The organism is Streptomyces sp. NPDC047028, assembly GCF_040644095.1.
Classification (GTDB): Bacteria; Actinomycetota; Actinomycetes; order Streptomycetales; family Streptomycetaceae; genus Streptomyces.
In genome coordinates this window covers 1-45,083 of record NZ_JBEYVS010000051.1, presented here as the reverse complement: position 1 = coordinate 45,083, position 45,083 = coordinate 1, and the positions used below count along the sequence as shown (strand labels likewise).

At 72.6% G+C, this 45,083-nt stretch carries 38 protein-coding genes and 1 pseudogene; 17 read left to right on the top strand and 22 right to left on the bottom strand.

From position 1 onward, the window contains the following. Nucleotides 1–355: 355 nt before the first annotated feature. Complete coding sequence (locus ABZ854_RS32100; RefSeq protein ID WP_361217999.1) at nucleotides 356–2,155, bottom strand: phosphatidylinositol-specific phospholipase C domain-containing protein; 1,800 nt, start codon at nucleotides 2,153–2,155, stop codon at nucleotides 356–358. Between the two features lie 564 nt (nucleotides 2,156–2,719). Then, nucleotides 2,720–3,361, bottom strand: coding sequence for a hypothetical protein (locus ABZ854_RS32095; protein ID WP_361217996.1), 642 nt, complete (start codon nucleotides 3,359–3,361; stop codon nucleotides 2,720–2,722). Nucleotides 3,362–4,069: 708 nt separating this feature from the next. Between ABZ854_RS32095 and ABZ854_RS32090 the strand changes: the two genes are divergently transcribed. Then, nucleotides 4,070–4,831, top strand: a complete 762-nt coding sequence (locus tag ABZ854_RS32090; RefSeq protein ID WP_361217993.1) for a G1 family glutamic endopeptidase — start codon at nucleotides 4,070–4,072, stop codon at nucleotides 4,829–4,831. Nucleotides 4,832–5,071: 240 nt separating this feature from the next. Here ABZ854_RS32090 and ABZ854_RS32085 read toward each other — a convergent pair whose 3' ends face one another. Continuing rightward, nucleotides 5,072–5,749, bottom strand: coding sequence for an AIM24 family protein (locus tag ABZ854_RS32085; RefSeq protein ID WP_361217990.1), 678 nt, complete (start codon nucleotides 5,747–5,749; stop codon nucleotides 5,072–5,074). A gap of 55 nt (nucleotides 5,750–5,804) precedes the next feature. Next, complete coding sequence (locus ABZ854_RS32080; RefSeq protein ID WP_361217987.1) at nucleotides 5,805–7,001, bottom strand: serine hydrolase domain-containing protein; 1,197 nt, start codon at nucleotides 6,999–7,001, stop codon at nucleotides 5,805–5,807. A 343-nt stretch (nucleotides 7,002–7,344) separates the two neighbouring features. Here ABZ854_RS32080 and ABZ854_RS32075 point away from each other — a divergent pair, with 343 nt between their 5' ends. Then, nucleotides 7,345–9,132, top strand: coding sequence for a M4 family metallopeptidase (locus ABZ854_RS32075; protein ID WP_361217984.1), 1,788 nt, complete (start codon nucleotides 7,345–7,347; stop codon nucleotides 9,130–9,132). A 293-nt stretch (nucleotides 9,133–9,425) separates the two neighbouring features. Continuing rightward, nucleotides 9,426–10,580: an SGNH/GDSL hydrolase family protein gene (locus ABZ854_RS32070; protein ID WP_361218002.1), complete on the top strand. Its 1,155-nt coding sequence runs from the start codon at nucleotides 9,426–9,428 to the stop codon at nucleotides 10,578–10,580. A gap of 42 nt (nucleotides 10,581–10,622) precedes the next feature. Here the strand turns inward: ABZ854_RS32070 and ABZ854_RS32065 are convergent, their stop codons facing one another. The 4 genes from ABZ854_RS32065 to ABZ854_RS32050 all read right to left on the bottom strand — a co-directional run bounded on the left by ABZ854_RS32065 (nucleotide 10,623) and on the right by ABZ854_RS32050 (nucleotide 17,153). Further along, nucleotides 10,623–13,550, bottom strand: a complete 2,928-nt coding sequence (locus tag ABZ854_RS32065; RefSeq protein WP_361217981.1) for an AAA family ATPase — start codon at nucleotides 13,548–13,550, stop codon at nucleotides 10,623–10,625. A 107-nt stretch (nucleotides 13,551–13,657) separates the two neighbouring features. After that, the gene (locus ABZ854_RS32060; RefSeq protein ID WP_361217979.1) at nucleotides 13,658–14,008 is read right to left on the bottom strand and encodes a UBP-type zinc finger domain-containing protein; all 351 of its coding nucleotides are present in this window, start codon (nucleotides 14,006–14,008) and stop codon (nucleotides 13,658–13,660) included. Further along, on the bottom strand, nucleotides 14,005–15,480 hold the full coding sequence (locus tag ABZ854_RS32055) for an ATP-binding protein (RefSeq protein ID WP_361217976.1): 1,476 nt from the start codon (nucleotides 15,478–15,480) through the stop codon (nucleotides 14,005–14,007). Before ABZ854_RS32055 ends, ABZ854_RS32060 begins: the two co-directional genes overlap by 4 nt. Beyond that, nucleotides 15,477–17,153 (bottom strand): FAD-dependent oxidoreductase, encoded by a 1,677-nt coding sequence (locus ABZ854_RS32050; protein ID WP_361217973.1) that lies wholly within the window; start codon nucleotides 17,151–17,153, stop codon nucleotides 15,477–15,479. The genes ABZ854_RS32055 and ABZ854_RS32050 overlap by 4 nt, the downstream gene beginning before the upstream one ends. A 135-nt stretch (nucleotides 17,154–17,288) precedes the next feature. On the opposite strand from ABZ854_RS32050, the gene ABZ854_RS32045 reads away from it, so the two are divergent. Next, nucleotides 17,289–18,155: a universal stress protein gene (locus tag ABZ854_RS32045; RefSeq protein ID WP_361217970.1), complete on the top strand. Its 867-nt coding sequence runs from the start codon at nucleotides 17,289–17,291 to the stop codon at nucleotides 18,153–18,155. Nucleotides 18,156–18,172: 17 nt separating this feature from the next. Here ABZ854_RS32045 and ABZ854_RS32040 read toward each other — a convergent pair whose 3' ends face one another. The 3 genes from ABZ854_RS32040 to ABZ854_RS32030 all read right to left on the bottom strand — a co-directional run bounded on the left by ABZ854_RS32040 (nucleotide 18,173) and on the right by ABZ854_RS32030 (nucleotide 20,901). Next, a complete protein-coding gene (locus tag ABZ854_RS32040; protein WP_361217967.1) occupies nucleotides 18,173–19,408 on the bottom strand; it encodes a DUF4032 domain-containing protein in 1,236 nt (411 codons plus the stop codon). 30 nt (nucleotides 19,409–19,438) lie between these two features. Next, nucleotides 19,439–20,185 carry an MBL fold metallo-hydrolase gene (locus ABZ854_RS32035; protein WP_361217964.1) on the bottom strand — a complete coding sequence of 249 codons (747 nt, stop codon included), beginning with the start codon at nucleotides 20,183–20,185 and terminating at the stop codon, nucleotides 19,439–19,441. Nucleotides 20,186–20,271: 86 nt separating this feature from the next. After that, nucleotides 20,272–20,901, bottom strand: coding sequence for an alpha-ketoglutarate-dependent dioxygenase AlkB (locus ABZ854_RS32030; protein WP_361217962.1), 630 nt, complete (start codon nucleotides 20,899–20,901; stop codon nucleotides 20,272–20,274). Between the two features lie 139 nt (nucleotides 20,902–21,040). Here ABZ854_RS32030 and ABZ854_RS32025 point away from each other — a divergent pair, with 139 nt between their 5' ends. After that, complete coding sequence (locus tag ABZ854_RS32025; protein ID WP_361217960.1) at nucleotides 21,041–21,667, top strand: TetR/AcrR family transcriptional regulator; 627 nt, start codon at nucleotides 21,041–21,043, stop codon at nucleotides 21,665–21,667. Nucleotides 21,668–21,687: 20 nt separating this feature from the next. After that, nucleotides 21,688–23,361, top strand: a complete 1,674-nt coding sequence (locus ABZ854_RS32020; protein ID WP_361217958.1) for an FAD-binding dehydrogenase — start codon at nucleotides 21,688–21,690, stop codon at nucleotides 23,359–23,361. Between the two features lie 33 nt (nucleotides 23,362–23,394). Here the strand turns inward: ABZ854_RS32020 and ABZ854_RS32015 are convergent, their stop codons facing one another. Then, the gene (locus ABZ854_RS32015) at nucleotides 23,395–23,751 is read right to left on the bottom strand and encodes a DUF488 family protein (protein ID WP_361217956.1); all 357 of its coding nucleotides are present in this window, start codon (nucleotides 23,749–23,751) and stop codon (nucleotides 23,395–23,397) included. A gap of 151 nt (nucleotides 23,752–23,902) precedes the next feature. Between ABZ854_RS32015 and ABZ854_RS32010 the strand changes: the two genes are divergently transcribed. From ABZ854_RS32010 to ABZ854_RS31990, 5 genes and pseudogenes are all read left to right on the top strand, one after another. After that, nucleotides 23,903–25,360: a M1 family metallopeptidase gene (locus ABZ854_RS32010; protein WP_361217954.1), complete on the top strand. Its 1,458-nt coding sequence runs from the start codon at nucleotides 23,903–23,905 to the stop codon at nucleotides 25,358–25,360. Between the two features lie 39 nt (nucleotides 25,361–25,399). Further along, nucleotides 25,400–25,855: a hypothetical protein gene (locus ABZ854_RS32005; protein WP_361217951.1), complete on the top strand. Its 456-nt coding sequence runs from the start codon at nucleotides 25,400–25,402 to the stop codon at nucleotides 25,853–25,855. A 20-nt stretch (nucleotides 25,856–25,875) separates the two neighbouring features. Then, on the top strand, nucleotides 25,876–26,577 hold the full coding sequence (locus tag ABZ854_RS32000) for a response regulator transcription factor (protein ID WP_361217948.1): 702 nt from the start codon (nucleotides 25,876–25,878) through the stop codon (nucleotides 26,575–26,577). After that, nucleotides 26,574–28,460 carry a HAMP domain-containing sensor histidine kinase gene (locus ABZ854_RS31995; protein ID WP_361217945.1) on the top strand — a complete coding sequence of 629 codons (1,887 nt, stop codon included), beginning with the start codon at nucleotides 26,574–26,576 and terminating at the stop codon, nucleotides 28,458–28,460. Before ABZ854_RS32000 ends, ABZ854_RS31995 begins: the two co-directional genes overlap by 4 nt. A gap of 112 nt (nucleotides 28,461–28,572) precedes the next feature. Further along, nucleotides 28,573–29,018, top strand: a pseudogene (locus ABZ854_RS31990) (DUF6098 family protein). A gap of 22 nt (nucleotides 29,019–29,040) precedes the next feature. Here the strand turns inward: ABZ854_RS31990 and ABZ854_RS31985 are convergent. Together ABZ854_RS31985 and ABZ854_RS31980 are read right to left on the bottom strand one after the other, a co-directional pair. Continuing rightward, nucleotides 29,041–29,292: a WhiB family transcriptional regulator gene (locus ABZ854_RS31985; RefSeq protein WP_361217942.1), complete on the bottom strand. Its 252-nt coding sequence runs from the start codon at nucleotides 29,290–29,292 to the stop codon at nucleotides 29,041–29,043. A gap of 342 nt (nucleotides 29,293–29,634) precedes the next feature. After that, nucleotides 29,635–30,522 (bottom strand): LysR family transcriptional regulator ArgP, encoded by an 888-nt coding sequence (locus ABZ854_RS31980; protein WP_361217940.1) that lies wholly within the window; start codon nucleotides 30,520–30,522, stop codon nucleotides 29,635–29,637. 76 nt (nucleotides 30,523–30,598) lie between these two features. Here ABZ854_RS31980 and ABZ854_RS31975 point away from each other — a divergent pair, with 76 nt between their 5' ends. Together ABZ854_RS31975 and ABZ854_RS31970 are read left to right on the top strand one after the other, a co-directional pair. Further along, entirely contained in the window at nucleotides 30,599–31,213 is a 615-nt protein-coding gene (locus ABZ854_RS31975) for a LysE/ArgO family amino acid transporter (RefSeq protein ID WP_361217937.1), read from the top strand. 91 nt (nucleotides 31,214–31,304) lie between these two features. Beyond that, entirely contained in the window at nucleotides 31,305–32,609 is a 1,305-nt protein-coding gene (locus ABZ854_RS31970) for an MFS transporter (protein ID WP_361217934.1), read from the top strand. Between the two features lie 39 nt (nucleotides 32,610–32,648). On the opposite strand, the gene ABZ854_RS31965 is transcribed toward ABZ854_RS31970, so the two are convergent. Both ABZ854_RS31965 and ABZ854_RS31960 read right to left on the bottom strand, forming a co-directional pair. Then, complete coding sequence (locus ABZ854_RS31965) at nucleotides 32,649–33,104, bottom strand: cyclic nucleotide-binding domain-containing protein (RefSeq protein WP_361217931.1); 456 nt, start codon at nucleotides 33,102–33,104, stop codon at nucleotides 32,649–32,651. A gap of 251 nt (nucleotides 33,105–33,355) precedes the next feature. Next, nucleotides 33,356–33,619: a hypothetical protein gene (locus tag ABZ854_RS31960; RefSeq protein WP_361217928.1), complete on the bottom strand. Its 264-nt coding sequence runs from the start codon at nucleotides 33,617–33,619 to the stop codon at nucleotides 33,356–33,358. A gap of 136 nt (nucleotides 33,620–33,755) precedes the next feature. Here ABZ854_RS31960 and ABZ854_RS31955 point away from each other — a divergent pair, with 136 nt between their 5' ends. Both ABZ854_RS31955 and ABZ854_RS31950 read left to right on the top strand, forming a co-directional pair. Further along, nucleotides 33,756–34,187: an ATP-binding protein gene (locus tag ABZ854_RS31955; protein ID WP_361217925.1), complete on the top strand. Its 432-nt coding sequence runs from the start codon at nucleotides 33,756–33,758 to the stop codon at nucleotides 34,185–34,187. Between the two features lie 231 nt (nucleotides 34,188–34,418). Then, nucleotides 34,419–35,267 carry an RNA polymerase sigma factor SigF gene (locus tag ABZ854_RS31950; RefSeq protein WP_361217922.1) on the top strand — a complete coding sequence of 283 codons (849 nt, stop codon included), beginning with the start codon at nucleotides 34,419–34,421 and terminating at the stop codon, nucleotides 35,265–35,267. A 49-nt stretch (nucleotides 35,268–35,316) separates the two neighbouring features. Here the strand turns inward: ABZ854_RS31950 and ABZ854_RS31945 are convergent, their stop codons facing one another. Then, nucleotides 35,317–37,566 (bottom strand): FUSC family protein, encoded by a 2,250-nt coding sequence (locus ABZ854_RS31945; RefSeq protein ID WP_361217919.1) that lies wholly within the window; start codon nucleotides 37,564–37,566, stop codon nucleotides 35,317–35,319. A gap of 79 nt (nucleotides 37,567–37,645) precedes the next feature. Then, nucleotides 37,646–39,022, bottom strand: coding sequence for an NAD(P)/FAD-dependent oxidoreductase (locus ABZ854_RS31940; protein ID WP_361217916.1), 1,377 nt, complete (start codon nucleotides 39,020–39,022; stop codon nucleotides 37,646–37,648). Nucleotides 39,023–39,251: 229 nt separating this feature from the next. Between ABZ854_RS31940 and ABZ854_RS31935 the strand changes: the two genes are divergently transcribed. Beyond that, the gene (locus ABZ854_RS31935; protein ID WP_361217913.1) at nucleotides 39,252–40,064 is read left to right on the top strand and encodes a methyltransferase domain-containing protein; all 813 of its coding nucleotides are present in this window, start codon (nucleotides 39,252–39,254) and stop codon (nucleotides 40,062–40,064) included. Nucleotides 40,065–40,073: 9 nt separating this feature from the next. Here the strand turns inward: ABZ854_RS31935 and ABZ854_RS31930 are convergent, their stop codons facing one another. Together ABZ854_RS31930 and ABZ854_RS31925 are read right to left on the bottom strand one after the other, a co-directional pair. Then, complete coding sequence (locus ABZ854_RS31930) at nucleotides 40,074–40,508, bottom strand: ATP-binding protein (RefSeq protein WP_361217910.1); 435 nt, start codon at nucleotides 40,506–40,508, stop codon at nucleotides 40,074–40,076. A 165-nt stretch (nucleotides 40,509–40,673) separates the two neighbouring features. After that, a complete protein-coding gene (locus ABZ854_RS31925; protein ID WP_361217908.1) occupies nucleotides 40,674–42,578 on the bottom strand; it encodes an AMP-dependent synthetase/ligase in 1,905 nt (634 codons plus the stop codon). Nucleotides 42,579–42,731: 153 nt separating this feature from the next. Between ABZ854_RS31925 and ABZ854_RS31920 the strand changes: the two genes are divergently transcribed. Beyond that, on the top strand, nucleotides 42,732–42,965 hold the full coding sequence (locus ABZ854_RS31920; RefSeq protein ID WP_361217905.1) for a DUF6480 family protein: 234 nt from the start codon (nucleotides 42,732–42,734) through the stop codon (nucleotides 42,963–42,965). Nucleotides 42,966–42,987: 22 nt separating this feature from the next. On the opposite strand, the gene ABZ854_RS31915 is transcribed toward ABZ854_RS31920, so the two are convergent. Both ABZ854_RS31915 and ABZ854_RS31910 read right to left on the bottom strand, forming a co-directional pair. After that, nucleotides 42,988–44,076: a glutamate--cysteine ligase gene (locus ABZ854_RS31915; protein WP_361217902.1), complete on the bottom strand. Its 1,089-nt coding sequence runs from the start codon at nucleotides 44,074–44,076 to the stop codon at nucleotides 42,988–42,990. Between the two features lie 111 nt (nucleotides 44,077–44,187). Continuing rightward, on the bottom strand, nucleotides 44,188–45,083 hold an 896-nt coding region (locus tag ABZ854_RS31910), incomplete at its 5' end, for an alpha amylase C-terminal domain-containing protein (RefSeq protein ID WP_361217899.1).

The following is a 45,083-nucleotide window of genomic DNA, read 5'->3' as shown; positions in this document are numbered from 1 at the left end:
GACTGGATGGACGTGCAGAAGCCGGAGGTCCTCGCCAAGCTCCGCACCCTGCCCGTGGGCCAGGCACCCGCCGGCGGCTGGAAGTCCTTCCTGGCCCACGCCCCTGCAGCCTCCTTGCCGGACGGCACCGTATAGGGCCTATTGGGCAGGGCCGTGATCCAGCAGCATGAAGCGGGCGGGCCGATGGATCCCCTACCCCTCGTCCTTCGCTGTGCTCTGATCAACATCGGTGTGGGCTTCGCGCTGACGGTGCTGTGTTGGACTGCAGTGCGTGAAGGGTACTCCGGGCCGGGCGTTCAGACTCTGAGGGAATGAACGGGCCGGCCCGGAAGTGTTGCTGGTCCCTTCTCTTTTACTACTTACCGTTGGTGTTCGTGCTCCAGAGGGGCTGCCCGCTCGAGTCGTACAAGACTATGTTGCCGTCGCTCTGGAGGTTGAGGGTGTTGCCGTCCTTGCCATTGGTTCTGGAGGACCACACGGGGGAGGTGAAGTCCGGCTGACCGTTCGTCCTCCCGGTGTAGATGACGAAATTACCGTCCGCCTGCAGGATGGCGTAGGCGCCCGGGTGCTGTTCCGTATGGCTGGCCCAGATGGGGACGCCGGCCTTGTTGTACTCGACCAGGTTGCCGTCACTCTGCATCTTCAGGGTGTAGTTGTTGGAGCCGCCGCCCCCGACGGTGTACGCCGTGTTTGTCTTGAGTACCGTGTTCTGGTTGAAGGCCACCTTGAGACTGGCCCAGGCCGGGACATTGTTGTTGGTCAGGACAAGGTTGCCGTCGCCCTGGAAGTTGAGTCGATCACCGAATTCCCAGGTGGCACCCGTCCCAGCGGTGCCCCACAAAAACCTGTCGTTGGAGTCGTAGATCGCGAAGTTTCCGTCACTGCTCTGCAGCACCGCGTGCGCTCCTGGGTGGCCCTGGGTATGGGACGACCAGACGGGCCTCCCGAGAAAGTTGTACTCGACCAGGTTTCCGTCGTCCGCTTGCATGTGGAGCATGTAGCCGTTGGCGCAGTAGGTGGTGCCGGGCTCGATCGTCGTACCCTTCGGGAGGTGGAAACCGTCTCCGTTGGCGTTGGCGTTGGCGTTGGCGTTGGCGTTGGCGCAGGCACGGACGTTGTGTTCGATGATGGTGGAGATGAGCTGTCCGCCGGGCCAGTCCATCTCGATCATGCCGGTGTGGCCGTCGTGAGTGTGCAGGTAGTCCAACAGTCGGGGGTTCATGCCCTCGCCGCCGCCGTAGCCGTTGGCAATGTCGGTGTAGGTGGCACCGAACGGCGGGCAACTGGCCGACAGCCCGGTGGAGTTGAGGGTGCTGCTCGTGTCGCTTACGACGTGCTGAAGTCGAGCTTGAATCTCGGACCACCGCGTCTGAAGGTTGCATTCGGTCCAGGAGATGTTTCCCGTGTCGAGGGCCGTGAGACCGTAGCCGTCGACGCTGTTGCCGAATTCCGCGAGGACGATGTGACCGCGGACCTGCCCAAGGGTGGGCGTGGATGCGGTGCCCGTACCGGCTACGGACGGTGCCCAGAACAGATTCGGGTAGCGGGCCAGGTAATCTTTGAAGATGCGGGCTCTGTCGGCGCCAGTGGTGGATGACGGGTCGTCCGTGCAGTAGCCGATTCCGGAGCCGTAACCGCATTCCCCGGCCAGTTTCATGATGACGGTCTCGCCCGGGTGGGCGTCGAGGAACGCCTTGCTCTTGGTCAGGACGTCGTCGAAGTTTGCGTGTTCATAGACGTTGGTGTGGTGGACGGCGAAGGCGGTGCCGTTGTTGACCACGCGGACGCGGATGTCGATTTCGCGGATTCCGGCGTTCAGTTGGGCTGTGAGAGTGCTGGCGCTGTCGCCGTGGTTCTCCTGCGTCTCCCAGTACCAGGGCGCGATACCGCTGTGGATGGCCAGGGTGTCGTGTGTGCCGGGGATCGATATTTGACCCAGTCCGACGGAATCGGGGACTTGGCTCATCCAGTTGGGGTTGCTGACGCTGGTGAGACTGTTGAACGCACCTGACGAGCTACCGGGAGACCACGGTAGGTCAATGGCCAGGGCGGGGGATGGCAAGGCGAGCAGGATTAACAGGCCGGTTGTGACAAGTACTTGGACAGCCCGTCTTGGCGTACGCATGAATCGGTTCAGCCAGGATCTGGCGAACATGGTGGCTCCTCCGGGGAACGGGAAGGAATGCATCGAGCAGGTGTCCCACCAAACGCCTGGCCAAAGGCTTGTCCCCATCAGAGTGATGGGCGCATTCCCCACCTGTCGTTTGCGGAACCCGCCGGGAGTGCTTGTGTACGTCGCCCGCCAACGGCCTTTGACGGAAAATCGGCTCTCTGGGCCCCCAGGGCGGCAGGGCTACTGTGGCCTGGTCCGCCAAAGCTGTCCAGACCCCGGAGCAGTTTTTTGCCCTCTCACCAGCACCCGTGTCCACGCATTCGCCGAGCTGAGGGAGTCCGTCGGTCGCGCGGAACTCGACGGTGCTCTATCCGCATGATCGGTTCTGAAATTGGCAGGCGGGGTCATATGTTTGCCGAGGTTGTGAACATTCACGTGCGCGAACGATACGCAGGAACTTGCCCGTCGTGATGTGATCAGCCGTGGCGAGGCACACCGCACAGGCCGCGAACTCTGATATGTGCGGCCTCCCGGAGAGTGCGTGCCACCAATCGCGGAGTCCACGTCGACCAGCCAGGTCTGGTTTTCCCCCTGGCGTACTTGGGCTCAGGCCCGGCCGGCAGGCCGCGAGTGGGTATGGTGCAGGCTACGGAGGATGGACATGCTGACAATCAGTGCCCAACCCGGGAAGACCAGCTCACCCCAGGGCAGCGCAGCACCCGTCACGAGTAGCGTCACGCCGGCCAGATACCCGAGCGCGACGAGCGGCCGGGGGAACACTCCTATACGGCGGCCGATGGACGAAGTGGTGAACATGAACACCGCTGCCATACGCATGGCGTACGTGGTCAGCAGGTCGTAGGCGAAGTGACGTCCGAAGGACGAAAACTGCTGCTGAGTCTCGTTCAGCACCGTTCCCGCCGCCGCGGCGCCGGCGAAGAGAGTGGCGACGAAGACGAGGCCGCTGCCCAGGAACACGGTGGACACGAAGCGATCCTCTGCCGCTCCGGCCTGCTCCCGCAGAGCTCCCATGAACCAGAGGAAGGCGATTCCGGCGAATGGCAGCACGGCGAGTGCCACCCGTGCGGCTCTTCGCTGTCCGGGATCCAGCGCGAGGCTGTCCGTACCGCCGCCGGCCGGAAGGGCGAGGCGAGTCAAAATGATCACCACAGCCATCAGGACCGCGAAGACGAAGCCGGCGATCCCGGCGGCCAGGGGGGTACCGAGGCGATCGCTCTTGTGCTCCATGGCTCCTGCTTTCTGTGTGCACATCCTCCGTACAGACAGCAGTACGGCGGGACCTCGTGCCACCCAGAAGGCGTTCGGCGGACTACCACGCTGATCCGACAGGGTGAATGCTCAGGACGCCGATGACTCTTCAGGCCGGCGGACAGTGGGTGTATGCGGTCATGACTCCGGGGCAGTCGCCTGGTCGAGACGCCGGCGTCTCCGTCGCTGCTCGCGCTCACCACGAAGCGGCCGGAACGCACCTCCGGGACGTCATGGCGCTCTGGACGACACCGTCGAGAGGTAACGGGCCCGACACGCGGGGGCCGGGCGGCGCGACGGAACGCAGGGAACTGACGCGCACGATTCAACCTCGCGGCTGACCGCAGTTGCCGTCTGCCGTCATGTGTGCTGACCGCACGGCATGCAGTCGACAGCTCGCAGGTCGGCCGGTGCTGCTGAAGATGCGAGTCCGTCTGGCTGTCGCCCGGCGTCCGACCCGGCCCGGCACTGTCGTCGCGGACAAGGCCGACGAATATTTCCAGACTCACGAGATCGAGGCCGCGCCGGCACGCTTTCGGGCCGTCCACGCGCTGGTCCCCGCACTGTCGACTGGGCTGATATCACCCTGAATACATCTGTTGTGCAAGGGAGTTGGCAGGAGCTTTGCTGTGAAACCCCGGGGGGTGGGTGACAACCGGAGGGGCGAGACCCGCGAGAAGGAGCAGCATGTCTGCCACAATCCGGCTCACCGCCTCCACAGCCGTAGCCGCCGCCGTTCTGTCCGCGCTGGCGACCTCACCCGCGACCGCAGTCGCCGCGCCGACGCTGCGCATGACCCCGGTCAGCGCTCACGTCAGCAGCCACCAACTGGTCGGTGGCATCAGGAACAGCACCAGTTCCAACTGGGCCGGCTATGCCGCCACCGGGACGACGTTCACCAGTGTTTCAGCCAGCTGGGTGCAGCCCTCGGTCAACTGCACCAGATCGACCACGTACTCGTCGTTCTGGATCGGCATCGACGGCGACGGCAGCAACTCTGTAGAGCAGACGGGCACCGAGGCGGACTGCTCCAGAGGCCGAGCCGTCTACTCGTCCTGGTACGAGATGTACCCCGCGTACCCCGTCAACTACAGCAACTCGGTCAGCGCCGGCGATCACTTCTCTTCCACGATCACCCGCAGTGGAACCAAGTACACGCTGACTCTCACGGACACCATCAAGGGGTGGACCAAGACCACGACAAAGACGCAGAGCGGCCTGTCCAACGCATCCGCCGAGGTCATAGCCGAGGCGCCGTCCAGCTCCACCGGCGTGCTTCCGCTGTCGAACTTCGGTACCGCGAGCTTCACCAACGCCACGGCCAACGGCCAGGCGATCGGTAACTACGCTCCCGACAAGGTCAATATGGTCTCGGGCAGCACGACCAAGGCCACCACCTCCTCGCTGAGCGGCGGGGAGAACTTCTCGGTCGCCTTCAATCACAGCTGAGCCGCGGCAGGCTGCGGGGGGAGCGGCCCCGGGCGCCACGGCGCTCGGGGCCGCCGCGTTCACAGGACGTGAGTCAAGGTCTGACTGCCGCGGCCACCGAAGTCGCGCCACCCTCTCTCGACCCTGGGGAGGACGCGCCGCGCCGCCGAGGTCGGCCGCGATCCCCAGCGGCCCCATCCGGTCAAGACGCGGGTACGGCGGGGCGGGTTGCCCGCACGGCGTGGATCACCTCGTGAAGATTCAGTGCTGCTGCGCCTTCTGCGGTGTCACCTCGCTCGGCCGCACCACGACGTAGCCGTCGCCCTGGAGCATCAGCTGCACCGCTTCCCCGGAACCCCCGCGCAGCATCGAGCCGATGGACTGCGAGCGGTGCAGCGAGGTCTGCAGGTGCGCGGTCCAGCCGACCACCGCGTCCGTGTCGACGTACACCGGATACTGCGCCGAGACCGGGATGACCAGCGGGTTGCCCTCGCAGACCAGGCCCAGCCGGCCGTGCCCGCTGAACACGCTGTTGAACAGACCGCCACCGGCGATGCCGGAGCCCTTCACCGTCTTGATCTCGTACGACAGCGACGCGTCGAAACACAGCACGTTCCGCCCGTTCACGGTGAACAGGTCGCCCGGCTCCACCTCGACGACGAAGCAGTTCTGCGCCTCGTGCGCGAACCAGGCCTCGCCCTGGCCGCGCACCGCCATCAGGGGCAGGCCCTCACCGGTGACGGCGCGCTTGAGCATGCCGCCGACCCCCTGCCCCTTGCGCTCGAAGCTCAGGTTGCCGCGGTAGGCGATCATCGCGCCCTGGCGGGCGTGCATCTCGCCGTTCACGGCGTACTTCAGGCACTTGGCGTTCTCGGCGCTCATCCCCGGCTCGACGGCCGGCTGCACCACATGCTGACTGGAGAACAGATCACCCTTCATGCGGGCATGGTGTCCCGGAGGCGGTGGTTCCGCCAAGATCACGGAAAGTGCCCGTTCAGACACCGGGGGGCGAAGTCCGGTGCGCCTTGGCCGTCTTGCCGCAGAACGCCGACTCCAGGGCGCCGCCGAGGGCGCTCAGGACACGGCCGTTGTTGGAGGTGTCGGCCAGCGCGGTGAGGGCGCGTTCGCCGTCCTCGGAGGCGAAGGCGTAGGTGTAGTAGCCCTGGACGGCGCCCGTGTGGCCGTACACGGAGATGCCGCAGGACAGGGTGCGGCGCCGCAGCCCGAGCCCGTAGGCCGTGGTGGCGTTCACCCGCAGGAAACGCTCCATCTCCACCAGCCGCGCCGGGGACAGCAGCCTGCCGCCGAGCAGGGCGGAGTAGAAGGTGTTCAGGTCCCGGGCGCTGGAGATGAGGGCACCCGCGCTCTGTGCCCACGACACGGTCTGGTCGGTGGCGTCGACCAGTGGGGCGCCCGCCGTGTCAGGGGTGAGGTAGCCGCGGACGTGGCGGCCGGGGATCGTGGTGTCCGGGTGGACGTAGAAGGTGTCGCTCAGCTTCAGCGGGCCGATGATGCGGTTCTGGTACTCGGTCCTGACCGGGTGCCCGGTGAGTTTCTCGATGAGCAGGCCCGCGACGACGAAGTTGGTGTTCGAGTACGAGTAGGCGGCGCCGGGCGCGTTGGTGCGGGGCTTCTTCAACGACAGGGAGACCAGCTGCCGGTAGCTGAAGACCTTGTTCCGCACGGCTTCGAATCCGGACACCGTGTGGGCGAACATGTCGTTGGTGTAGTCGTACAGGCCGCTGCGGTGGCCGAGGACGTGCCGGACCGTGATGCGGTCGTCGGGGAGCAGTCCCGGCAGGTAGCGGTTGACGGAGGCGTCCAGGTCCAGCTTGTGCTCGTCGGCCAGTTGGAGCAGGACGACGGCCGAGAAGGACTTGGTGACGCTGCCGATGCGGAAGCGGTCGCCGACGGCCATGGCCCGCCGGGTGCTCCGGTCGGCGACCCCGCGGGTCAGCCCGTAGGTGTGGCCGCCCTCGTCGATCCGGGCGAGGACCCCGGGTGCGCCGTCGGCCACCACCGAACGCAGCACCGCTGCCAGGCCCGTGGTGTCGGGCGCCGGCAGCGCCCGGGAACGGGGGAGCGGCGGGGCCGCCGGCCGGGCCTGCGCCCGGGCGGTCGCGGGGACCGCGAGCAGCGAGAGGACGACCGCGCCAAGGACCGCGCCCCTGGTCACCGTTGCTGAGACCATCGGGTTCCCACTTTCCTTCCTGTCCGGATCTCGTTCGTCTCGACGCGAGGTCGATGCGAGGGCGATGCGAGATCGGTCACATTCGGCCCTGGGAACCTAAGGGACTTGACCGGCATCTCCACAGCTGACACACGGTTCGTCAAGTTGTGATCACTCTATGGTGCTGTTTTGCAAAGGATTGCCATAGAAGGTCGCGAAATGAATCATTCCGCCTTTACGTGCACATGACTGATCGGCAAGGGTGGCGCCTCGGGGCCCGACCAGCCCCCGTGACGGCCGAAAGGCGTCATGTGTCAAGGCGGTTGGTGATCCCGGCTGCCTTCGAACGAAGGAACCCTGATCAGTGCGTAGACCGCACATACGCAGCGTGGCGGTCGCCGTCGCGGTGACGACGGCTGCCACGGGCCTGGCCGGCACGGCCTTCGCGAGCCCCTCCAAGGCGGTGGGCCGGACCTCCGCGTCCGCCGCCATGGCCACCTCGGCGGTGGTGAGGGCGGCGCACACCGCGGCCTTCGCCCACGCCTCGGCCACCGGGGTCTCGAAGGGCGACGAACTCCACGCCCAGGACGTGATGATCGACCCCGAGGGCGCACGGCACGTCCGTTTCGTCCGTACGCACAACGGGATGCCGGTGCTCGGCGGCGACCTCGTCGTCCACCTGAACCGGCAGCTGGCCTACACGGGTGTCACCCGCGCGGCCGACCACAGCGTCAAGCCCACCGCCGCCAGGGCCAAGGTGAGCGCGGCCCGGGCCGTGGCCAAGGCCGCCAAGGCCGCCAAGGGCCACGCGGCCCACGCCGAACTCGTCGTGGACGCCCGTGAGGGCGCCTCCGCCCTCGCCTACCAGGTGACGGTCACCGGCGCCGACGGCACCTCCAGCACCGTCGTCGTCGACGCCCTGTCCGGCGCGGTGCGCAGCAACACGCCGGACAGCGACCAGTTCCTGTCGCCGAAGCTGCTCGCCGAGCTCCACAAGAACGGCGAGAGCGCCGACCCGGCCACCGGCACCGTCGCCGCCGCGCCCTCCGGACTGCTCACCGGCCGTCCGTACTCCGCGGCGCACTACCCGGCGACCGCGCACGGCACCGGCAAGACGCTCTTCGTCGGCAACGTCGGCCTGACCACCACGGCCACCTCGCGCGGCCACTACCAGCTCAAGGACCCGACCCGGTACGGCACCGAGGTCCGGGACGCCAAGGGCTCGTACACCGAGAAGTTCAGCAGCGGCACCAAGTTCACCAGCACCTCGAACGTGTGGGGCAACGGCAAGACGACGAGCCGCACCAGCGCCGCCGCCGACGCCCAGTACGGCATCACCAAGACGCTGGACTTCTACAAGAACACGTTCAAGCGCAAGGGCATCGCCAACAACAGCAAGGCCGCCCAGGGCATGGTGCACTGGGGCAACAAGGTCGCCAACGCCTTCTGGGACCCGACCTGCAACTGCATGCTGTACGGCGACGGCGACGGCCAGACGTTCAAGAAGCCGCTCGTCGTCATCGACGTCACCGGCCACGAACTGACCCACGGCGTGGTGGAGGCGACGGCCAAGCTGGAGCCGACGTACGTCGACCCCGACGGCAACCAGTACGGTGAGCCCGGCGCGCTGAACGAGTCGCTCGCGGACATCTTCGGCTCCAACGTGGAGTTCTACGCCAAGAACTCCCACGACAACCCGGACTACCTGATCGGCGAGAAGCTGGGCCTCGCCCAGAAGTTCCTGCGCCGCCTGGACCACCCGTCGCTGGACAAGCTCGAGGGCACCATCGACTACTGGTCGCCGGACACCTACTACACCGAGGTGCACGCCGGTTCGGGTGTCTCCTCGCACGCCTACTACCTCCTCGCGGAGGGCAGCGGCAAGAAGACGATCAACAAGGTCAAGTACGACTCGCCGACCTACCACCACATCGCGGTCAAGGGCATCGGCCGCACCAAGGCCACGGCGATCTTCTACCGTGCGCTGACCCGCTACATGGTCTCCACCACCGACTTCCACGGCGCGCGCGTCGCGACGCTGAAGGCGGCCAAGGACCTGTACGGCGTCCACAGCACCACCTACAAGACGGTGGACAAGGCGTGGGCCGCGGTCAACGTCACCGCCGCCAACACGCCGAAGGCCCACCACTGAGGGACCGGCCACGGCTGACGGGCGCCCGCCGCCGGCGGGCGCCCGCACGGCACGGCACCACCGGATGCCCCGCCCCGCGCGGGGCATCCGCGTGTCCGGCGCCGGCCGCCCGGCGTGCGGACCGGCGGCGTCGGCGGGACCATGACCAGCGTGGGACACGGCGGCTCGTCACCAAGGGTCGGCCCGACGCCCGGAGGGTCCACGACACGCAGGGACCCCGCCCGGTGACCGGCGGGATCACACGCGCCTGCCGGGCCGCCGGAGCCCTGCTCGCCGTCGTCGCCGCCACGGCCCTGCCCGCCCACGCCGGCGGCATCCGCCCCGGCGACGGCCCTCCGCCGCCACCCGGAGTGGTCACCTGGGCCGCCGCGGCCGACCCCGTGGGCGTCTCCCTGCCCGACACCGGCTACCGGCTGATCGTCCGCACCAGCGTCGCCGGCCGTGACTTGCGCATACGGCTGTCCAACGCCTTCGGGGACCGCCCCCTCACCCTGGACGGCGTGTACGCCGGGCTGCGCGCCCGGGGTGCCGCGCTCGTCCCGGGCAGCAACCGGCCGCTGACCTTCGGCGGCGCCCGCGGGGTCACCGTGCCGGCCGGCCATTGCGTCTGGAGCGATCCGCTGCCCGGCACGGTCCCCGCCGGGACCGACCTCGCCGTCAGCCTCCACACCCGGGACGCGTCGGGCCCGGCCACCGGCCACCTGGTCGCGCTGCAGACGTCGTACACCGCGCACGGCGACCACACCGCCGAGGACAGCGGGGCCAACTGGACGCGGACGACCGGCTCCTGGTGGTACCTGGACGCCGTCTCCGTACGGCCCGCCGCCCCGGCCACCGGTGCCGTGGTCGCCCTCGGGGACTCCCTCACTGACGGAGAGCGGTCCACCACCGACCTCGACCACCGCTGGCCCGACTACCTCGCCCGGCGCCTCGCCACCGCCGGTACGCCGGTCCGGGGCGTGGCCAACGAGGGGATCTCGGGCAACAGGGTCCTCGCCGACGGCACCGGCCAGAGCGCCCTGCACCGCCTCGACCGGGACGTGCTCTCCCTGCCCGGCGTCCGGACCGTGTTCCTCTTCGAGGGGGTGAACGACCTCAAGGCCCACACCGGAGTCACCGCAGGCGATCTCATCGACGGCTACCGGGCCGTCGTCCGGCGGGCACACGCGGCCGGCCGCTGCGTCGCCGCCGCCACCATCGCCCCGTTCAAGGGAACACCCGAGTGGGACCCGGCCGCCGAGTCCGCCCGCCGGGCCGTCAACCGGTACATCCGCACCAGCGGTGCGTTCGACGCGGTCACCGACTTCGACCGCGTGCTGCGCGACCCCCGCGACCCCGAGCGGATCCGCGCCGCCTTCGACAGCGGCGACCACCTCCACCCCGACGACCGGGCCATGCGGGCCCTGGCCGACGCCGTACACCTCCCCGACCTCGACTGCCCCGGCTGAAACGCGCCCGCTGAAACGCCTCCGCAGGAACGCCCCGGCCGGTCAGCCCGCTTCGGCCGGGTCCGGCGGGACCAGGCCGCGGCGGTGGGCGACCGCCACCGCCTCCGTGCGGCTCGCGGCGCCCAGTTTGGCGAGGATGTTGGACACGTGGACGCTCGCCGTCTTGCCCGAGATGAACAGTTCCTCGCCGATCTGCCGGTTGCTGCGGCCCCGGGCGAGCAGGCGCAGCACGTCCTGCTCACGGGCGGTCAGCGGGGAGGTGCGGCCGGAGTCGTCGGCGGTGTCCGTCAGGCGGCCTCGCCGCAGCAGTGCGTCGGCGCGCCGGAGCAGGGGGGCTGCGCCGAGCGCGGCCGCCGTCTCCCGGGCCGCGCGCGCCGGCCCGGCCGCCTCCGTACGGCGCCCGACGGCCAGCAGCGCCTCCGCGTGCCGCAGCCGGCAGCGCGCCTGCTCGTAGGGGTCGCCGTAGCCGAAGGCGGCGACCGCCTTCTCCCAGGCCGCCGGATCCGGCCCCGACACCGCCGTGGCGTACTCCGCCTCGGCGCGGGCCAGCCAGGCCTGCCCCTCGGGGCCCTGCGGGCGGCCCTCCTCGTCCTGCGCGGCCGTGGCCCGCGCCGCCTCGATCAGCTCGTCCGCGAGCCGGGCCCGGCGGTCCCGCTCCCGCGGGTCGGCGGCGGTCCGGTCGGCGACCGCCGCCAGGGCCAGGGCCGCGAGGCGGACCGTGACGCCGGGCCGGCGACCGGAGTCGTCGACGAGCGCCGCGACCGTCGCCCGCATCCGCTCCACCGCCGCCTCCGCGTCACCACGCAAGGTGGCGACGTCCGTCAGCACGATGCCCGCGACCAGCGTGCCCATCCAGGTGAACGGCCCCTCCAGCAGCGCCTCGGCCCGTCCTGCCGCGTCCCCGTCGCCGCGCGCCACCGCCACGTGGAGGGCGGGCCCCACGATGTGCCCGGGCAGACCGGCCGCCGCGTCCAGGCACTCGTCCCAGCGCCCCAGCGTGTACAGCACCAGCAACTGGAGATAGCGCATCTCCAGCGGATACGGCGACGACAGCAGTCCGGCCCGGCGGGCGCGCTCCAGACCTTCCGTCAGCAGCGGCAGGCACTCCCCGAGATCACCCGCCTCGAACGCGCCCATGGCCAGGTTGAACAGGGCCCGCATCTCCACGGGACCGTGCCCGGCGGAACGGGCCAGCTCCCGGGCCTGACGCAGCCGCGCCCGCCCCTCCCGGGAGCGCCGGCCGCCGCCTTCGAGGCCGGCCAGGGAGATCAGCAGATCGGCCCGGGCATCGGTGACACCCAGCTCCTCGGCCGCCCGCAGCGCCTGGTGGGCGATGCGCAGCGCGGCGGCGTCCTCACCGACCTGGCGGGCCGCCATCGCGTGGGTGGCCGCCGCCCATACCCACGTCCGGGACGGCGGCTCGGCGGGGATCATCGCCAGCGCCTCGCTGCTGTACCGGAACGCAGCCGTCAGCCGGTCCACCGTGAGCAGGTTCCCGGCCAGCGTGTACCGGATCCGGGCGGCCAGCGCGGAGTCGGCGTCCTGGCCGACCTCGGCGAGCGCGGCCCGGGTCAGGGACACCGCCCGGTGCGCGTCCCCGCCGTGCGCCGCGGCGGCCGACGCCCGCAGCGTGAGCGTGGCACGGTCGACCCCGGTGAGGGCGGGACGCGCGGACGGCGGGACGGACGCCCACAGGTCCAGCGCGGCCTCCAGGTGCCGCAGTTCCTCGGCCGGGGCACCCACACGGCGCGCGTGATCGGCCGCCCCCAGGGAGGCGGCCAGCGCCTCGGGCAGGTCGTGGCTCTCCCGGTAGTGGTGGGCGCGCTCGGCGGCCGTCTCCTCGCCGCCGCCGCGGGCGGTGAGCAGCCTTGCGTACGCGCCGTGCAGCCGGGACCGCTCACCGGGCAGCAGGTCGGCGTAGACGGCCTCCCGGATGAGGGCGTGCCGGAAGGAGTACGTCTCCCCGTCACCGGGGACCAGCAGCTGCCGTCCGACGGCCTCGCGCAGCGCCGACTCCAGCGCGTCCTCGGGCAGCCCGGCCGCGTCCCGCAGCAGGTCGTGCCCGACGCGGCGGCCGGCCACCGCGGCGGTCCGCAGGACGCGCTGTGCCGTGTCCGGCAGCTGTTCGACCCGGATCAGCAGCACGTCCGCCAGCCCGCTCGGCATCCCGCCGGAGTCCGCGCCGGCCGCCGCCACCAGTTCCTCCGCGTAGAAGGCGTTGCCCTCCGCGCGCTCCACGATGCCGCGCACCGTGGACTCGGGCAGCGGACTCTCCCGCAGTGCCCGGACCAGCCGGTCGACCTCGGCGTCGGGCAGCGGCCGCAGTTCCAGGCGTTCCACGGCGGGCAGCCGGACCAGCTCGGCGAGCAGGGGGCGCAGGGGATGGCGGCGGTGCAGGTCGTCGGAGCGGTAGGAGGCGAACACCGCGAGTCGGCGGTCGGCGGCGCCCGGCACCGGCCGGTGCGGCACGCCCCGGCTGAGCAGGAACCGCAGCAGGTCCCGGGAGGACTGGTCGGCCCAGTGCAGGTCCTCCAGGACGAGCAGCAGCGGGGCCCGCGCGGAGAGGTCGGCGAGGAGGCCCGCGACGCCCTCGAAGAGCCGCAGCCGGGCGTCGGGGTCCCGGGCCGTGTCCGTGCCGGCGCCGAGCAGCCGGTCCACCACCGGATGCCCGGCCAGCACCCCGGAGAACCGCTCGTCGTCGGCGAGCACGCCCAGGATCTCGGTGAACGGCAGATACGGCAGGCCGACGTCCCCGAGGTCGACGCAGTGTCCGGTGACCACGCTCACTCCGGCCCGGCCGGCCCTGCCGGCGGCCTCGTCCAGCAGCCGTGTCTTGCCCACCCCGGCGTCCCCGGCGATCAGCACCGCCCGCGGCTCACCGCCCCGGGCGCGCTCCAGCACGCCGGACAGCCGGGCCAGTTCCTCGCCCCGGCCGACCAGCGGCGATGTGCTGAACGCGGTCTGCGACACGGCCCCATCCTGACACGCACCACCGACAACCCGCCCGTGACCTGCGCCGGTTCGGGCCCCGGCCCGCCCGGGCCGACCACGCGCCGGCCGCCCTCACCGCCCGCGCGTCAGCGCAGCGTCTCCGCCCAGTTCGCCGGCACCCGGCCCGCCGGTCCCGGGGCCGGCTGGTCGGCGGGGCGGCTCGCCGGGGGAGCGAGGTCCGGTCCGGCGCCGTACAGCTCCTCCGTGGCGAAGTTCCAGAACCAGTGCTCGCCCGGTTCGAAGCTGCGGATCACCGGGTGGCCGGTCTCCCGGTAGTGCGCGGTGGCGTGCTTGGCGGGGGAGTCGTCGCAGCAGCCGATGTGCCCGCACGTCGCGCACCGGCGCAGGTGGAACCACCAGCCGCCGGCGGCCTCGCACTCCACGCACCCGGTGCCGCTCGGCGGAACGCCGGGGTCGATCCCGCTCACCTCGTTCATACGGCCTCCTCAGCCGGTGAATCCGCGGCCGGGTCGTCGGCCGTCCCGGCGGTCAGCGGCAGCAGCACCTGGAAGCGGGTGTCGCCCGGCACCGACTCGACCCGCAGGCTGCCGTGGTGCTTGTCGACGACGATCCGCCAGGAGATGTCCAGGCCGAGCCCCGTGCCCTCGCCGACCGGCTTGGTCGTGAAGAACGGGTCGAAGATCCGGCCCTTGATCTCCGGCGGGACGCCGGGTCCGGTGTCCCGGAACTCCACCAGCAGCCGCTCGTGGTCCCGCGCGGTCCGCACGGTCAGGGTGCCGTCCCCGCCCGCGCCGGCGATCGCGGAGACCGCGTTGTCGATCAGGTTCGTCCACACCTGGTTCAGCTCCGCCGGGTAGGCGGGTACCGGCGGGAGCGTGCGGTCGTACTCCTTGACGACCTCGACGCGCGAGCCGATCTTGCCCGACAGCATCAGCAGGGTGCTGTCGAGGAGTTCGTGCACGTCGACCACCCGGAAGGGGGCCCGGTCCAGCTGCGCGTACTGCTTGGCGGCGTCCACGAGGTGCGAGATCCGGGTGGTGGAGTCCTCGATCTCGTTCATCAACAGCTCGGTCTCGATGGTGTAGTTGAGCCAGGCGACCGCCCCGGCCAGCACCTCCTCGTCGACCGCGGCCGCGACCTGCTCCAGCCAGTCGGTGTCCAGACCGGCCTGCACGAACGTCGGCGCCACTTGCCAGCCGAAGTCGATGCCGCGGTCCTCCAGCCACTCGGTCAGCGCGTCCTCCCGGTCGGACGCCTCCAGCGGGCTGAGCGCCGGGGCCTTGGCGACCCGCTCGGCGGTGCGCTCCTGGATCTCGATCAGATCCGCCAGCGCGTCCCGGGAGAACGGGCCCTCGGCGATCACATGGAGCTTGTGCCGCATCTTCGCGACCCGCTCCCGCAGGGTCGAGGTGGCCCGGACGGCCGCCGCCGCGGGGTTGTTCAGCTCGTGCGTGAGCCCGGCCGACAACGAGCCGAGCGCAAGCAGCCGTTCGCGCTGCCCGATCGCGGCCTGGGTGTTCTTCGACCCGAAGAACAGGCCCTCCAGCAGGTGGACCGCCATGGGGAACCACTCGGCCATGATCTGCGCGAAGGTGTCCGCCGGCAGCACGAAGAACCGCGTCGGCTCCGTCACCCGCATCGAGTTCCGGTAGACCTGCCCCGCCGCGTCCCCGAGATACGCCTGCGTGGCGCCCGCGTACACCCCGCGCTGCGCGGTCCGCGAGACCTCCACGTCGTCCTGGCCGACGCGCCGCGAGAGTACGACGGTGCCCTCGATCATCACGAAGAAACAGGTGGCCGGGTCACCCTCGGCGTAGACCGGGCCGGGCTGGAACAGCTCCACCCGGCCCTCGCCGCACAGCCGCCCCAACTGCTCGGGGGCCAGCTTCTCGAACAGGAACAGGGAGCCGATCTCCTTGGGGCTGCACGGCATCACCTGCCCGCTCATGACTGCTCCAGATACCGGTGGACGAGCATCACGGCCATGGCTCCCTCTCCGACGGCGGACGCGACCCGCTTGGCGGACTCGGCGCGCGCGTCACCCGCCACGAACACCCCGGGCACGCTGGTCTCCAGGTGGTACGGCGCCCGGTCCAGCTCCCAGCCCGCCGGCGGCCGCCCCTCGACGGCCAGGTCCGGGCCGGCCAGGATGAACCCGCGCTCGTCCCGCAGCACCGTCTCGCCCAGCCAGTCGGTCAGCGGCGCGGCACCGATGAACACGAACATCCACTGCGCGTCGACCCGTTCGCTCTCCCCGGTGCGCGTGTGGCGCAGCGTCAGCTGTTCCAGGTGGTCCGTGCCGTGGGCGGCGTCCACCGCCGTGTGGCAGCGCACCGAGATGTTCGGCGCCTCGTCGAGCTGCTGGATCAGGTAGTGCGACATCGACGCCGACAGGTCCGGTCCGCGCACCAGCAGCGTCACCGACTTGGCGAACCGCGACAGGTACATCGCCGCCTGGCCCGCCGAGTTGGCGCCGCCGACGATGTACACGTCGTGCCCCTGGCAGGCGGCCGCCTCCGTGAGCGCGGAGCCGTAGAACACCCCGCACCCGGTCAGGTCGGTGCAGCCGGCCGCGTCCAGCTGCCGGTACTGCACGCCGGTCGCGAGGATCACGCTGTGCGCGGCGACCGCCGAGCCGTCCGAGAACCGTACGACCCGTGCCGCCCCGCACGCCTCGAGACCGGTCACCTCGCGCGCGGTGAGGATCTCGGCGCCGAACCGGGCCGCCTGCCGCCGCGCCCGCTCGGTGAGCTGCGCGCCGGAGACGCCGTCGGGGAAGCCCAGGTAGTTCTCGATGCGGGAGCTCTGTCCGGCCTGCCCGCCCGTCGCCGAGCGTTCCACCAGCACGGTCCTCAGGCCCTCGGAGGCGCCGTAGACGGCCGCGCCGAGTCCGGCCGGGCCGCCGCCGATGACCACGAGGTCGTAGAAGTCGGAGGTGGGCGTTGTCGCCAGGCCGACCCGCGCGGCCAGTTCGGGTGCCTCGGGCTCCACCAGCGCGGTGCCGTCCGGGGTGATCACCACCGGCAGCCGTTCACCGTCCTGCCCGGCCGCCGTCAGCAGCCGCCGCCCCTCCGGCTCCTGCACCGAGTACCAGCGGTACGGCACCTGGTTGCGGGCCAGGAACTCGCGGACGTCGGAGGAGCGCGCCGACCAGCGGTGCCCGACGACCTTGGTGCTCGGCACCGGCCGGTGGTCGCCGGCCCGCCACGCCTGGAGCAGGTCGTCCAGCACCGGGTAGAGCTTCTCCTCCGGCGGGTCCCAGGGCTTGAGCAGATAGTGGTCCAGGTCGACGACGTTGATCGCGTCGATCGCCGCGTTCGTGTCCGCGTACGCGGTCAGCAGCACCCGGCGCGCGCCCGGGTACACGTCCAGGGCCTGCTCCAGGAACTCGATGCCGTTCATCTGCGGCATGCGGTAGTCGGCGAGGATCACGGCCACCAGGTCGCCGCGCAGCTTCAGCTCGCGCAGCGCGTCCAGCGCCGACTCGCCGGACTCCGCGCGCACGATCCGGTACGACTCGCCGTAGCGCCGCCGCAGGTCACGGGCGACGGCGCGGGAGACCCCCGGATCGTCGTCCACGGTCAGAATGACGGTCCGCGCTGTCTCGGCGGCCTGTGCCATGCGTCTCCCACCCCGAGTGGTCGGTTCCCGCCCATCGTATGTTCGATCGCCCCGGCGCGCTCCGGTATTCCGCCGCCCCCACGGGGCATGGGTGAAGACTGATCACCCGTCCCCGGACAACGAGGAGGCCATGGAATGACACGCCCGGTCACGGCAGGGGTGGACGGTACGGAGGAGAGCCTCGCCGCGCTCCGGTGGGCGGGCCGGGAGGCCGTACGCCGGGGACTGCCGCTGCGGGTGGTGCACGCCTGGCGGTACACGGCGGACCTGGCGGTCGCGGACCGCGACACCCAGCACGGCTGGGCGGCCGAGGGCACGGCCGAGGCCGTCCGCGCCGTCGCGGAGCGGCACCCCGGGCTGGAGGTGAGCGTCGACGTGGTCGAGGGCCGGGCCGCCACGGCGCTGGCGGAGGCGTCGGCCGGGGCCGAGCTGCTGGTTCTCGGCTCGCGCGGGCACGGCACGGTCGTCGGGTTCCTGCTCGGCTCGGTCGGACAGCAGGTCGTCGCGGAAGCCACCCGGCCGATGGTGCTGGTGCGGGCCGGCGACGACGCGGCGGCGGAGGCCGCGGGCCGGGACGTCGTGGTGGGCCAGCACGGCACCCCCGAGGACAGCGCGGCCGCGCTGCGGTTCGCGTTCGAGACGGCGGTGGCCCGCGGTGCCACCGTGCACGCGGTCCGCGCCTGGACCCTGCCGCCCGTCTTCGCCTACAGCCCGGGCTCGATGAAGCTCCTGGACGACGCCGGGGGCCTCGAACCGCACGAGAAACAGGCCCTCGCGGAGGCCCTGGGGCCGTGGCGGGAGAGGTTCCCGGAGGTGCCCGTGGCCGAGCACGTGGAGATGGGCAGCGCCGGCCAGGTGCTGCTGTCGATGGCCGAGGGCGCCCAGCTGGTGGTCGTCGGGCGCCGGGAACGCCGTACGGCGGTCGGCGCCCGCATCGGCTCGGTGGCGCACGGGGTGCTGCACCACGCGCGGTGCCCGGTGGCGGTCGTCCCGCACGAGTGACGCGGGCCGGGGGTGGGCTATGCGGGGGTCGTGGGCTCCAGGGTCGCGCGGGCCTTCGGCAGGACGTGGTCGACGTAGTCGCGTACGGCCGCGTCCAGGCCGACGTCGCCCTCCGCCTGCTCGGACAGGAACCAGCGGTGTTCCAGCAGTTCGTGGTAGATCTCGGCCGGATCCATGGAGCCGCGCGCCGGCGCCGGCACGGCGCGCACGGTCGGCCGGAACACGTCCCGCACCCAGCGGTGGGCCAGCACCTCGGGCCGGGCGGCGAGGGGGTCGCCCGGGGCGTAGTCGTCCTGGGTGGCCATCCAGCTCTCCAGGTCGTTCAGCAGCCGCCGCGCCTGGTTCTCCTCGGTGTCCAGCCCGGTCAGCCGCAGCAACTGCCGCTGGTGGTGGCCGGCGTCCACTACCTTGGGCACGAAGGTGACGGTGTCGCCGCCGGAGGAGTGCTCGATCTGCATCTCGGCGACGTCGAAGCCGAGGTCGTTCAGCCGCCGTATCCGGCGTTCGATGTAGTGGTACTTGCCCGCCGGGTACACCGAGGTGCGGGTCAGCTCCTGCCAGAGCCCGCCGTAGCGCGTGCAGATCTCGTGACCGAACTCGACCGGGTCCACGGAGGGGTGCAGCGCGCCCGACGCCTCCAGGTCCAGCAGCTCGCCGCTGATGTTCACACGGGCCAGATCGAGGTCGTACTCCCGCTGCCCGGGACTGAGCCGGGGGTGGAGGTCGCCGGTCTCGGCATCCACCAGGTACGCGGCGTAGGCGCCCGCGTCGCGCCGGAACAGGGTGTTGGACAGCGAGCAGTCGCCCCAGGCGAACCCGGCCAGGTGCAGCCGCACCAGCAGCACCGCGAGCGCGTCCATCAGGCGGTGCATGGTCGCCGGGCGCATCGTCGTCTCGAACATCGAGCGGTACGGCAGCGACCCGCGCAGATGGCGGGTGATCAGCACCGGCTCCAGCGGGGCACCCGTGCGGTCGGTGCGGCCGGTCACGACCGCCAGGGGGTCCACGGCCGGGATGCCCAACCGGTCCAGGTCGCGCAGCAGTTCGTACTCGCGCCGTGCGGGCCGCTCGGCCAGCTCCTTGACGGCGATCACCTCGTCGCCGGCGTGCGCGTACCGCACGACGTGCCGGGAGATGCCGCGGGGGAGTGGCACGAGGTACTCCTCGGGCCACTCCGCCAGGGGCACGTCCCAGGGCAGCGCGAGCAGAAGCGCGGGGTGCTCCGGGTTGGTGGCGTTGATCTGCAGGGCCATGGGACGAACCCTAAGGCCACGCGCGTCCCCCTATGCCGCCCGCTCCCGGGCCAGTTCGGCGGCCGCGCCGACGGCGCCCCGGTGGACCGGGCCGTGACCGGGCAGCAGGGTGTCGCCGTCCAGGGCGGCGATCAGGTCCAGGGAGCCGATCACGCGGGCCCGGTCGTGGTGGAAGAAGTCGTGCAGGAGCTGCGGACCCTTGACCCGGGAGGTGGCGTGGCCGCTGATCAGGGCGTCACCGGAGATCACGATCCCGGAGTCGGGCAGGTGGTAGACGCAGTGGCCGTCCGTGTGGCCGGGGGTGTGCACCGGTACCGGCCGGCCGGGCAGGTCGAGCGGGCCCTCGGCAGGGAACGGCTCGGGCGCGGTGACCGGGTTGTGCTCGGTGCCGCCCACGCGGATCACGTGCACCGCCCACGGCACCACACCGGGCCGCCAGGCGTTGCGCACCACGTCGCCGATGGTGGCCTGCTGAAGGAACTCCCGCCGCGCGTGCGGGACTTCGAACGGATGCAGATACACCGGCGTGCCGTACGTGGCGCGCAGGTGCTCGGCCGAGCCCACGTGGTCGTTGTGCGCGTGGGTGATCAGCACGGCGGCCACCGCCTCCGGTGAACTGCCCACCTGGGCGAGGGAGTCCAGCACGCCCTGCCGGTCCCCGGGATAGCCGGTGTCCACCAGGGTGACGGCGTCCCCGTCCTTGAGGATCACCCAGTTGGTGTCGTGCCCGTGCACCAGGTAGGTGGTGTCGGTGACTTGCTGTACGTCCGGCCGCATGATCTCCCCGAGCCCCTGAGTGTCGATCGTCGTCGCACAGCCAACCAGAGTCCGCGCGGGAACGCGCCGGGAGGGTGGCAGGACGGTCAGCGCACCCCGTGCGGCCGGAACTGCACGCTGACACGCGGTCCGGCCGGGCGGGCCGTCTTGGGCACGCAATGCTCCCAGGTGCGCTGGCAGGAGCCGCCCATCACGATGAGGTCGCCGTGCCCGAGCGGGCGGCGCACCGTGGCCGCGCCGCCGCCGGCGGGGCGCAGCAGCAGGTCGCGGGGCTCGCCCACGGAGAGGATCGCGACCATCGTGTCCTGGCGGGAGCCGCGCCCGGTCCGGTCGCCGTGCCAGGCCACGCTGTCCCGGCCGTCGCGGTAGAAGCACAGCCCGGCCGTGGTGAACGGCTCGCCCAGTTCCCCGGCGTAGTGCGCGGACAGGGCGGTGCGGGCCTCGTCCAGCACCGGATGGGGGAGTGCGTCGTGCTCGCCGTAGAAGGCGAGCAGCCGGGGTACGGCCACCACGTTGTCGTACATCTTCCGGTGCTCCGCCCGCCAGGACACCTCGGCGGCCAGTCGTTCGAACAGGGCGTCGGCGCCGCTGAGCCAGCCGGGCAGGACGTCGATCCAGGCGCCGGAGCCCAGTTCGGTCCGGGCGAGCCCGTCGAGGGGGCCGAGCCGCAGCTCGTCGGTCTGGTCGAACAGGGAGCCCTGGAGGTGCGTGGACATGGGATCAATGTACTCCTTAATCGAAAATGTGTTCCAACTGATCAGGGGGGAGTCGCGGACTGGAGGCGGGGCCGGCGTCGCGAGCCCTATCGATACAGCGATGTATCCGATACATTCGTGTATCGAACGAGGGAGAGTCATGGAACAGACGGCCGGGCGCGTCACCCGGCGCCGGGTCCGTACCCGCGCCAACCTGCTCGACGCGGCCTTCGCGGTCTTCGCCGCCAAGGGGTTCGGCCGCGTCTCCATCGAGGAGGTCTGCGAGGCCGCCGGCTACAGCCGGGGCGCCTTCTACTCCAACTTCGCCACCCTGGACGAACTGTTCTTCGCGCTCTACCAGCAGCGCGCCGACCTCATCGCCGCCCAGGTCGCCGACGCCCTGGCCCAGGACGGCCCCGGCCTCGACGTGCCCGCCTCCGTGGACCGGGTCACGGAGGTGCTGCTCCTCGACGTGGACTGGCTGCTGGTGAAGACCGACTTCCTGGTCCACGCCGCCCGCGACCCCGCCGTCGCCGAGACCCTCCTCGACCACCGCGCCCGGCTCCGGCAGGCCGTCGCCGACCGGCTCTCCCGGAGCCGGGTCCCCACCGAACTGCCCGCCGTGCTCGGCGGCGCCGACGGCGCCGCGCACGCCGTGGTCGCCGCGTACGACGGCGTCACCACCCGGCTGCTGCTGGACAAGGACGTCGACGGCGCCCGCGCCTGGCTGAAGCAGCTGCTCACCGCCCTGCTGACCGACGGCAGCGGCACCCCGGACGAGTCGTAGAGGGAAGGGAACGAAACGCCATGGACGCGGACGTCATCGTCGTCGGAGCGGGCCTCGCCGGCCTGGTCGCGGCGCACGAACTCACCAGCAGGGGCCGGCGGGTCGCCCTGGTCGACCAGGAGAACGCCGCCAACCTCGGCGGTCAGGCGTTCTGGTCCTTCGGCGGGCTGTTCCTCGTCGACTCGCCCGAACAGCGCCGCCTCGGCATCAAGGACTCCTTCGACCTCGCCTGGAGCGACTGGCAGGGCAGCGCGCAGTTCGACCGGCCCGCCGACGAGGACTCCTGGGCGGTGCGCTGGGCCCGCGCCTACGTCGAGTTCGCGGCCGGCGAGAAGCGGTCCTGGCTGCAGGGGCACGGCATCAGCCTGCTGCCCACCGTCGGCTGGGCCGAGCGCGGCGACCTGAGGGCCGACGGGCACGGCAACTCCGTCCCGCGCTTCCACATCGCCTGGGGGACCGGCACCGGCGTCGTCGAACCCTTCGTCCGGTACGCCCGGCAGGCCGCCCGGGACGGTCTGCTCACCTTCCACCACCGCCACCGGGTCGACGAACTGGTCGTCGAGGACGGCACCGCGCGCGGGGTGCGCGGCACGGTGCTCGCCGCCGACGACTCACCGCGCGGCGTGGCCTCCAACCGGGACCGGACCGGCGACTTCGAACTCACCGCCCAGGCCGTCGTCGTCACCTCCGGCGGTATCGGCGCCGACCACGACGTCGTCCGCCGCTACTGGCCCGAACGCCTCGGCACCCCACCCGCGCACATGGTCACCGGTGTGCCCGCGTACGTCGACGGCCGGATGCTCGACATCAGCGCCGAGGCCGGCGTGCGACTGGTCAACCGCGACCGGATGTGGCACTACACCGAGGGCATCCAGAACTGGGACCCGGTCTGGCCCGGCCACGGCATCCGCATCCTGCCCGGCCCGTCCTCCGTCTGGCTCGACGCCCTCGGCCGCCGCCTGCCCGACCCCTGCCTGCCCGGCTACGACACCCTCAGCACGCTCCGGCACCTGCGCACCACCGAGGACATCGCCGGCTACGACCACTCCTGGTTCGTCCTCACCCGGAAGATCATCGAGAAGGAGTTCGCGCTCTCCGGCTCCGAGCAGAACCCCGACATCACCGCCAAGGACCGCAAGGCCGTGCTCCGCGACCGCCTCCTCGGCAAGGGCGCCCCGGCTCCGGTGCAGGCGTTCCTGGACAAGGGCGCCGACTTCGTCACCGCAGGCAGTCTGGAGCACCTGGTCGAGAAGATGAACGGCCTCACCGACAAGCCCCTGCTGGACGCGGCCGAGGTCCGCCGTCAGATCGAGGCCCGCGACCTGCAACTGGCCAACCCCTACAGCAAGGACTCGCAGATCCAGGGCATCCGCAACGCCCGCCGCTACATCGGCGACCGCCTCGGCCGCGTCGCCACACCGCACCGCCTCCTGGATCCGGCCGCCGGCCCGCTGATCGGCGTCCGTATGCACGTGCTGACCCGCAAGACCCTCGGCGGCATCCAGACCGACCTCGACTCCCGTGCGCTGGGCGCCGACGGCACGCCCGTCGAGGGCCTGTACGCGGCGGGCGAGGTGGCCGGCTTCGGCGGCGGCGGCGTCCACGGCTACAACGCCCTGGAGGGCACCTTCCTCGGCGGCTGCCTGTTCTCGGGCCGCGCGGCCGGCCGGGCGGCGGCACGGCAGACGGCCTGACCGCGGCTCAGCCCGCGGCGGTGCCGCCCGGGCTCAGCCCGTGCGCTTCAGCAGGTCCGCCAGCACCGAGGCCTGGCTCTCCTCCGGCGTCCTGGACGCCGTGAGGAGGGTCACCGGGCCCTCGCGGACCGACGTCCGCAGCCCGTCGAGGAGTCCAGCGGCCTCGGGGGCCTTCAGCTCCTCCTCGTACCGGCGGCGGAACTCCTCGTAGGAGCCCCCGCCGCCGTGGTACCACTTGCGCAGCTCCGTCGACGGGGTGAGCCCTTTCGGCCACTCGTCGACGTGGGCCTCCTCCTTGGACACCCCGCGCGGCCACAGCCGGTCCACCAGGACCCGCAGGCCGTCGTCGGGGTCGGGCGATCCGTAGATCCGGCGCACGCGCACGCTCACGGTGAAGTACCTCCCGGGTCACGGACGGTACTCCGAGCCTACTGCCGCCCCCCGCGGCCGGACGGACGGCGACGCGACATGACCGGAATCAGGGGCGGTCGGAGCCCTCGGCGCAGTTACTCTGTGGGCCGGCCGACCCCGAGGAGTGCACGTGACGCCACCTGGCAGGCAGCCCGTGAGACGCCGTACCGCCGCCCTGCGCCGCCGGGCGGTCCTCGCCACCGTCCCGCTCACCGTCGCCGCGCTGCTCGGTGCCGCCGGGCCCACAGCGGCCGGCCCCACCGAGGCCGGAGCCGCCGGGCCGGGCACGATCGGCGCCGCCGGCGCGGGCGACCCCTACTTCCCGCTCAGCGGCAACGGCGGCTACCACGTCCGCCACTACGGCCTGGCGCTCCGCTACGACACCGCCACCCGCCGGCTCGACGGCACGGCCGTCCTCACCGCCCGCGCCACCCAGCGGCTCAGCCGTTTCGACCTGGACCTCACGGGCCTGCACGTCACCCGCGTCGCCGTCGGCCACGACACCGCCCGCTTCCGGCGCGACGGGCAGGAACTCGTCGTCACCCCGGCCCGTACCCTGCGCCGGGGCCAGGAGTTCCAGGTCACCGTCGCCTACCACGGCACCCCCGGACCGGTCAGCGACCCGGACGGCTCCGCCGACGGCTGGATCCCCACCGACGACGGGGCGTTCGTCGCGGGCGAGCCCCAGGGCGCCATGACCTGGTTCCCGGCGAACAGCCACCCCAGCGACAAGTCGTCGTACGACATCACGATCACCGTCCCCCAGGGACGGACCGCCGTCTCCAACGGCACCCTGGTGGGGCAGCGCACCGTGCACGGCCGCACCACGTTCCACTGGCGCGAGACCCGGCCCATGGCCGCCTACCTGGCGACCGCCACCGTCGGGAAGTTCACGGTCCAGCGCTACACCACCCCCGACGGCATCCGGGTCTACAACGCGGTCGACCCCCGGGAGGCGGCCGCCGCCGCGCCCGTGCTGAAGAAGCTGCCGTCCGTACTGCGGTGGGAGAGCACGCTGTTCGGCCCCTACCCCTTCCGGTCCGCCGGGGCGATCGTCGACCACGCCCACGACGTCGGCTACGCCCTGGAGACCCAGACCCGGCCCCTCTACGACCGGGCACCCGACCTCGCCACCCTCGTCCACGAGAACGCCCACCAGTGGTTCGGCGACTCCGTCTCGCTGACCACCTGGAAGGACATCTGGCTCAACGAGGGCTTCGCGACCTACGCCGAATGGCTCTACAGCGAACAGCACGGCGGCGAGAGCGCCCAGCAGACGTTCGACGCCCTCTACGCCACCCCCGCCGGCGACGACCTGTGGGCCTACCCCGCCGGGAACCCCGGCAGCGGGGCGAACATCTTCGGCACCCCCGTGTACGCCCGCGGCGCCATGACCCTGCACGCCCTGCGGCGGGCCGTCGGCGACCGCACCTTCTTCCGGATCCTGCGCGCCTGGGCGGGCGAGCACCGGTACGGCCACGGAACGACGGCCGCCTTCGAGAGGCTCGCCGAGCGCGCCTCCGGCAAGGACCTGACCGGCCTGTTCCACACCTGGCTGGAGACCGCCGGCAAGCCCGGTCACGCCTGAACTCACAGCTTCCACACATCTGTCGGCCAGGCTCGACGCATGATCACGCGCAGAACCGTCGTCGCCCTCCTCGCCTCCCCGCCGCTGCTCACGGGCTGCGGCGCCGGAGCCGAGGCGACCGGGCGCCGCAGCGCCGCCGGCCCGGCACCGGAGACGACACGCACCGGCCCGGCGCCGGCGGGTACCCCCCTCACCCGCACCGCGGCGGAACCCGCGCGTCCCGGCATACCCGGGCTCGGCCCCAGGCGCAGCGCCGCGATACCGGACCACTGCCGGCAGGCGGTCGTCGTCACCGGGCGCGGTGAGGACTCCCCGGTCTCCACGGTCGTCCTGCACGAACGCACCGCCGCCGCCGGCTGGTGGCCCGGCCCCGCCTGGCCGGCCCACGACGCCCTGCGCGGCTGGAGCGCCCACCAGATGGCCGGGGACCTGCACAGCCCCGTCGGCGCCCAGCCGGTCGCCGTCATGGGGCACGCCGACTGGCTCGCCGGCTGAACGGCCTAGGATCCGAACTCGTGTGCGCACATGTACTGGTCGCCGAGGACGACGAGAAGCAGGCCGAACTGATCCGGCTGTCCCTGCTGGCCGAGGGACACACCGCCACCGTGGTCCACGACGGCGGGGCCGCGCTCGACGCGGCCCGCCGGCTCGGACCCGACCTCGTCGTGCTCGACCTGATGCTCCCGGTCGTCGACGGATTCGGCGTCTGCAGGGTGCTGCGCACCGGCGCCGACCCGGACATCCCCGTCGTGATGCTCACCGCCCGCGCCGAGGAGGACGACGTCCTGCTCGGCCTGGAACTGGGCGCCGACGACTACCTCACCAAGCCCTACAGCCCGCGCGAGCTGATGGCCCGCATCCGCACGGTGCTCAGGCGCAGCGGCCGGGGCGCCGGCCGCGACCACGACGTGGTCGTCCGGGCCGGGGGGATCGCCGTCGACCCCGTACGGCACGAGGTGCGCCGCGACGGCGTGCCGGTGGAGTGCACGCCGGCCGAGTTCCAGCTCCTGCTGACCATGACGGGTGAGCCGGAACGGGTGTTCACCCGGCGGCAGTTGCTGCAGTGCACGCGCGGAGTCGACCGGGCCTCCACCGAACGGGCCGTCGACGTGCACATCATGAACCTGCGCCGCAAGATCGAGGCCGACCCCCGCCGCCCGGCCCGCCTGCTCACCGTCTTCGGCGTCGGCTACAAGCTCAGCGGCGGCCGGACATGAAGCGACGGGTCCGGCGGCCATCCGTCGAGGACACCGGCCGGCGGCCGCTCGGGACGCGCCGCGTGCCCCTGCGCAAACGGCTCCTCGTCCGGCTGCTGTTCGTCTCCGCGCTCATCGCCGTCTGCTCGGTCGCGGCCACCGCCTGGCTCGCGGTGACGACCACCACCAGCGCGCTGAAGGAGGAACAGGGCCAGGACCTCGCCGCCGACAACCAGATCCTCGCCCGGCTCAGCGGCTACGCCGCCATGCACCCGGACTGGGCGGGCGTCCGCGACACCGTCCGGACCCTGGCCGCCGAGACCGGCCGGCGCATCGCCCTCACCACCGCCGACCGCACCCCGGTCGCCGACTCGGCGGCGCGCGGCACCCCGCTGCCGCCCCGGCCCGCCGCCTCCGTCGACCCGCTGCACACCGACACCTACACCGACTCCGGCGCGCAGCTCAGCGGCATCGACCCCCGCGTGGTCGGCCCGTACCGGATCACCGGCGCGGAACGCGCCAAGCTGGACGCCCTGGCCGGCCGGCTCAAGGCCTGCTACGAGGCGTTCGGTCTGCGGCCCACCGTGACCCGGATCCCCAGCGGCCGCCCCCTGGTCACCGGGCCCGGCCAGGGTGCCGACATCGCCGGCTACGTCGCGGAGAAGTGCGACGACGGGGCGCTCGACGTCCCCACTCCGACCGAGCGCAAGGCCCTCGACCGGCTCTCCGAACTCGCCCAGCCCTGCCTGCGGCGCCTCGGCCTCGGCGGACCGGCCTTCGTCACCCTCGACCCGACCGGCCGGGACCTCCTGGCCGGCGGCTACGTCGTCGCCAGGCAGAAGGCGAAGACGGGCGCCGACGACACCCGTGCCGCGCGCACCTGCGTCCTCGACGCCCGCCGCACCCAGCTGAGGCCCTACGTCGCCCCGTCGGCCCAGCTGTTCCTCGGCATCGGCGACCGCGACACCGTCCGGTTCGACATGTCCACGGCCAACAAGGCCAAGGTCGCGGGCGCGGCCGGACTGGTCCTGGCGGTCACCGTCGCGGTGGCCGCCGTCGTCGCCGTCCGGCTGGTGCGGCCGCTGCGCGCGCTCACCGCCGCGGCCCAGCAGCCGCCCGAGCTCCACGTCCGGGTGCCGGTGACCACGCGGGACGAGACGGGCATCCTCGCCGAGGCCTTCAACGACCTCACCGAGCGCCGCGAACGGCTGGAGGCCCAGCGCAAGGCGATGGTCAGCGACATCGCCCACGAACTGCGCAGCCCCCTCACCAACATCCGCGGCTGGCTGGAGGTCACCCGGGACGGCGTCGTCGACCCCGACCCGGCCCTGCTGGGCTCGCTGCACGACGAGGCGCTGGTCCTGCAGCGGATCATCGACGACCTGCAGGACATCGCTGCCGCCGACGCGGGCACCCTGCGCCTGCACCGCGAGCCGCTGCACGCCGCCGAGTTGCTGGACCAGGTCGCCGCCGCGCACCGGGTCGCCGCCGCGGGCGCCGGGGTCGTCCTCGGCACCGACGCCGACCCCGCAGCCTGGCTGGACGCCGACCCGGTGCGGATGCGGCAGGCGCTGGGCAACCTGGTCTCCAACGCGCTGCGGCACACCCCCGCCGGCGGCACCGTCACGCTTGCCGCCCACCGCGACGGCGACGACCTGCTGCTCACCGTCACCGACACCGGCACGGGCATCGCGGCCGAGGATCTTCCGCACGTCTTCGAGCGGTTCTGGCGTGCCGAGAAGTCCCGCAGCCGGCGCACCGGCGGCAGCGGCCTCGGCCTGGCGATCGTCCGCCACCTCGTCGCCGCCCACGGCGGTACGGCACGGGCGGCGAGCGAAACCGGGGAGGGAGCGGTCTTCACCCTCCGGCTGCCCGCCGCCGCACCGCCCGACCGGGAGGCGTGACGGCCTGCGGCCCGCGATCGGACGGAGTGGCGGCCCGCGGCCCGCGATCGGGTTCCCGGACACAACCGGGGGTACCGCGGAGGCCCGACGGAGCAGCCGAGGGAGGTGCGCCATGAGCGCACCGGACGACCTGCCGGACGTCCACGCTCGCCGAACTGGCCGCACCGGTCGAGCGGCACCGGGGCCTGTACGTGCGCTGGTCGAAGGGGCCCGGGCCCGACCTCGGCGAGAAGACCAGCACCGACGATCTCACCGGCGTCCCCCTGCCGGGGCTGTCCGCCAACCCGCTCGACGTCGAGGGGTGCTGGCGGGGCCGGTCCGTGAGCTGTGGGTGGCCCGCCGGCGGTACGACTACTCCCACCTGCCGCACGGCAAGGGCCCCGGCGTCCGCCCCTGGGCCCTGAGGGGCCGGGAGGCGGGCCGGGGCCCCTACAACGAGCCGCTCGTCGCCGATGCCGAGCCGATGTGCCGGCTCGCCGGCCCCGTGATCGACGAGGCCAGGGCGGAGGTCGAGCGCCAGGAACGGCGGTGGGGACACTGCGCCGCTCCGGCCGCTGACCCCCGGGCCCGGCCGCCCGGGTCAACCCGAGTCGCGCCGGGATCCCGCGCGGCGCCGCAGCCGGCGGCGCTCCGCCTCGGTGGTCCCGCCCCAGACGCCGATGCTCTGTCCGGTGTCCAGCGCCCAGTCCAGGCACTGTTCCCGCACGGGGCACCCCTCGCAGACCGCCTTGGCCTGCTGGACCTGCACCAGGGAGGGTCCGGTGGTACCGATGGGGAAGAACAGGTCGGGGTCCTCGTGACGGCACGCGGCATGGTCGCGCCAGTAATCCATCGAAGTCTCCTGGGATCGAAGTCGTCCGTGCCCTGCCGGATGTGTTCCGCTGGGTCGGGTGACCGGTCGCGGCGGTGTGAAACTGCTCAGACACACGCGGTCGACGGGTCGACGGGCCGGGGAACGGACGCGGGGGCGTGCGCGCGCCGCCGGCGGCGTCCGGGCCCGACCGGGCACCGGTGACGTCGAGTTCGAGGGCGAAGACGGCACCCCGTCGGCCGCGCCACCGCCCGACCACCGTACTCCGGGGGCGCCCCTCCGGCCCGGCGACTCCTGGCCTGACCGCCCGTCACCCCCCTGACCGTCGGTTCGGCGCGGTCTCCCAGCAGCGTCTCCTGCCCGTCAGTTCAGCAGGGCCTCCGCCGCGGTCAGCGACACCGCCTCCGCCAGGGCCGCCAGCGCGGGCGAATCCAGCTTCCACTGCTGCCAGTAGAGCGTGGCGTCCATCCACCGGTCCGGCGCGAGCCGTACGAGGCGGCCCTCGCGCAGCAGCGGGTCGGCCTGCGTCTGCGGCACCAGGCCCCAGCCGAGCCCGGCGGCGACCGCGGTGACGAACCCCTCCGAGGTGGGCACATAGTGCCGCAGGGCACCGGCGGACCCGCGGCCCAGCCGTCGTACGAAGCCGTCCTGGAAGTCGTCCTTGCGGTCGAAGACCACGACGGGGGCCTCGGACAGCGCCTCCGCCAGGGGCCGCCCGCTCACGTACCCTTCGGCGAACTCCGGTTCGGCCACCGGCAGATAGCGCATGCGCCCGAGCGGCCGCACGGAGCAGCCGGGCACCGCGTCGGGGGAGGAGGTGACGGCCGCCATCACCTGGCCCTCGCGCAGCAGCGCGGCCGTGTGCGCCTCGTCCTCGCGGTGCAGTTCGAAACAGAACCCCCGCACCCGGGTCAGGGCGCCGAGGAACCAGGTCGCCAGCGAGTCCGCGTTCACCGCGACCGACACCCGCGTCGGCTCCCCGGCGCCGCTCAGCCCCAGCTCGCCGCGCGCGTCCCGCTCCAGCCGGGCCAGCTGCCGCGCGAACCGGACCAGCACCGCGCCGGACTCCGTGGGCCGCACCGGCTTGGTGCGCTGGAGCAGCACCCGGCCGGTGCGCTGCTCCAGCGCCTTGACCCGCTGGCTGACCGCCGACGGCGTCACGTGCAGGGCCTCGGCCGCCGCGTCGAAGGTGCCCTCGTCCACCACGGCGAGCAGTGTGCGCACCTGGTCCACCGGAAGCTCGTCCATCACAATGGCTAAGACTAGCTAAAGGTACGTAAGAATCTTTAGCTGTACGCCAGGTGATCCCTCGCTTAGTTTCGACGGCATGAACGCCGCACTGACCGCCGCTGCCGCCGGATTCGGCACCGGCCTCTCCCTGATCGTCGCCATCGGCGCCCAGAACGCCTTCGTCCTGCGGCAGGGGGTGCGCCGGGACGCAGTCCTGGCCGTCGTCGGCATCTGCGCCCTGTCCGACGCGGTGCTCATCGCGCTCGGGGTGGGCGGGGTCGGCGCCGTCGTGGTGGCCTGGCCCGGCGCGCTCAGGGCGGTCGCCCTGGCCGGTGGCGCCTTCCTGCTCTGCTACGGCGCCCTCGCCGCCCGCCGGGTCCTCAGGCCCGGCGCGGGACTGCGGGCCGCGGGCGAGGCGGCCGGTTCCCGCCGGCGGGCGGTGCTCACCTGCCTGGCGATGACCTGGCTCAACCCGCACGTCTACCTGGACACGGTGTTCCTGCTCGGCTCCCTCGCGGCCGGTCACGGCGGGCTGCGCTGGACCTTCGGGCTGGGGGCCGCCCTGGCCAGCCTGTGCTGGTTCGCCGGGCTCGGCTTCGGCGCCCGGCTGCTCGGCCGGTTCCTCGCCCGGCCCGGCGCCTGGCGGGTGCTGGACGGCCTGGTCGCCGTCACGATGCTGGTCCTCGGCGCGAGCCTGGTCGCCGGCGCCTGAGAATCGGGTTCGGCGTCCGGGCGCGTTGCTGCGATAGTGGGCCCGCATCGAAAGATGTATCGAGCAACCTCTGTCGAGCGAGCAGGACACGGTGGACACCAGCGAGAGCAGCACGGCCGAACCCGGCACCGACGACCCCGGTACGACGGCGGACCCGCCCCGGCGCGGCTGGCGCCGCTGGGCGATGGACACCCGCCCCCTGCGCATCCCCGCCTACCGGCGCCTGTGGTCGTCCACCATCGTGACGGCCGTCGGCAGCCAGCTCACCGCGGTCGCCGTGCCCAAGCAGATCTACGACATCACCCACTCCTCGGCCTGGGTCGGCTACGCGAGCCTCGCCGGTCTGCTGCCGATGGTCGTGTTCGCGCTGTGGGGCGGGGCCGTCGCCGACACGGTGGACCGCCGCAAGCTGCTGCTGGTCACCAACACCGGGATCGCCGTCACCTCGCTGCTGTTCTGGGCTCAGGCGGCGTCCGGCCTGGACTCGGTCGTCGTCCTGATGGCGCTGCTCGCGCTGCAGCAGGCGTTCTTCGGGCTCAACTCCCCGGCGCGCACCGCGTCCATCGCCCGGCTGGTCCCGGCCGAGGAACTGCCGGCGGCCAACGCGCTGGGCTCCACGGTGATGCAGACCGGCCTGGTGGCGGGTCCGCTGCTCGCCGGTGTGCTCATACCGGTCATCGGGCTGCCTGAGCTGTACCTGATCGACGCCCTCGCCCTGTGCGTCACCGTGTGGGCCGTCTTCCGGCTGCCCGCGCTGCCGCCGCTCGGCGCGTCCCGGTCCCGCCGGGCGGGCCTCAGGGAGGTCGCCGCCGGGTTCCGCTACATCTCCGGGCACAAGGTGCTGCTCCTGTCCTTCCTCGCCGACATCGTCGCCATGGTGTTCGGCATGCCGCGCGCCCTGTTCCCGCAGCTCGCCGCCCAGACGTTCGCGCCCTACGGCGAAGGGCTCGCGCTCGGTGTGCTGTTCGCCGGCATCCCCGTCGGGGCCGTGCTCGGCGGGCTGTTCTCCGGCGTGTTCTCCCGGGCCCGGCGGCACGGCTGGATGGTCATCGGGGCGGTGGTCGGGTGGGGCGTGGCCGTCGCCGGGTTCGGGCTGAGCCGCAACCTCTGGGTGGCCATGGCCTTCCTCGCCGCCGCGGGCGTCGCCGACATGGTGTCCATGGTGTTCCGCGGCGCGATCCTGCTGACCGCCGCGACCGACGAGATGCGCGGCCGGCTCCAGGGAGTGTTCACGGTGGTCGTCGCGGGAGGCCCGCGCCTGGCCGACGTCCTGCACGGCACCGCCGGCTCCGCGTTCGGCCCCCGGGCCGCCGTGGCGGGCGGGGGCGCCCTGGTCGTCGTGCTGATGCTGGTCCTGGCAGCCGCCGTCCCGGCGCTGCGCCGCTACCGGATCTGAAGCGCTCCCCGGCCCCCGGGCTCAGGGGCTCCGGGGGCCCTACGCGTAGCCCCGCCGGCGCAGGGCGTACTGGTCCATCAGCTTGCCGCGGGTCGTCTCCAGACGGTGGGCGAGGACCTCGGCGACGGTCCGCACCAGGGACAGGCCGAGCAGCGGGTCCTCCACGCTCAGCGCCAGTACCGACGGCCCGTCGAACTCGTAGGCCCGCACGTTGCTGAAGGCGAGCGCCCCGAAGTCCCACTCGTACGGCGGGAACAGCCACGACCAGCCGAGCATGTCGCCCGCGCCGAGGGTGGCCACCGTGACCTGCTGCCGGGACGTGACCTCCTGGTCCAGGGAGACCGCGCCGGAGCGGATCACCCAGAACCGGTCGGCGGTGCCCCCCGCCTCGAAGATCCGGGTGTCCTCCGGGAAGGAGACCTCCTTGGCCAGCTCCATGAGGCGCTCGCGCTGCGCCTGCGGCAGGGCGGTCAGCAGTTTGATCGCTTTGGTCATGGGGGCTCCTCACCGGCGAGGGTTCGAGGGGTTCTCCTCCATTTGAGCCGCTGCCGCCGCTCCGGGCACCTCGAAGGACCCGGCATTCCGTCCGGCCGGCGTCCCCGGGGCATGAAAAAGCCCTGGCCGGACGGGGGAGGCCGGCCAGGGCCGTGTGCAGTGGCGCAGAGGGGACGGTTCCGGTCGACCCCCTGACCACTTATGGATGAACGGTAAACCATCTGGCGTTCATTCGCGGCATCGGACCCCGCTCAGGTGACCTGTTTCACCCCCGCCCCGCCCTCCGCCCCGGCCGGCGGGGCGGGCGGCGGCGCGCCCGGGGCCGCGATCTCCTGGAGCGCGTCGAGCACCGCCTCGTACGCCGACGCCCGGACGGAGGCCTCCCGCGCCCCGTCCGGATCGGTCGCCGTCAGGCTCTGTGCCCGCTCGCGCCAGCTCCGCGCCTCCCCGGCCGCCCGGTCCCGGCCGCGCTGGATGCGCCGCAACAGCTCGTCCGCGTCCACGACATCGGTCATGCGCTCCGGGTACCCGGCCGCCGCCCCGTGATGACACGGCACCGAGGGTGTTTGACGGCGCCCACAGGGGTCAGCCGAACCAGTAGACCCGTATCACCCGGGGATCCCCCCCCGGGCGGAGCCAGGGAGGGAAGGGATGCGCGAGCCGCACAGGACCGACTCCGCCACCGCGACCAGGGACACCCGGCTCGTGCCGTGTCGGCCGGCCGACGCCCGCAGAACCGTCCGGCACGCGGTGGCCGAACGCTGCCGGGACGGCGCCGTCATCTGCCGTGGCCAGGCACTGGACGACGCCCTGCTGGTCACCTCCGAGCTCACCACCAACGCCATCCTGCACGGCGGCGGGATCACCGCATTCGACGTCGCCGTCGACAGCGGCGGGGTCCGCGTCTCGGTGAGCGACCGCAGCGACGACGTCCCGGTGGCCACCGCACGGCCGGACGAACCCGACCGGTGCGCGGCCGGCGGCCGGGGCTGGCCCATCGTCTGCCGGCTGGCGCGGGACGTCCGGGTGGCCGGCCTGCCCTGCGGCGGCAAGTGCATCACCGCCGTCGTGCCCCTGCACTGACGCCGGGGAAGTTCCGCAGGCGGCGTTTGCGGGCGGGTCCGCCGGGCAGACGGAATCTCGTGCTTCGGACCGGAGGCGCGCGCCCAGCGGGACGTATGGCTGAGGCGGGCCCGCCTCCCGGCGGGCCCGGCGGCCATCCCGCGGCGACCCCCCTGACACCACCGTTCGGGCGGGACCCGGAACCACGCCGTTCCGGCCGTACCCTGAAACCACGTTCAGGAGCGATTCCGCATGCTGACCGACATGTCGACAAGCCGTTCCGGCACGACAGACCGCACTGCCGCCGCCCCCGCGCGGCGGGCCCACGACGACGCCCCCGACACCGCCGCCCTGTTCACCCGGCTGGCCGCCCTGGAGGACGGCCCCGAACGGGACGAGGTGCGCGACGCACTCGTCGCCGCCTGGCTGCCCATGGCCCACCGCATCGCCGGCCGGTTCCGGGACCGCGGGGAGGCGGTCGAGGACCTGCGGCAGGTGGCGGCCCTCGGGCTGGTCAAGGCGGTCGACCGGTTCGACCCCTCGCGCGGGGCGTTCGAGAGCTACGCCGTGCCCACCATCACCGGCGAGGTGAAGCGGCACTTCAGGGACCGGATGTGGGCCCTGCGGGTGCCGCGCCGGGTGCAGGAGCTGCGCAACCGGGTCCGCTTGGCCCGCCGCGAACTCACCCAGAACCCCGGCAGCCGCGAGCCCACGGTCGCCGACATCGCCGCCCACACCGGCCTCACCGAGGACGAGGTGAGCGCGGGCATGGAGGCGCTGGAGAGCTTCAGCACGCTGTCGCTGGACGCCGAGCTGGCCGGCGGCGACGACGGCTACAGCCTGGCCGACACCCTGGGCGCGGCCGACTCCTCCTTCGACACCGTCGTCGACCGCGAGGCCGCCAAGGAGGGGCTGCGCCGCCTGCCCGAGCGTGAACAGGCCATCCTCTACATGCGTTTCTTCGAGGACATGACGCAGAGCCGGATCGCAGACCGCCTCGGCATCTCCCAGATGCACGTCTCCCGGCTCATCAGCCGCAGCTGCGCCCGGGTCCGCGACGAGGCGATGGGCCGGCACCCGGGCGGCCGGCCCATGGCCTGAAGGTGTCCGCCGCCCCCCTCGGGAGTCTCCCCGGCCCAGGTGCCCGCCGTCACTTCTCCGGCTGGTCCTGTGCCATCCCCAGGGGGCGGGCCAGGCCCGACACGGCCTCGTCCAGGCGCTGCAGATGCCGTAGCACCCGGTCGGTCACCCGGCCGTAGCGGGGTGTGCGCAGGGTACCCGGCTCCAGCATCGACGCGATGCTGGAGCCGGTCTGCATGCGGGCGGCGGACCCCGGGTCGGAGACGTGCGCGGCGATCGTCTCGATGTTGTGCACGATCCGGTCACCTGCACCGCGCAGCCGCGGATCCGCCGCCATCGACGGATGCGTGGGCAGCAGCTCCGCCGTGGCCGCCAGCGAACGGCCGTGGTACGCGCAGGTCTCCAACAGTGCCACGATGTACCGGGCGTTGTCCCGGCGCGAGCGCAGCGGGGTGATCGGATGGGTCAGCGGCTGGGTGGCGGCCCGCAGATCGGCCAGCGCCTGGTCCAGGGCGCGCGCCTTGTCCACCAGCTCACCCGGCGCGTCCCCGCTCAGCTGGTCGACCGCGGCCCGCGTCACGTCGGCCAGCCGGTCCAGGACCGCGACCAGGAGCTCGTCGGTACGGCGGTCCGTGCGCACCGGCAGCACCACCGCCGCCGCGATCACCCCGCAGGTCGCACCCAGGGCGGTCTCCTCCACCCGCAGCAGCAGCACCGAGGCGCTGTAGGAGTTCAGCAGCGTGTACAGCAGCCCCAGCATCGCCGTGACGAAGAACGACATCAGCGTGTAGGACAGCGGCGCGCTGTAGAACATCGCGAAGACGAACAGCAGCGCCAGCCCGAAGGCCGTCCACGTGTGGTGCCCGACCAGCCCCGCGAGCCCGATGCCGGCCACCACGCCGAGTACGGTGCCCAGCAGCCGGCGGTACCCCTTGACCAGGATCTCGCCGGTGGACGAGGTGTTGATGAAGACGATCCAGCAGGTCAGAACCGCCCAGTACCAGCGCTGCGTGGACAGCAGTTCGCCGCCCAGGATGGCCAGCGAGGACCCCACGGCCACCTGCACCGCGGCCCGCGTGGTGGGGCGCCGCAGCCCGGTCCGGTCGGCCTGCTCCCCTTCCTCGTCCTCGCTGCCCTCGATGGCCGCGTCCTCGGCGTCCAGCTCTTCGCGGGAGCGGGCCGTCGCCGGGGAGTCGTCGGACTCGTCCAGCGGCCCGTCCAGGGCCATCCGCAGCCCCAGCGAGGCGCGCGCCGCCTCGCCGAGCCCCCGGAACACGTCCTGCACGGCGGGGGAGGCGTGCGGCAGGTTCTCCTCCTCGCGGTAGCCGAGCAGCCGGTTGCGCACGTGCGCCAGCGCCGTCCCGGAGGCCTCGCCGACCGGGCGCTGCACCAGCAGGCGCAGCGCCGCCAGGTCCCGGCGCAGCACGGCACTCGCCTCGTCCCGCACCGGCAGCTCCCCGCCCGAGGGCAGCGGGGCGCCCGGCAGATGCAGGGTGAGCGTCTCGGTCCGCTCGGCGCTGCGCGCGGTGAGCAGCAGCAGTCCGAGCCGTTCGGCGGCGATCTCGGCGTCCGCGATCCGGCGCTGCAGCAGCCGGGCCACTCCCTCGTCGGACGTGCCGTCCGCCAGCCGGCCCTGGATCAGCAGCGCCGTGTCGTGCAGCCGGGCGGTGCCGGTGCGCAGGTCGGCGAGGACCTTGTCCACCTCGTCGGGCCCGGCGTCCAGCAGTTCGGCCTGCGTGCCGACCAACTGGCCCAGCCGGGCCCTGAAGGCCCGCCGCAGCCGGTCCAACACCCCGGCCGGGGTCTGCGGGAACAGCAGGAAACGGGCGGCGGCGCTGCTCGCGAACGCCACGATCAGCACGCCGTACAGGGCCGGCAGCATGTGCGGGGTGGCGCGCACGAACAACGAGACGAAGTAGACCTGGAAGCCGATCAGGCCGAGCGCCGTGCCGCGGTCGCCGAACCGCCGGCCGTAGACCGCGCAGAAGATGAGGACGACGAAGAACACGTCGCCCGCCACCACCCGCTGGTTCAGCACCGCGCCCAGCGACATCGACGCCAGCGCCGTCGGCAGCCCCAGCGCGAGGGTCACCGCCTGCCGCGAACGCTGCTTCTCCCGGATGGCGAACGTCGCCGCCATCGCCGAGATGGCGCCCGCGACCAGATGGGTCACCGGCGCCCCGAGCACGGCCAGCACGAGGAGCGTGACGGCGATGGCGGCCACGGTCCGCAGCCCCGCGGTCAGCCGCAGCAGCCCGGGGTCCGAGGCCGCGAGCCGGTCCCACACCCGTGCCCACCCCACCCGAACCGCTGCCCTCACGCCGTCGCGCCCACTTCCGTCCGGCCCATGATCGTGTCGCGACCCCAGCATGGCACGGCCCCCGGCGGTGCCGGCCGGTTCAGGGGCTCTCGACCGGCTTGCCCTCCACCCGCTCGCGGACCTGGTCCGGCGTCAGATAGGCGTCCGTGAACTCGAAGTCCTTCAGCCGGGCCGGCTTGCGGGCCTGGAAGCCGGTGCGCACGAAATCGTCGCCGGCGACCGCGTTCAGCATCCAGTTCGTCATCACCCGGGCCTTGGCGACATTGGTGCGCAGTGCCGACCAGTGGTAGCCGCGCGCCACCGCCTGCGCGGGCACGCCCCGCAGCTCCACCCCGAGCGGCTTCGACACCGCGTCCTTCCCGCCGAGGTCGACGACCAGCCCCAGGTCCTTGTGCTCGTACGGCTTCATCGGCTGCCCGCGCAGCGTCGCGATGACGTTGTCGGCGACCGCCCCGCCCTGCCGCATGGCGTGCTGGGCCGTCGGCGGGCACACCGCGCCCTCGTCGTCCTTGGCCCGGTCGGGCACGGCGGCGGCGTCGCCGAGCGCGAAGACACCGTCGTACCCCGGCAGGCACATGTCGGCGGTCACCGCGAGCCGGCCGCGGACGGTCTCCGCGCCCAGCGTGGCCATCAGCGGGCTGGCGACCACGCCGGCCGTCCAGATCAGCGTGTGGGTCGGCACCACCCGCCCGTCCGTGAAGGTGACCTCCTCCGCGCCCGCCTTGTCGATCGAGACGCCCAGCGACACGTCGATGCCGCGCCGCCTGAGGATCTCCTGCGCGCTGCGGCCCAGTTTGTCGCCCAGCTCCGGCATCAGCTTGGGCGCGATGTCGATGAGGTGCCACTTGATCAGGCCCGGGTCGATCCGCGGATAGCGCTGGACGGCCGCGTGCGTGAGCCGCTGCAGACAGGCCGCGGTCTCGGTGCCGGCGTACCCGCCGCCGACGACCACGAACTGCAGCCGCGCGGCCCGCTCCGCCGGATCGTCGCTGGCGTCGGCCAGGTCGAGCTGCGTGATGACGTGGTCGCGGATGTAGGCGGCCTCGGCGAGCGTCTTCATCCCGAAGGCGTTTTCCGTCAGCCCCGGGATGTCGAAGGTGCGGGTCACGCTGCCCGGCGCCAGCACGATGTAGTCGTACCGCTCGTTGACGATCTTGTCGGTGATCGTGCGGACCACGCAGACCTTCGACCGCAGGTCCACCCCGATCGCCCCGCCCGGCAGGATCCGGGTGCGGTACTTCCTGCTGCGGCGCAGCGACAGCGCGATCGACTGCGGCGTGAGCACGCCGGAGGCGACCTGGGGCAGCAGCGGGAGATAGAGCTGGTAGGAGAACGGCGTCACCAGCGTGATGTCGGCCTCGTCCGGGCCGAGCCTGCGCTCAAGACGGCGCACGCACCCCACTCCGGCGAAGCCTGCGCCCACCACCAGGATCCTGGGTCGTGTCACGGTGTTCATCCCTTTCTGCGGCTCCAGGCGGTCCGACTCGACGCCGTTCGCATGCCCCGGACCGCCGCTGCGCACCACAACCGATCCCACCGTGGCCCGAGCAGCCGCGCCAGTCGGCTGCGGCAGGCAGACGAACGCGTGGGCACCAGCATGCCCCTGCTTCCCGCCCAAGTAACCGGAAGTCGCACAGATACACGTCCGGCTCCTCTGTGGCCGGCCCGGGCCGTACAGTGCCGTCATGACGGACCCGCGGCCCGGTACGGGCTTCCAGAAGAGCGGCATCGACCCCGCGAACGTGGCCCGCCTCGTGGGCGCCCTCGACGCCCAGGACGCCAACGACGGCGTACGGCGGCTGCGCGCCTGGGCCGCCGAGGCGCTCGCCGTACGACCCGGGGAACGGGCGCTGGACATCGGCTGCGGAACCGGCACCCACACCCGCGCCCTGGCCGCCGCCGTCGGCCCGAAGGGGTCCGCGCTGGGCGTCGAACCCAACCCCGGGCTGCGCGCTGCCGCCGAGGAACGCGCCGCCGGGACCCCGGCGCGCTTCGTCGACGGCGACGCGCTGGACCTGCCGGTGCCGGACGCCTCGATGGACGTCGTCTGGTGCGAACGGGTCCTGCAGCACCTGACCGAACCCGGCCGGGCGGTCGAGGAGATGGCCCGGGTGCTGCGCCCGGGCGGCCGGGTGGCACTCCTCGACACCGACTGGGCGACCGCCATCCTGTACCCCGGCGACCCCGCCGTGATGGAGGCGCTGACCTCGGCCATCCTGTCCGGCGCGGCCAACCCCCGCTCCGGGCGGCGGCTGGTCGGACAGCTCGGCGAGGCCGGGTTCGTCGTGGACGACCGGGGCTCCCAGGCCCTCCTCCAGGACCACACGTCGGTCGCCTGGCCGCTGGTGCGGATGCTCGGCGAGACGGCCGTCCGCCAGGGGGCGCTCACCGAGGCGCAGCGCGACGCGGCCTACGCCGAGCTGACCGAGGCCGCCGCACGCCATGCCCTGCACATGTCCGTGACCATGTTCGGGGTCGTCGCCCACCGCCCGGTCTGACCGGGCCGGTCACCAGGGCAGGAAGACGTGGATGTCCTTGCCCCGGTCGGTGACGACGACGCTCACCTGGTCGCACAGCGTGTGCACCAGGTGCCAGCCGATGCCGCCGCCGCCCGTGCGGGGGTGGAAGGGCCGCGGCTCCGGCCGGGTCGTGCTGGTGTCGTGCATCGTGACGTGCACCCCGTCGAAGGTGCGGCGCATGTGCAGGTCGAACGGGCCGGGCGCGTACTGGACGGCGTTGGCGGCCAGTTCGGTGACGACCAGCAGGATGTCGTCCCAGTACTCGTGGGCGCCCGGCGGGGCGTCGATCGCCAGGTCGTCGAGGAATCCCTCCGCGGCGAGCCGCGCGCCCGTGACATTGCGCAGCTCACCCGCGAAGGAGAAGGTGCGCTCGTGCCTCTCCTCCGGGGGCGGTGTGTCGTTCCAACGCGGCTCCGTCGACATGTCGCATTCCCCGGCCCCGCCGGACCGGTCCCTCGTGGACCCCTTCCGACCAGGGCAGTCGTGGTCGCTGATCTCTTCAACGCTGCGGGTTCCCTCGCCCGGCCGGGTAAAGCGTCCGTCATGGGGCCGGTCTGTCGTGCGGACAGGTGGCTCCTTCCCCACGGATCACCGGAACACACTGTCCGGCTCGTCCCAGTCGGCCTGCTCCTCCGGTCCCGGCCGCCGGGCGGCGCGGGAACGGGCCTCGTACATCGCCTCGATCTCGGCCGCGTAGTGCCGCGCTATGGCCTCTCGGCGCAGCTTCAGCGACGGCGTCAGCAGTCCGTTGCCCGGGGCGAACGGTTCTTGCAGGACACGGTAGACCCTGATGGACTCCGCCCGGGACACCGCGCTGTTGGCGGAGGCCACGGCCCGCGCGATCTCCTCCCGCAGCGCGTTCTCCTCACGGGTCTCCCGGCCCGCCGAGTCGCCCGGCAGCGCCAGCGCGGCCCGCCAGTGCGCCAGGAAATCGGGGTCCAGGGTGATCAGGGCGCCCACGCACGGCCGGTCGTCGCCGACGACCACCGCCTGGTGGACGAGCGGATGCAGCCGCAGCCGCTGCTCCAGCGGGGCCGGGGCCACGCTCTTGCCGCCGCTGGTGACGATGACGTCCTTCTTGCGCCCGGTGATCGTCAGATAGCCCTCGGAGTCCAGCCGCCCGATGTCCCCGGTCCCCAGCCAGCCGCCGCGCAGCGCCGCCCGCGTCCGGGCCTCCTCCCTGATGTACCCCTGGAACACCGACGGCCCGCGCACCAGGATCTCCCCGTCGTCCGCCACCTGCACGTCCGTGCCCGGCAGCGGCCGGCCCACTGTTCCCGACTTCTCCCGGCCCAGCGGCTGCATGGTGATCCCGCCGGAGGTCTCCGTCAGCCCGTACCCGTCGTGGACGTACAGGCCGATGCCCTCGTAGAACAGGGACAGTTCACGGCTGAGCGAGGAGCCGCCCGAGGTGCCCCGCAGTACCCGGCCGCCGAGCGCCCCCCGCAGCTTGCGGTACACCGTCCGCTCGTACAGCGCGTGCTGCAGCCGCAGCTCCAGACCCGGGCCCGGACCGCTGCCGAGCCGCCGGCGCTCCTCCGCCCCGGCGAAGTCCCGCGCGGTCCGGGCGGCCCGCTCGAACAGGGCGCCGTGGCCCGCCTGCTGGGCCGTACGCAGGAAGTTCTTGTACAGCTTCTCGAACACCGACGGCACACCGTACAGATAGGTCGGCCGGAACGTCCGCAGCGCCGAGGCCAGTGCGGCCTCCGTCAGTTCGGGCTCGTGCGCCATCAGGACCCCGCCGCGCACACAGATCTGCTGGATCATGATGCCGTACACGTGGGAGAACGGCAGGAACGCCAGCACGGACGGCTGTTCGCCCGGCAGCGCCGTCGTGTGGCGCCAACCGGCCAGCAGCGTGTCGCAGGGGTACGCCAGGCCGCGGTGGCTGAGCGCACAGCCCAGCGGGTGGCCCGAGGTGCCGGACGTGTACGCGATCACCGCAGTCGAGTCCGGCAGCACGATCCGGCGCAGCGACTCCACCGTGGTCAGCGGCACCGGCAGGCCCCGCTCGACGAGCTGGTCCAGCGCGCCCGCGTCCAACTGCCACACATGCCGCAGCCGGGGCAGCCCCGCGCACGCGGTGCCGACGGTCATGACGCCCTGCTCGTCCTCCACCGCCACGGCCACGCAGCCGGCGTCCCGCAGGATCCACTCGACCTGCTCCCGCGACGACGTCGGATGGATCGGGACGACCTCCGCGCCGACGGTCCACAGGGCGTGGCTCAGCACCGTCCACTCGTAACGGGTGCGGGCCATCAGCGCCACGCGGTGGCCGGGGGAGACGCCGGAGGCGATCAACCCCTTGGCCACGTCGACGACTTCGTCCCGCAGCTCCACCGCCGTCACCTCCTCCCAGACGCCGGCGAAAGCGTCCGGCCGGCGCGCCAGCATCGGCAGGGCGGGGGTCCGCTCGGCGGCCTCGAAGAGAGCGTCGGCGAGCCCGCCGGTCAGCGGCGGGGCGGCCGTGGGAGCGAGGGCGACATCGCGCATGCGCTGCTCCTGGGGTGTGCGGAGGGTGACTCCGCCGATCACCTCTGCTGTCGGCGGTGCTCGAATGTAGCCCAGGCGGGCGAGTGCTGGTGCCAGGAACGGCGAAGTCGTGATCGGCTGATGATCTGGCCGTGTCCGGGGGACTCGGACCCCATGACCTATGTGAACCCCGATCCGGAGCCCGACCGCACGACAGGGCTGGAGCCCGGGGGAGGAGTCCCGCCCGGCGAGACCCCGCCCGCGGAGAGCAGCATGCCCGAGGCCGCGATCCGGCAGCCCGACAGCAACGCCCGGGGCTGGTCGAAGGCGCCGATGACGGTCATCATCCTGTGCCTCGTCGTGCTCGCGGCGTTCTTCCTGGCCTACGCGCTGGCCCTGATCTTCTGAGGGGCCTTCCCCGGGGTCCGCCTCACCCCTGGGTGTGGCGGACGCACTCGGTGACGACCTCGCGCAGACTGCCGGTGCGTTCCAGCAGCTCGCGCTGCTCGCGGGCGCCGTTGCCGTGCCGCAGCAGCGCGGCGACGGCCTCCTCGGCACGCCCCGCGTCGCCGCACTCCGTGAGCGCGTCCCCGGTGTGCTCCAGCAGCGCGCGCAGCACGTCCCCGGCCGGCCGCGGCCGCAGGGTGACGGGGTCGAGCAGGTCCTGTTCCAGGCCGGTGCGGGCTGCCTGCCACGCGGCCAGCCGCAGCAGGCTCACGCTGTGGTCGGGGGCCGGCCGGCCCGCGCGCCAGTCCCGTGCGGCGGTCTCCACCAGGCCGCGGGCCAGGGTGGCGACGAGGACGGCGGTCTCCGCACGCAGGCACACGTCCGCCACCCGGATCTCCACCGTCGGGTAGTGCGCCGACAGCCGGGCGTCGAAGTACGCCATGGCCTCGTCCAGGATGACGCCGCTGGCCACCATGTCCGACACCCTGCGGTGGTAGCGCTCGGGCGAGCCGAACAGCTCCGTCGGACCGGCCGACGGCCAGCGGTTCCAGACCCGGCTGCGGTAGCTGGCGTAACTGGTCTCCCGGCCCTGCCAGAACGGGGAGTTGGCGCTGATCGCCGCGAGCACCGGCAGCCACGGGCGGAGCCGGTCGAGGACCGCCACGCCCTCCTCGTCCGACTCCACGCACACATGCACATGACAGCCGCAGACGAGCTGGTCCCGGGCGCCGACCCCGTACCGCTCGGCCAGCCACTGGTAGCGGTCGTTCACCGTGAGGGAGGGGCTGACCGGCAGCGGCGAGGTGGCGAGCGCGGCCACCGCGCAGCCGATCTGCCCCGCGTGCCGCGCCGACTCCTTGCGCCAGCGCACGATCTCCGACCCGAGGTCCACCATGTCCGTCTGCGGATGCGTGGCGAACTCCAGCATTTGCCCGAACAGCTCCTTCTCGAACACGTCCTGTCCAGAACCACTGTGGGCGGCACGGGCGAGGACGGCGGCGGCCAGCGCCTTCGGATCACCGCTGCCGGGATCCACCAGGAGGAGCTCCTCCTCCACTCCGACGGTGCGCACGGGTGCCGCCCTCCTCCTCGTGCCTCCGCACGCCGTCTCGTGCCACGAGGGGCGGCCGGAGGTCTGTACGACCCCGACTGCCCCCCGGGCGCCGGTCGACACCTGCGCGGCTCAGCGCACCGGCGCCAGCCAGACCGTGGCGAGCGGCGGCAGCGTGAGCCGCAGCGACCCGTCCTCGGGCTTGAGCGCCCCCGGGGCGCCGACGGCGACACCGCCGCCGCCGTACCGGGCGTCGTCGGTGTTCAGCGCCTCCTGCCAGGCCGGGACCTCCTCCGGCACCCACACCCGGTAGTCGTGCCGGACGACGGGGGAGAAGTTCGACACCGCCAGCAGCGGCGTGCCCCCGGCGTCGTACCGCAGGAACGCGAAGACGTTGTCGTCCGCAGCGTCGCACAGCACCCACCGGAAGCCGCCCGGATCCGTGTCCCGCTGCCACAGCGCCGGCGTGTCCCGGTACACCGTGTTCAGGTCCCGTACGAGGTCGAGCACCCCCCGGTGGTCGCCCTGGGCGCAGTACTCCGGGTCCAGCAGCCACCACTCGGGGCCGTCCTGCTCCGACCACTCCCCGCCCTGCGCGAACTCCTGCCCCATGAACAGGAGCTGCTTGCCGGGATGCGCCCACATCCAGCCGAGGTAGGCGCGGTGGCCCGCCCGGCGCTGCCACCAGTCGCCGGGCATCTTCGAGACCAGGGCCTGCTTGCCGTGCACCACCTCGTCGTGCGAGATCGGCAGGACGTAGTTCTCGCTGTACGCGTACACCATCGAGAACGTCATCTCGTGGTGGTGGTACTTGCGGTGCACCGGCTCCTTCTGGACGTACTGCAGCGAGTCGTGCATCCAGCCCATGTTCCACTTCAGCCCGAAGCCGAGGCCGCCGCCGTCCGTCGGCCGGGTCACCCCGTCCCAGGCGGTGGACTCCTCGGCGATGGTCACCACTCCCGGGCAGCGCCGGTACACGGTGGCGTTCATCTCCTGGAGGAACGCCACCGCGTCCAGGTCCTCACGCC

Excerpts from the sequence above, each read along its gene's own strand:
- ABZ854_RS31940 (WP_361217916.1), bottom strand. The coding sequence starts at position 39,022 with ATGAACACCGTGACACGACCCAGGATCCTGGTGGTGGGCGCAGGCTTC.
- ABZ854_RS32100 (WP_361217999.1), bottom strand. The coding sequence starts at position 2,155 with ATGTTCGCCAGATCCTGGCTGAACCGATTCATGCGTACGCCAAGACGG.
- ABZ854_RS31935 (WP_361217913.1), top strand. The coding sequence starts at position 39,252 with ATGACGGACCCGCGGCCCGGTACGGGCTTCCAGAAGAGCGGCATCGAC.
- ABZ854_RS32085 (WP_361217990.1), bottom strand. The coding sequence starts at position 5,749 with ATGAAGGGTGATCTGTTCTCCAGTCAGCATGTGGTGCAGCCGGCCGTC.
- ABZ854_RS31920 (WP_361217905.1), top strand. The coding sequence starts at position 42,732 with ATGACCTATGTGAACCCCGATCCGGAGCCCGACCGCACGACAGGGCTG.
- ABZ854_RS32035 (WP_361217964.1), bottom strand. The coding sequence starts at position 20,185 with ATGCGGCCGGACGTACAGCAAGTCACCGACACCACCTACCTGGTGCAC.
- ABZ854_RS32055 (WP_361217976.1), bottom strand. The coding sequence starts at position 15,480 with ATGAGCGGGCAGGTGATGCCGTGCAGCCCCAAGGAGATCGGCTCCCTG.
- ABZ854_RS32030 (WP_361217962.1), bottom strand. The coding sequence starts at position 20,901 with ATGTCCACGCACCTCCAGGGCTCCCTGTTCGACCAGACCGACGAGCTG.
- ABZ854_RS32060 (WP_361217979.1), bottom strand. The coding sequence starts at position 14,008 with ATGAACGAGGTGAGCGGGATCGACCCCGGCGTTCCGCCGAGCGGCACC.
- ABZ854_RS31985 (WP_361217942.1), bottom strand. The coding sequence starts at position 29,292 with ATGGATTACTGGCGCGACCATGCCGCGTGCCGTCACGAGGACCCCGAC.
- ABZ854_RS31930 (WP_361217910.1), bottom strand. The coding sequence starts at position 40,508 with ATGTCGACGGAGCCGCGTTGGAACGACACACCGCCCCCGGAGGAGAGG.
- ABZ854_RS31960 (WP_361217928.1), bottom strand. The coding sequence starts at position 33,619 with ATGACCGATGTCGTGGACGCGGACGAGCTGTTGCGGCGCATCCAGCGC.
- ABZ854_RS31975 (WP_361217937.1), top strand. The coding sequence starts at position 30,599 with ATGAACGCCGCACTGACCGCCGCTGCCGCCGGATTCGGCACCGGCCTC.
- ABZ854_RS32045 (WP_361217970.1), top strand. The coding sequence starts at position 17,289 with ATGACACGCCCGGTCACGGCAGGGGTGGACGGTACGGAGGAGAGCCTC.
- ABZ854_RS31955 (WP_361217925.1), top strand. The coding sequence starts at position 33,756 with ATGCGCGAGCCGCACAGGACCGACTCCGCCACCGCGACCAGGGACACC.
- ABZ854_RS32090 (WP_361217993.1), top strand. The coding sequence starts at position 4,070 with ATGTCTGCCACAATCCGGCTCACCGCCTCCACAGCCGTAGCCGCCGCC.
- ABZ854_RS32005 (WP_361217951.1), top strand. The coding sequence starts at position 25,400 with ATGATCACGCGCAGAACCGTCGTCGCCCTCCTCGCCTCCCCGCCGCTG.
- ABZ854_RS32095 (WP_361217996.1), bottom strand. The coding sequence starts at position 3,361 with ATGGAGCACAAGAGCGATCGCCTCGGTACCCCCCTGGCCGCCGGGATC.
- ABZ854_RS31950 (WP_361217922.1), top strand. The coding sequence starts at position 34,419 with ATGCTGACCGACATGTCGACAAGCCGTTCCGGCACGACAGACCGCACT.
- ABZ854_RS32040 (WP_361217967.1), bottom strand. The coding sequence starts at position 19,408 with ATGGCCCTGCAGATCAACGCCACCAACCCGGAGCACCCCGCGCTTCTG.
- ABZ854_RS32025 (WP_361217960.1), top strand. The coding sequence starts at position 21,041 with ATGGAACAGACGGCCGGGCGCGTCACCCGGCGCCGGGTCCGTACCCGC.
- ABZ854_RS32050 (WP_361217973.1), bottom strand. The coding sequence starts at position 17,153 with ATGGCACAGGCCGCCGAGACAGCGCGGACCGTCATTCTGACCGTGGAC.
- ABZ854_RS31925 (WP_361217908.1), bottom strand. The coding sequence starts at position 42,578 with ATGCGCGATGTCGCCCTCGCTCCCACGGCCGCCCCGCCGCTGACCGGC.
- ABZ854_RS32020 (WP_361217958.1), top strand. The coding sequence starts at position 21,688 with ATGGACGCGGACGTCATCGTCGTCGGAGCGGGCCTCGCCGGCCTGGTC.
- ABZ854_RS32080 (WP_361217987.1), bottom strand. The coding sequence starts at position 7,001 with ATGGTCTCAGCAACGGTGACCAGGGGCGCGGTCCTTGGCGCGGTCGTC.
- ABZ854_RS31995 (WP_361217945.1), top strand. The coding sequence starts at position 26,574 with ATGAAGCGACGGGTCCGGCGGCCATCCGTCGAGGACACCGGCCGGCGG.
- ABZ854_RS31965 (WP_361217931.1), bottom strand. The coding sequence starts at position 33,104 with ATGACCAAAGCGATCAAACTGCTGACCGCCCTGCCGCAGGCGCAGCGC.